The organism is Anaerostipes sp. MSJ-23, assembly GCF_018918155.1.
Classification (GTDB): Bacteria; Bacillota; Clostridia; order Lachnospirales; family Lachnospiraceae; genus Anaerostipes.
The window spans coordinates 57,672-115,342 of sequence record NZ_JAHLPY010000001.1; the positions used below are offsets into that span (position 1 = coordinate 57,672).

General features: G+C 36.2%; 59 protein-coding genes, 9 tRNA genes and 1 other annotated feature (2 of these 69 cut by a window edge). Of the genes, 8 read left to right on the forward strand and 60 right to left on the reverse strand.

Annotated features, from left to right (window positions below; genetic code table 11):
• Positions 1 to 270: the 3' portion of an L-lactate dehydrogenase gene (locus KQI71_RS00285; protein ID WP_216432955.1), read on the forward strand. It extends 684 nt beyond the left edge of the window; 270 of the gene's 954 nt are visible here — the last part of the coding sequence; its start codon lies beyond the left edge, outside the window; its stop codon occupies positions 268 to 270.
• A gap of 4 nt (positions 271 to 274) precedes the next feature.
• On the opposite strand, the gene KQI71_RS00290 is transcribed toward KQI71_RS00285, so the two are convergent.
• The 25 genes from KQI71_RS00290 to ruvA form a co-directional block, all read right to left on the reverse strand.
• Complete coding sequence (locus tag KQI71_RS00290) at positions 275 to 1,294, reverse strand: nucleoid-associated protein (protein WP_216432958.1); 1,020 nt, start codon at positions 1,292 to 1,294, stop codon at positions 275 to 277.
• A gap of 176 nt (positions 1,295 to 1,470) precedes the next feature.
• Positions 1,471 to 2,505, reverse strand: a complete 1,035-nt coding sequence (locus KQI71_RS00295; RefSeq protein WP_216432960.1) for an electron transfer flavoprotein subunit alpha/FixB family protein — start codon at positions 2,503 to 2,505, stop codon at positions 1,471 to 1,473.
• A 24-nt stretch (positions 2,506 to 2,529) separates the two neighbouring features.
• Complete coding sequence (locus KQI71_RS00300; RefSeq protein WP_008392574.1) at positions 2,530 to 3,312, reverse strand: electron transfer flavoprotein subunit beta/FixA family protein; 783 nt, start codon at positions 3,310 to 3,312, stop codon at positions 2,530 to 2,532.
• Between the two features lie 13 nt (positions 3,313 to 3,325).
• Positions 3,326 to 4,477 (reverse strand): acyl-CoA dehydrogenase, encoded by a 1,152-nt coding sequence (locus KQI71_RS00305; RefSeq protein WP_008392576.1) that lies wholly within the window; start codon positions 4,475 to 4,477, stop codon positions 3,326 to 3,328.
• Positions 4,478 to 4,565: 88 nt separating this feature from the next.
• Positions 4,566 to 5,405, reverse strand: a complete 840-nt coding sequence (locus tag KQI71_RS00310; RefSeq protein WP_216432962.1) for a 3-hydroxybutyryl-CoA dehydrogenase — start codon at positions 5,403 to 5,405, stop codon at positions 4,566 to 4,568.
• A 100-nt stretch (positions 5,406 to 5,505) separates the two neighbouring features.
• On the reverse strand, positions 5,506 to 6,297 hold the full coding sequence (locus tag KQI71_RS00315; protein WP_216432963.1) for an enoyl-CoA hydratase-related protein: 792 nt from the start codon (positions 6,295 to 6,297) through the stop codon (positions 5,506 to 5,508).
• Positions 6,298 to 6,335: 38 nt separating this feature from the next.
• Entirely contained in the window at positions 6,336 to 7,520 is a 1,185-nt protein-coding gene (locus KQI71_RS00320) for an acetyl-CoA C-acetyltransferase (RefSeq protein ID WP_216432965.1), read from the reverse strand.
• Between the two features lie 423 nt (positions 7,521 to 7,943).
• Positions 7,944 to 8,456 (reverse strand): acetolactate synthase small subunit, encoded by a 513-nt coding sequence (gene ilvN, locus KQI71_RS00325; RefSeq protein WP_216432967.1) that lies wholly within the window; start codon positions 8,454 to 8,456, stop codon positions 7,944 to 7,946.
• A gap of 1 nt (position 8,457) precedes the next feature.
• Positions 8,458 to 10,200: a biosynthetic-type acetolactate synthase large subunit gene (gene ilvB, locus KQI71_RS00330; RefSeq protein ID WP_216432969.1), complete on the reverse strand. Its 1,743-nt coding sequence runs from the start codon at positions 10,198 to 10,200 to the stop codon at positions 8,458 to 8,460.
• Position 10,201: 1 nt separating this feature from the next.
• On the reverse strand, positions 10,202 to 10,786 hold the full coding sequence (gene scpB / locus KQI71_RS00335; protein ID WP_216432971.1) for an SMC-Scp complex subunit ScpB: 585 nt from the start codon (positions 10,784 to 10,786) through the stop codon (positions 10,202 to 10,204).
• Positions 10,783 to 11,538, reverse strand: a complete 756-nt coding sequence (locus KQI71_RS00340) for a segregation and condensation protein A (protein WP_216432973.1) — start codon at positions 11,536 to 11,538, stop codon at positions 10,783 to 10,785. The genes scpB and KQI71_RS00340 overlap by 4 nt, the downstream gene beginning before the upstream one ends.
• On the reverse strand, positions 11,535 to 12,428 hold the full coding sequence (locus KQI71_RS00345; protein WP_216432975.1) for a metallophosphoesterase: 894 nt from the start codon (positions 12,426 to 12,428) through the stop codon (positions 11,535 to 11,537). Before KQI71_RS00345 ends, KQI71_RS00340 begins: the two co-directional genes overlap by 4 nt.
• Positions 12,429 to 12,594: 166 nt before the next feature.
• A complete protein-coding gene (locus KQI71_RS00350) occupies positions 12,595 to 12,945 on the reverse strand; it encodes a PTS glucitol/sorbitol transporter subunit IIA (protein WP_216433543.1) in 351 nt (116 codons plus the stop codon).
• A gap of 37 nt (positions 12,946 to 12,982) precedes the next feature.
• Positions 12,983 to 13,990 carry a PTS glucitol/sorbitol transporter subunit IIB gene (gene srlE / locus KQI71_RS00355; protein ID WP_216432977.1) on the reverse strand — a complete coding sequence of 336 codons (1,008 nt, stop codon included), beginning with the start codon at positions 13,988 to 13,990 and terminating at the stop codon, positions 12,983 to 12,985.
• 26 nt (positions 13,991 to 14,016) lie between these two features.
• Positions 14,017 to 14,565 (reverse strand): PTS glucitol/sorbitol transporter subunit IIC, encoded by a 549-nt coding sequence (gene srlA / locus KQI71_RS00360; protein ID WP_216432978.1) that lies wholly within the window; start codon positions 14,563 to 14,565, stop codon positions 14,017 to 14,019.
• A gap of 18 nt (positions 14,566 to 14,583) precedes the next feature.
• Positions 14,584 to 15,036, reverse strand: coding sequence for a transcriptional regulator GutM (locus KQI71_RS00365; protein WP_253287858.1), 453 nt, complete (start codon positions 15,034 to 15,036; stop codon positions 14,584 to 14,586).
• 21 nt (positions 15,037 to 15,057) lie between these two features.
• Positions 15,058 to 16,980, reverse strand: a complete 1,923-nt coding sequence (locus KQI71_RS00370; protein ID WP_216432980.1) for a BglG family transcription antiterminator — start codon at positions 16,978 to 16,980, stop codon at positions 15,058 to 15,060.
• 52 nt (positions 16,981 to 17,032) lie between these two features.
• On the reverse strand, positions 17,033 to 17,848 hold the full coding sequence (locus KQI71_RS00375; RefSeq protein WP_216432982.1) for an SDR family oxidoreductase: 816 nt from the start codon (positions 17,846 to 17,848) through the stop codon (positions 17,033 to 17,035).
• 125 nt (positions 17,849 to 17,973) lie between these two features.
• Positions 17,974 to 19,152 (reverse strand): D-alanyl-D-alanine carboxypeptidase family protein, encoded by a 1,179-nt coding sequence (locus KQI71_RS00380; protein ID WP_216432984.1) that lies wholly within the window; start codon positions 19,150 to 19,152, stop codon positions 17,974 to 17,976.
• 94 nt (positions 19,153 to 19,246) lie between these two features.
• Positions 19,247 to 19,690: an NUDIX hydrolase gene (locus KQI71_RS00385; RefSeq protein ID WP_216432986.1), complete on the reverse strand. Its 444-nt coding sequence runs from the start codon at positions 19,688 to 19,690 to the stop codon at positions 19,247 to 19,249.
• A 152-nt stretch (positions 19,691 to 19,842) separates the two neighbouring features.
• Positions 19,843 to 21,324, reverse strand: a complete 1,482-nt coding sequence (locus KQI71_RS00390) for a peptidoglycan D,D-transpeptidase FtsI family protein (protein ID WP_216432988.1) — start codon at positions 21,322 to 21,324, stop codon at positions 19,843 to 19,845.
• Positions 21,257 to 22,633 carry an FtsW/RodA/SpoVE family cell cycle protein gene (locus tag KQI71_RS00395; RefSeq protein ID WP_216432990.1) on the reverse strand — a complete coding sequence of 459 codons (1,377 nt, stop codon included), beginning with the start codon at positions 22,631 to 22,633 and terminating at the stop codon, positions 21,257 to 21,259. The genes KQI71_RS00390 and KQI71_RS00395 overlap by 68 nt, the downstream gene beginning before the upstream one ends.
• Before the next feature lie 8 nt (positions 22,634 to 22,641).
• Positions 22,642 to 25,017, reverse strand: coding sequence for a U32 family peptidase (locus tag KQI71_RS00400; protein WP_253287859.1), 2,376 nt, complete (start codon positions 25,015 to 25,017; stop codon positions 22,642 to 22,644).
• Complete coding sequence (gene ruvB / locus KQI71_RS00405; RefSeq protein WP_216432994.1) at positions 25,007 to 26,020, reverse strand: Holliday junction branch migration DNA helicase RuvB; 1,014 nt, start codon at positions 26,018 to 26,020, stop codon at positions 25,007 to 25,009. The genes KQI71_RS00400 and ruvB overlap by 11 nt, the downstream gene beginning before the upstream one ends.
• A gap of 10 nt (positions 26,021 to 26,030) precedes the next feature.
• Positions 26,031 to 26,636 (reverse strand): Holliday junction branch migration protein RuvA, encoded by a 606-nt coding sequence (gene ruvA, locus KQI71_RS00410; protein WP_216432996.1) that lies wholly within the window; start codon positions 26,634 to 26,636, stop codon positions 26,031 to 26,033.
• A gap of 132 nt (positions 26,637 to 26,768) precedes the next feature.
• On the opposite strand from ruvA, the gene KQI71_RS00415 reads away from it, so the two are divergent.
• Positions 26,769 to 27,701: a ribonuclease H-like domain-containing protein gene (locus KQI71_RS00415; protein WP_216432998.1), complete on the forward strand. Its 933-nt coding sequence runs from the start codon at positions 26,769 to 26,771 to the stop codon at positions 27,699 to 27,701.
• A 66-nt stretch (positions 27,702 to 27,767) separates the two neighbouring features.
• On the opposite strand, the gene KQI71_RS00420 is transcribed toward KQI71_RS00415, so the two are convergent.
• Positions 27,768 to 28,526: a phosphatase gene (locus KQI71_RS00420; protein WP_216433000.1), complete on the reverse strand. Its 759-nt coding sequence runs from the start codon at positions 28,524 to 28,526 to the stop codon at positions 27,768 to 27,770.
• Between the two features lie 144 nt (positions 28,527 to 28,670).
• Here KQI71_RS00420 and KQI71_RS00425 point away from each other — a divergent pair, with 144 nt between their 5' ends.
• The 3 genes from KQI71_RS00425 (at position 28,671) to KQI71_RS00435 (ending at position 32,153) form a co-directional block, all read left to right on the forward strand.
• Positions 28,671 to 30,011: an urease accessory protein UreH domain-containing protein gene (locus KQI71_RS00425; RefSeq protein WP_216433002.1), complete on the forward strand. Its 1,341-nt coding sequence runs from the start codon at positions 28,671 to 28,673 to the stop codon at positions 30,009 to 30,011.
• Between the two features lie 65 nt (positions 30,012 to 30,076).
• On the forward strand, positions 30,077 to 30,769 hold the full coding sequence (locus KQI71_RS00430) for a response regulator transcription factor (protein WP_216433004.1): 693 nt from the start codon (positions 30,077 to 30,079) through the stop codon (positions 30,767 to 30,769).
• Positions 30,762 to 32,153: a HAMP domain-containing sensor histidine kinase gene (locus tag KQI71_RS00435; RefSeq protein ID WP_216433007.1), complete on the forward strand. Its 1,392-nt coding sequence runs from the start codon at positions 30,762 to 30,764 to the stop codon at positions 32,151 to 32,153. Before KQI71_RS00430 ends, KQI71_RS00435 begins: the two co-directional genes overlap by 8 nt.
• A gap of 25 nt (positions 32,154 to 32,178) precedes the next feature.
• On the opposite strand, the gene KQI71_RS00440 is transcribed toward KQI71_RS00435, so the two are convergent.
• The 18 genes from KQI71_RS00440 to KQI71_RS00520 all read right to left on the reverse strand — a co-directional run bounded on the left by KQI71_RS00440 (position 32,179) and on the right by KQI71_RS00520 (position 46,567).
• Positions 32,179 to 32,250: transfer RNA gene (locus tag KQI71_RS00440), tRNA-Glu, on the reverse strand.
• Positions 32,251 to 32,341: 91 nt separating this feature from the next.
• Positions 32,342 to 33,268, reverse strand: coding sequence for a hypothetical protein (locus KQI71_RS12305; protein WP_253287860.1), 927 nt, complete (start codon positions 33,266 to 33,268; stop codon positions 32,342 to 32,344).
• A 60-nt stretch (positions 33,269 to 33,328) separates the two neighbouring features.
• Positions 33,329 to 33,988 (reverse strand): glycosyl hydrolase 53 family protein, encoded by a 660-nt coding sequence (locus tag KQI71_RS12310; protein WP_330655210.1) that lies wholly within the window; start codon positions 33,986 to 33,988, stop codon positions 33,329 to 33,331.
• A gap of 85 nt (positions 33,989 to 34,073) precedes the next feature.
• Positions 34,074 to 34,868 carry an ABC transporter ATP-binding protein gene (locus KQI71_RS00450; protein WP_216433009.1) on the reverse strand — a complete coding sequence of 265 codons (795 nt, stop codon included), beginning with the start codon at positions 34,866 to 34,868 and terminating at the stop codon, positions 34,074 to 34,076.
• A gap of 16 nt (positions 34,869 to 34,884) precedes the next feature.
• Entirely contained in the window at positions 34,885 to 35,778 is an 894-nt protein-coding gene (locus KQI71_RS00455) for an ABC transporter permease (protein WP_216433011.1), read from the reverse strand.
• A gap of 122 nt (positions 35,779 to 35,900) precedes the next feature.
• The gene (locus KQI71_RS00460) at positions 35,901 to 36,908 is read right to left on the reverse strand and encodes an ABC transporter substrate-binding protein (protein WP_216433013.1); all 1,008 of its coding nucleotides are present in this window, start codon (positions 36,906 to 36,908) and stop codon (positions 35,901 to 35,903) included.
• A gap of 124 nt (positions 36,909 to 37,032) precedes the next feature.
• Complete coding sequence (locus KQI71_RS00465) at positions 37,033 to 38,361, reverse strand: C39 family peptidase (RefSeq protein WP_253287862.1); 1,329 nt, start codon at positions 38,359 to 38,361, stop codon at positions 37,033 to 37,035.
• Positions 38,362 to 38,385: 24 nt separating this feature from the next.
• Entirely contained in the window at positions 38,386 to 39,702 is a 1,317-nt protein-coding gene (locus KQI71_RS12755) for a glucosaminidase domain-containing protein (protein WP_216433015.1), read from the reverse strand.
• A 224-nt stretch (positions 39,703 to 39,926) separates the two neighbouring features.
• Positions 39,927 to 39,999: transfer RNA gene (locus tag KQI71_RS00475), tRNA-Thr, on the reverse strand.
• 52 nt (positions 40,000 to 40,051) lie between these two features.
• Positions 40,052 to 40,765: a metallophosphoesterase family protein gene (locus KQI71_RS00480; protein WP_216433017.1), complete on the reverse strand. Its 714-nt coding sequence runs from the start codon at positions 40,763 to 40,765 to the stop codon at positions 40,052 to 40,054.
• 21 nt (positions 40,766 to 40,786) lie between these two features.
• Positions 40,787 to 41,380, reverse strand: coding sequence for a sigma-70 family RNA polymerase sigma factor (locus KQI71_RS00485; protein WP_216433018.1), 594 nt, complete (start codon positions 41,378 to 41,380; stop codon positions 40,787 to 40,789).
• 1 nt (position 41,381) lies between these two features.
• Entirely contained in the window at positions 41,382 to 42,122 is a 741-nt protein-coding gene (gene rlmB, locus KQI71_RS00490; RefSeq protein WP_216433021.1) for a 23S rRNA (guanosine(2251)-2'-O)-methyltransferase RlmB, read from the reverse strand.
• Positions 42,112 to 42,555 carry a Mini-ribonuclease 3 gene (locus tag KQI71_RS00495; RefSeq protein ID WP_216433023.1) on the reverse strand — a complete coding sequence of 148 codons (444 nt, stop codon included), beginning with the start codon at positions 42,553 to 42,555 and terminating at the stop codon, positions 42,112 to 42,114. The genes rlmB and KQI71_RS00495 overlap by 11 nt, the downstream gene beginning before the upstream one ends.
• Positions 42,540 to 43,943, reverse strand: a complete 1,404-nt coding sequence (gene cysS / locus KQI71_RS00500; protein WP_216433024.1) for a cysteine--tRNA ligase — start codon at positions 43,941 to 43,943, stop codon at positions 42,540 to 42,542. Before cysS ends, KQI71_RS00495 begins: the two co-directional genes overlap by 16 nt.
• 4 nt (positions 43,944 to 43,947) lie before the next feature.
• Entirely contained in the window at positions 43,948 to 44,640 is a 693-nt protein-coding gene (epsC, locus tag KQI71_RS00505) for a serine O-acetyltransferase EpsC (RefSeq protein WP_216433026.1), read from the reverse strand.
• Positions 44,641 to 44,830: 190 nt separating this feature from the next.
• Positions 44,831 to 45,049, reverse strand: a binding site (T-box leader).
• Positions 45,050 to 45,106: 57 nt separating this feature from the next.
• The gene (locus KQI71_RS00510; RefSeq protein ID WP_216433029.1) at positions 45,107 to 45,661 is read right to left on the reverse strand and encodes a biotin transporter BioY; all 555 of its coding nucleotides are present in this window, start codon (positions 45,659 to 45,661) and stop codon (positions 45,107 to 45,109) included.
• Positions 45,662 to 45,827: 166 nt separating this feature from the next.
• Positions 45,828 to 46,007: a hypothetical protein gene (locus KQI71_RS00515; RefSeq protein WP_216433031.1), complete on the reverse strand. Its 180-nt coding sequence runs from the start codon at positions 46,005 to 46,007 to the stop codon at positions 45,828 to 45,830.
• Positions 45,995 to 46,567, reverse strand: coding sequence for a sugar O-acetyltransferase (locus tag KQI71_RS00520; protein WP_216433033.1), 573 nt, complete (start codon positions 46,565 to 46,567; stop codon positions 45,995 to 45,997). Before KQI71_RS00520 ends, KQI71_RS00515 begins: the two co-directional genes overlap by 13 nt.
• Positions 46,568 to 46,697: 130 nt before the next feature.
• Here KQI71_RS00520 and KQI71_RS00525 point away from each other — a divergent pair, with 130 nt between their 5' ends.
• The gene (locus KQI71_RS00525) at positions 46,698 to 46,952 is read left to right on the forward strand and encodes an HPr family phosphocarrier protein (RefSeq protein ID WP_330655184.1); all 255 of its coding nucleotides are present in this window, start codon (positions 46,698 to 46,700) and stop codon (positions 46,950 to 46,952) included.
• Positions 46,953 to 46,973: 21 nt separating this feature from the next.
• Here the strand turns inward: KQI71_RS00525 and KQI71_RS00530 are convergent, their stop codons facing one another.
• The 7 genes from KQI71_RS00530 to KQI71_RS00560 all read right to left on the reverse strand — a co-directional run bounded on the left by KQI71_RS00530 (position 46,974) and on the right by KQI71_RS00560 (position 50,466).
• Entirely contained in the window at positions 46,974 to 49,586 is a 2,613-nt protein-coding gene (locus tag KQI71_RS00530; RefSeq protein ID WP_216433035.1) for a cation-translocating P-type ATPase, read from the reverse strand.
• Positions 49,587 to 49,965: 379 nt separating this feature from the next.
• A tRNA-Lys gene (locus KQI71_RS00535) sits at positions 49,966 to 50,038 on the reverse strand.
• An 11-nt stretch (positions 50,039 to 50,049) separates the two neighbouring features.
• Positions 50,050 to 50,121, reverse strand: a tRNA-Gln gene (locus tag KQI71_RS00540).
• A gap of 17 nt (positions 50,122 to 50,138) precedes the next feature.
• Positions 50,139 to 50,212: transfer RNA gene (locus KQI71_RS00545), tRNA-His, on the reverse strand.
• Positions 50,213 to 50,237: 25 nt separating this feature from the next.
• Positions 50,238 to 50,311: transfer RNA gene (locus KQI71_RS00550), tRNA-Arg, on the reverse strand.
• Between the two features lie 5 nt (positions 50,312 to 50,316).
• A tRNA-Gly gene (locus tag KQI71_RS00555) sits at positions 50,317 to 50,387 on the reverse strand.
• 4 nt (positions 50,388 to 50,391) lie between these two features.
• A tRNA-Pro gene (locus tag KQI71_RS00560) sits at positions 50,392 to 50,466 on the reverse strand.
• A 578-nt stretch (positions 50,467 to 51,044) separates the two neighbouring features.
• Here KQI71_RS00560 and KQI71_RS00565 point away from each other — a divergent pair.
• Positions 51,045 to 51,413, forward strand: coding sequence for a helix-turn-helix domain-containing protein (locus KQI71_RS00565; protein WP_216433037.1), 369 nt, complete (start codon positions 51,045 to 51,047; stop codon positions 51,411 to 51,413).
• 204 nt (positions 51,414 to 51,617) lie between these two features.
• Here the strand turns inward: KQI71_RS00565 and KQI71_RS00570 are convergent.
• The 7 genes from KQI71_RS00570 to KQI71_RS00600 all read right to left on the reverse strand — a co-directional run bounded on the left by KQI71_RS00570 (position 51,618) and on the right by KQI71_RS00600 (position 54,866).
• Positions 51,618 to 51,698, reverse strand: a tRNA-Leu gene (locus tag KQI71_RS00570).
• A 123-nt stretch (positions 51,699 to 51,821) separates the two neighbouring features.
• Positions 51,822 to 52,673: a hypothetical protein gene (locus KQI71_RS00575; RefSeq protein WP_216433039.1), complete on the reverse strand. Its 852-nt coding sequence runs from the start codon at positions 52,671 to 52,673 to the stop codon at positions 51,822 to 51,824.
• A gap of 1 nt (position 52,674) precedes the next feature.
• Positions 52,675 to 53,094, reverse strand: a complete 420-nt coding sequence (locus KQI71_RS00580; protein ID WP_216433040.1) for a hypothetical protein — start codon at positions 53,092 to 53,094, stop codon at positions 52,675 to 52,677.
• Positions 53,095 to 53,206: 112 nt separating this feature from the next.
• On the reverse strand, positions 53,207 to 53,731 hold the full coding sequence (locus tag KQI71_RS00585) for a Zn-ribbon domain-containing protein (RefSeq protein ID WP_216433042.1): 525 nt from the start codon (positions 53,729 to 53,731) through the stop codon (positions 53,207 to 53,209).
• Positions 53,732 to 53,752: 21 nt separating this feature from the next.
• A complete protein-coding gene (locus tag KQI71_RS00590) occupies positions 53,753 to 54,295 on the reverse strand; it encodes a hypothetical protein (protein ID WP_216433045.1) in 543 nt (180 codons plus the stop codon).
• A gap of 79 nt (positions 54,296 to 54,374) precedes the next feature.
• Positions 54,375 to 54,566, reverse strand: coding sequence for a hypothetical protein (locus KQI71_RS00595; protein ID WP_216433047.1), 192 nt, complete (start codon positions 54,564 to 54,566; stop codon positions 54,375 to 54,377).
• 12 nt (positions 54,567 to 54,578) lie between these two features.
• The gene (locus KQI71_RS00600) at positions 54,579 to 54,866 is read right to left on the reverse strand and encodes a hypothetical protein (RefSeq protein WP_216433049.1); all 288 of its coding nucleotides are present in this window, start codon (positions 54,864 to 54,866) and stop codon (positions 54,579 to 54,581) included.
• 107 nt (positions 54,867 to 54,973) lie between these two features.
• Here KQI71_RS00600 and KQI71_RS00605 point away from each other — a divergent pair, with 107 nt between their 5' ends.
• A complete protein-coding gene (locus KQI71_RS00605) occupies positions 54,974 to 55,135 on the forward strand; it encodes a CopG family antitoxin (RefSeq protein WP_216433051.1) in 162 nt (53 codons plus the stop codon).
• A gap of 459 nt (positions 55,136 to 55,594) precedes the next feature.
• Here the strand turns inward: KQI71_RS00605 and KQI71_RS00610 are convergent, their stop codons facing one another.
• Positions 55,595 to 56,824 (reverse strand): phage portal protein, encoded by a 1,230-nt coding sequence (locus KQI71_RS00610; protein WP_330655185.1) that lies wholly within the window; start codon positions 56,822 to 56,824, stop codon positions 55,595 to 55,597.
• 114 nt (positions 56,825 to 56,938) lie between these two features.
• Positions 56,939 to 57,671 carry the final stretch of a phage terminase large subunit family protein gene (locus KQI71_RS00615; protein ID WP_253287863.1) on the reverse strand. Its footprint extends 836 nt past the window's final position, so only the last 733 of its 1,569 coding nucleotides appear in the window; its start codon lies beyond the right edge, outside the window; it ends in the stop codon at positions 56,939 to 56,941.

Consider the following 57,671-nt stretch of genomic DNA (forward strand, 5'->3'; position numbering starts at 1 on the left):
GGTGCTACTTACTATGGCATCGCAATGGCTGTCAATCATATCACAGAAAGCATGATCCGTGACAAAAATTCTGTTCTTCCGCTATCTACCCTTTTAACTGGACAATACGGACTTCAAAATCTTTACATGAGCGTACCAACCATTGTCAACCAAAATGGTGCCGGTCCAGTATTAGAACTCCCATTGAATGAACAAGAACAATCTCATTTACAGCAATCTGCACAAACATTAAAAAAAGTAATTCAAACACTAGATATCCCTCAGAGATGAGGGATTATCTTAATCTTACCTGTTCGATATTTTTGATAATGATTGTACTTGTACCACCAGGTTCTTCTATAATCTCAATATTATTCTTCGTATTATATTCTTCCATTGGAATTTTTATTTCAATTCCTGTATCCGTCTCAATCATTTGATATTCCAACTTCTTTACCGTATTTTCCTTTGCAACGGTAAAAGTATCATACTGCAGATCATATCGTTCAATTTTATCATCAAACTCTTGCTTTTTCCCCTGATGATTGCCAAACAATTTATCTCCAATCTCATTAATCTTAAACGCTTGATTCTCTTCAAATTCATTTCGAAGCTGACTTTTAATATCCATTCGCTTTTTAATTCCATCTTCCGGATAATGATTGTTAATATCATTAATAACTTTATTTAAAATTTGAAATTTCTTTTTCGGTGCCATATCGGCAGAACATTGAAGAAAACGTTCTGACAAATAATTCATTTTATCCCCATTTAGCATTTCATATTTCTTCTCAACAAGTTGTATTTTATATTCTGCAAGATCGATAATGACCGCTTCTGTTAACTTTGAAGAATCCGTCGGCATAACTCTCTGCTTTACAATATCATTTCCTTCGTGCTCATCTTGATGATGCACATAAGTCATTTTATAATTCATTTTCAACATAGCAAGATAAACAACACTTTGAAGCTGGAAAGTTACACACAAAAGATCCGCTGCTGGAATAGTAACACTATTACACATAATATCAAATAGACTTTCTCCAAGTACTCTCGTTGCCTCAATAAAGCTGTCATCATCAGTTTCTTCCATCGTTTCTAGAAGGCTCAAAACTGGCGAAATGCTCCCATCAAATTTACATTTCTTTGTATCATCACTCTCTAAAATTTTAAAAATATGCCCTCGCACAAATTCCATCAAATCCGGTCCCATCTCAAGAAGACTCCCAGAAAGACCAAGATATCCATTATGGCTGTCTAATATATGTAAAATTCCCTTTCTGATGATAATATCATCTTTTTGTATATTTAACATTAAAACACTCCTTTCTTTCGCAACATTTTATCATTCAGACAATCATCTTTCAACTTACAATTTTTTCTTACATCCTCATATCACATTTGTATGATACCCTTTGTTTTTTCATATAAAAAAACAAAGGTCTCACAGAGAGATCTGTGAGACCAAGGATTAAATTCTATAAAAGTTGACTATTTTACAACAGCTTTTAACTTTTCTGTTAATGCTGGTACAATTTTATTTAAATCACCAACAATACCGTAATCAGCTACATCAAAAATAGGAGCTGTTTCATCTTTGTTAATTGCAATGATGATGTCAGATTCTTCCATACCTGCAACGTGCTGGATTGCTCCAGAAATACCGATTGCAAAGTATACATTTGGACGTACTGTTTTTCCTGTCTGTCCAACCTGAATGTCTCTTGGCTGCCATCCATTATCTACAACAGCACGAGAGCAGCTAACTTCTCCACCGAGAACTTCAGCTAATTCTTTTAACATTCCGAATCCTTCTTCTCCAACTCCACGTCCACCGGATACAAGGATCTTAGCATCCATGATATCTACAGTGTCTGTTACGGATTTCACAATGTCAACAATTTCAACATATTTGTTATCTGGAGTAAATCCAGGATTGTATTCAATAACTTCTGCCTTTGCTCCTTCGATAGGATCAATCTTCTGCATAACACCTGGACGTACTGTTGCCATCTGAGGACGGTTGTCTGGGCAAGCGATTGTTGCGATCGTATTTCCACCGAATGCTGGACGAGTCATTAATAACTGATTGTGTTTCTGTTCTTTTCCTGGGATTGCTCTTAATGGGAAATCACCGATTTCAAGAACTGTACAGTCAGCTGTCAGACCTGTCTGAACACGTGCAGATACACGAGGTCCAAGGTCACGACCGATTGCTGTCGCACCAACTAACATGATCTCTGGTTTGTATTCATTGATCACAGATGCTAATGCATGTGTATATGGTTCTGTTCTGTATTCTTTTAATTCTGGATCGTCAACTACGATAACTTTATCAGCACCGTATTTTGCAAGATCATCTACTAATCCTTTAACGTCAGAACCTACAAGAACAGCAGTTACGTCTGTATCTAAGTCTTTTGCTAAGTCTTTTGCTTTTCCAAGTAATTCGAATGCGATTCCGCTTAATTCGTTATCTACCTGCTGTGCAAAGACGTATACGCCTCTATATTCTTCTAAACCCATTTTATTCACCACTTTTCCTTTTCACTAAATTACATGTTTTTCAGCTAATTTATCCATGATATAATCTACTGCTTCTTCTGGATCAAGTGTAACTTTTTCTCCAGCACCTTTTCTTACTTTGTCAGATGCTTTTGCGATCTTAGTTGGAGATCCAGCAAGACCAAGGTTAGAATCCTCTACATCTTTAAGGTCTTTTCTTCCCCAAACAGTTACTTCTGCATCATATGCATCAAAAATTCCACCTGGAGTCATATATCTTGGCTCGTTTAATTCAGCTAATGCTGTAACTAAGCAAGGCATTTTAGCTTTTAAGATGTGGTATCTATCTTCATACTGACGCTGTACAACTACGCTGTCACCGTCAATTTTAATGTCTTCTGCATAAGAGATAACTGGAATATCAAGATGTTCAGAAATCTGTGGTCCAACCTGAGCTGTATCACCATCGATAGCCTGACGTCCTGTGATGATCAGATCATAGTCAAGATTTCTTAATGCTCCAGCTAATGTAGTAGAAGTTGCCCATGTGTCAGCTCCTCCTAATACTCTGTCAGTTACAAGGATACCTTTATCAGCACCCATTGCCATAGCTTCACGAAGAACTTCGTCAGCTTTTGGAAGTCCCATTGTAAGAACTGTAACTTCAGCTCCATATTCATCTTTAATTCTAAGTGCTGCTTCTAATCCAGCTTTGTCATCTGGGTTCATGATAGTAAGCATAGCACCTCTGTCTAATGTACCATCTGGGTTGAATTTAACTCCACCTTTTGTATCTGGTACCTGTTTTACACAAACAACTATCTTCACGGTAAGTACCTCCCTATTTCAATAAGTTTCCAGAAATAACCATACGCTGAACTTCAGATGTTCCTTCGTAGATTTCTGTGATCTTAGCATCGCGCATCATACGTTCTACATCATATTCTCTGATGTATCCGTAACCACCATGTAACTGAACAGCTTTTGTTGTTACTTCCATAGCAACTTCTGCTGCATATAATTTAGCCATAGCAGCTTCAACACTGTATACTTTCTGAGTAGCTTTAGCCATAGCAGCTTTGTATACTAACTGTTTTGCAGCTTCTACTTTTGTTGCCATATCAGCTAACTGGAACTGTGTATTCTGGAACTGTCCGATAGAACGTCCGAACTGTTTTCTTTCTTTTACATATTCGATTGTTCTTTCTAAAGCACCTTCTGCAAGTCCAAGAGCCTGAGAAGCGATACCAATACGTCCTCCATCAAGAGTATGCATTGCGATACCGAAACCTTTACCCTGTTTTCCTAACAGATTTTCTTTTGGAATACGGCAGTCTTCAAAAATTAATTCATATGTAGCTGATCCGCGGATACCCATTTTCTTTTCTTTTGTTCCGAATGTGAAACCTGGAGTTCCCTTTTCTACGATGAATGCAGAAATTTCTTTCATCTTTCTTCCGCGTTTTTCAACAACACCTGTTACTGCGATTACGATATAAACGTCTGCGTAGCTACCATTTGTAATGAAGCACTTAGATCCGTTTAATACCCATTCGTCTCCGTCTAATACGGCTTTTGTCTGCTGTCCCTGTGCATCTGTACCAGCACCTGGTTCTGTCAGACCAAAAGCTCCTAATTTCTTACCAGATGCTAAATCTGGGATATATTTTTTCTTCTGTTCTTCTGTACCAAAAGTCTGGATTGGATCGATACAAAGAGATGTATGTGCAGAAACGATAACACCTGTTGTACCACAAACTTTTGATAATTCTTCAACACACATAACGTATGTTAATGGATCGCATCCCTGTCCACCATATTCTTTAGGAACTGGAATACCTAAGAATCCTGCTTTAGCCATTTTTGCTACAGTTTCAACTGGGAACTGTTCGTTCTCGTCAACATCCTGTGCAAGAGGCTTAACTTCTTTTTCGGCAAACTCTTTAAAAAGAGTTCTTGCCATTTCATGTTTCTTACTTAATGTGAAATCCATTCTTTATTCCTCCATAAAAAAATGTATAAAGTAATCCATCCGCATCCAGTCATTCACCATTCCGGATGCGGATGGAGAGCTCTAACTTTTATTTGCTGTAATCGTAGAATCCTTTACCAGTTTTACATCCTAATAATCCTCCACGAACCATCTTTCTTAATAATGGATGTGGACGATATTTTGTATCACCAAATTCATTGTAAAGTACTTCCATGATTGCAAGGCAAACGTCTAATCCAATTAAATCACCTAAAGCTAAAGGTCCCATTGGATGGTTTGCTCCTAATTTCATAGCTGTATCAATACCTTCTACAGAAGCTACTCCATCAGCATAAATTCCGATTGCTTCGTTGATCATAGGGATTAAGATTCTGTTAACTACGAATCCAGCACCTTCTTCAACCTGTACAGGTGTTTTACCGATTTCTTCAGCGATTGCTTTGATCTTATCAACAATTTCTTTTGGTGTGTTGATACCAGCGATAACTTCAACCAGTTTCATAACAGGAGCTGGGTTAAAGAAATGCATACCGATCATTGGACGATCAAGTCCTGCACCAATTTCTGTGATTGATAAAGAAGATGTATTTGTAGCAAAGATAGCATCTTTTTTACAGATATCCTGTAATTCTTTGAATGTCTGTTTTTTGATTTCCATGTTTTCAATAGCTGCTTCTACGATTAAATCGCAGTCTGTACAGATATCTTTTACACCTGTTGTGATCTTTGCTAAGATAGCATCTACAGCTGCCTGTTCCATTTTTCCTCTTGCAACACGTTTTTCTAAACCTTTTGCGATTTTAGCTTTTCCGTTTGCTGCAAATTCTTCATTAATATCACATAAGCATACTTCATATCCTTCTGTCTGTGCAAATGCCTGTGCGATTCCGCTACCCATTGTTCCAGCGCCGATAACTCCAACTTTCATTGTATTTCCTCCTAAAAATTTTAAGTAATATCATCTCGCTGCACACAGATTTTCATCTGTGCACAGGAGAAGATTGTTTTAACAAAATGAATTTATACGATTATTTATTCTGGAAAGGAACCACTTTGAGTTTCTTTGATTTATCTTTCTCAAGGAAGTTACCCATTCCTGCTTTCTGATCTTCTGTTTCGAAGCAGCTTCCGAAAGCTTTTTCTTCTACAACAATCGCCTGGTCCATATCTACCTGAAGACCTTCGTTGATTGCTTTTTTACTTGCACGAACTGCGATTGGTGCGTTCTTTGCAATTTTAGAAGCTAATTTCTTTGCAGCATCCAGAAGTTCTTCCTGTGGATATACTGCATTAACAAGACCGATTCTATAAGCTTCATCTGCTTTAATGTTAAATGCTGTATAGATCATTTCTTTTGCTTTTCCAGCCCCAACCAGACGTGCAAGTCTCTGTGTTCCACCAAATCCTGGTGTAATTCCAAGACCTACTTCAGGCTGACCGAAAATAGCATTTTCAGCACACAGTCTAATATCACAGCTCATGGAGATTTCGCATCCTCCACCTAAAGCAAATCCATTGACTGCAGCAATAACAGGAATTGGGAATGTTTCGATCTTACGGAATACATCGTTTCCTGTTTTACCGAAAGCTTCTCCTTCTGCTTTTGTTAATGTGCTCATTTCTCCGATATCAGCACCGGCAACAAAAGATTTATCTCCTGCACCTGTCAGTACGACAGCTCTTGTTGCATCTAAATCGATGGCATCAAATGTTGCTTCGATTTCTTTTAATACTTCACTGTTTAATGCGTTTAACGCTTTTGGACGATTGATTGTAACGACACCTACGAATCCATCCTGTTCATATGTAACGAATTCCATCTTAGAATTCTCCTTTCATAAAGTATTCAGATCAACAATTAATCTCTTTCAACGATGGTTGTGCAACCCATTCCACCACCGATACACAGAGTAGCAAGACCTTTCTTAGCGTCTCTCTTCTGCATTTCATGAAGCAGTGTAACTAAGATACGGCATCCTGAAGCTCCTACTGGATGTCCAAGAGCGATTGCTCCACCGTTTACGTTTACTTTGCTCATATCGAATTTCAGATCTCTTGCAACTGCTACAGACTGAGCTGCGAAAGCTTCGTTTGCTTCGATCAGATCCATATCGTCGATTGTTAAATCTGTCTTTGCTAATGCTTTCTTTGTAGAAGCAACTGGTCCAACACCCATGATAGAAGGATCAACTCCACCAAGAGCTCCTGCTACGAATGTAGCCATTGGTTTAACACCTAATTCTTTTGCTTTTTCTTCGCTCATAACAACAACTGCTGCTGCACCATCATTGATTCCAGAAGCATTACCAGCTGTTACAACTCCATCAGGTTTTCCTGAGCAACATCTTAATCCAGAAAGAGATTCTGGTGTTGTTCCAGCTCTTGGTCCTTCGTCTGTATCAACGATTACTGTTTTCTTTCTCTGTTTAACTTCTACTGGTACGATTTCATCTTTGAATCTTCCAGATTCCTGAGCTGCTACTGCTTTCTGCTGAGAAGCTGCTGCAAACTCATCTAATTCTTCACGAGTTAATCCCCACTGTTCTGCTACATTTTCAGCAGTGATCATCATGTGATAGTGATTGAATGCATCTGTTAATGCATCATTTACCATTGTATCTACCAATGTTCCGTTGTTCATACGATATCCGAAACGTGCTTTTGGTAATGCAAATGGAGCCATTGACATGCTTTCCATACCACCTGCAACAACGATGTCAGCATCTCCTGCTTTGATCATCTGTGCTGCCATGTTTACACAGTTTAATCCTGATCCACATACAACGTTAACTGTAACTGCTGGTGTTTCAATTGGAAGACCTGCGTTTAAAGAAGCCTGACGTGCAACGTTCTGTCCTAATCCAGCCTGGATAACGCATCCCATATATACATGGTCAACTTTGTCCGCTGGAACTCCTGCTCTTTTCAGTGCTTCTTTAATTACGATTGTTCCTAAATCCACTGCTGGAACTGTGCCTAAGACACCGCCCATTTTTCCGATTGCTGTACGGCATGCTCCTGCGATAACTACTTTCTTTGCCATATCAATTCTCCTCCATAAAACTTTATTTTTTTATTTGGGTGATTGTCTATCACCGATGTGTTAATAGTATCACAATCTTTGTTTCTTTTCAATTGATAATTTGTGAAAAGAATTTCATAATTTTTATGCAATTGCTACAAAGCGCATAAATACGTCATTTTTTCGTGTATACACCACCACCTTGAAATTGTATTTTTTTTAACACAATCTATTTGTAATCATAAATATTTTTTTGCACTTCTATAGAAAAGTGCACGAAATTGATAATTTTTTTTAATATTTTCGTGAAAAAAATAACAAAACTGCTTGTGATATGTTTATGTTTTTTTGTATACATTCATAATTTTTTTATTCATATCGCATAAAAGAATTTAAAAAACCCTCTCTGAAAATAACTTCCAGAAAGGGTTTTTTCGCCTTTATTTATCGATCCTGCATGCTGATGCAATCAATAGCTACCGGGCCACCACGCACAACCTCAATATTTGTATAACGTTCTTTAAATACTTTTAAAATAGAATCATTTTTTGTTTCTGTACGAATCGCTTCTATTAAAAGACTGTCTTTTCCCATGTCTTTGATTAGAAAACGGAAAACTTCTGCCATTTGGAAAATTTCTGCCCTCTGTTTTGCATTAATACTACGCACTTTAATAAACATAATCTCTTTTGTCCGAATTGATTTGTCTGTATAATCAATGACCTTGATAACTTCCACAATTCTATTTAATTGTTTTTTTACTTGTTCAAAAGTTTTATCATCTGCATCAATACAGATTGTCATCCGTGACATTGTAGGATCTTCTGTTTCTCCTACCGTCAGACTGTGAATATTATAAGCCTTCCCTGAAAACAGACCGGAAATTCTCGCTAAAACACCGACACGGTTTTCCACAAATAAAGACAGCCATCTTCTTTGCATACTGTTTTGATCCATATTATTCTTCCTCCTCTCCGCGTTCCATAATCAAGTCTGTGATTGATCCATTTGGTTTTACCATCGGCATAACAAGTTCTTCATTATCTATAATAAATTCAATAATTGTTGGTCCATCCGTTTTTGCCTTTGCTTTTTCAAAAGCCGGTATAATTTCTTCTTTTTTGAAGACACGAATTCCCTGAGCTCCATAACTTTCTGCTAATTTCACAAAATCTGGTGTATATGGAAGATATTCTTTAGAATCTTTTCCGCTACCTTTCTTTTTCCGTTTCAGACAAGTTCCGGAATATTTTTTACCGTAAAACAAATCTTGCCACTGGCGTACCATTCCAAGATAACCATTATTTAAAATACATACAGTAATTGGAAGTTCCTGGATAACTGCAGTTGCGATTTCCTGCGAATTCATCTGGAAACCACCATCACCAGAAATACAAACAATTTCTCTTCCAGGATTTCCAATGGCTGCTCCAATGGCTGCTGGAAGTCCATATCCCATGGTTCCAAGTCCACCAGAAGTCAGCATTTGCCGTCTTCCATAAAGCTGCAAGAACTGTGTCGTCCACATCTGATTCTGCCCAACATCGGTCGTTACAATTGGCTCATCAAAGAAATCATTAATTGCATCAATGATCTGCTTTGGAACCAATTTTTCTTTCTCTTTCATTACAAGAGGATGATCTTTATGCCACTTATTCATAGTAGAAATCCACTCTTCTATTTTACATGGTTCTTCTCCTTGGGCAATATGAAGCATTAAACTGATTGCTTCTTTTGCATCTCCCACCATTGGTACATCTACAGTAACGTTCTTTGAAATTGCTGCTGTATCAATATCAATATGGATAATCTTTGCATTCGATGCAAAAGTTCCAAGTTTCCCCGTAATACGGTCATTAAATCTTGTTCCAATTGAAATCAGAAGATCACAACTATTCACGGCTTCATTTGCTGCATAATTTCCATGCATTCCAATATTTCCAAAATAAAGCGGATGATTGGTTGGAACAATTCCTCTTCCCATAATTGTCGTTACAACTGGAATTCTCAAGGTTTCCATAAGCTTGGTCATTTCTTCTCCTGCTCCGGATATTTTTGCGCCACCACCAATCAAAAATAATGGTTTTTTTGCTTTATAAATCATCTTCATTGCTCTTAAAATCTGTCCATGATGCACTTTCGTATTTGGTTTGTATCCACGAATATGAACAGTTTCTGGATATTCATCACTTCCAAGTTCTGCCATCACATCTTTTGGAAGATCCAAAAGGACTGGTCCTGGTTTTCCAGTTCTTGCAATGTAAAAAGCTTCTTTGATCAGACGATTTAAATCTTCTCTTTTTCGAACAACAATCACGAATTTTGCAATATTTCTTGTCACTCCGACAATATCTACTTCCTGGAATGTATCATTTCCAATCAAAGTTGTTGCAACTTGTCCGGTAAAACATACAAGTGGAACACTATCATAATTTGCTGTTGCAATTCCCGTTACAAGGTTTGTTGCCCCAGGTCCGCTTGTTGCAAGACAAACACCAACTTTTCCTGTAGAACGTGCATATCCGTCTGCTGCATGAATTAATCCCTGTTCATGTCTTGGCAAAATCATCTCTACCTGATCCTGTTTATAAAGCTCATCGAAAATATCAATGACGCAGGCCCCAGGATATGCAAAAATTTTTTCAACGCCTTCCTCTTGCAGTGCCTTTACCAAAAATTGATTTCCTGTCATTTTACCCATATTACTCTTCCTCCATCTCTTCTGCTTCCTCCAAAGCATACTTTATCTCTTCCTGTGCCTCCATTTTAAAGTTTTCTACTTGCTGCCTATCAATCACTGGAAGATCTTTTATCGATTTTACTCCAAAACAGCGTAAAAACTGTTCGGTTGTTTTAAAAAGAATCGGCCGTCCGATTGCGTCCAAACGCCCTGCTTCGCAAATCAAATGGTATTCTAAAAGCTTATTAATTGCATGCTCACATTTCACTCCACGAATTGCCTCAATTTCTTGTTTTGTCACTGGCTGCTTATAAGCTATAATTGATAATGTTTCCAACATAACATCCGTAAGTTTTGGCTTTTTAGGCTGGTTAACAATCTGTATCAGCTGTTCATAATATTGAGGTTTTGTACAAAGCTGATACGCTCCATCAAATTCCAGAAGACGAATTCCCCTCTCTTCTTTTTCATATTCTTTTTTCAAACATTCGATCAAATAATCCAAAACTTCTTCATTTATATGAAGTGCTGTCATCAGCTGCCGTTTGGAAACACTATCCCCCATAGAAAATAAAATTCCTTCGATCATTGCCTGTTTTTTTTTCATGTTTTCTGCTCCAATGCTTCTATTATAATGTCTCCGCCAATTTTATTTTGGAAAGCCTTTATTTTTCCTGTTTTCATAAGTTCCAAGATCGACAGAAAGGTAACAACCACTGCTTCCTTTGTCTTTTGCAGTGTAAGAATAACAAAAAAGCTCGCCTTTTTCTTCTCCATCATATAATTCTCAATTTCTATGATCTTATCCTCCAGTTTCACTTCCTCTTCTTTAATTTGCCCAAAGGTACTTCGAACCGGATCCTTTTTATCTTCTCTTTTCCTCATAACAAATTGAAAGATTTCTCCAAGTCTTTGAAGTGTCAAGTCCCCAATCAACTGCGAAGGATCAACATCTTCCCGATATTTCAAAACTTCCATTGGAATTTCTTCTTGTTTATAAAAACTCTTTTGTGCATCCTTTTCCCATGCTTTCAATCGAACAGATGCATATTTATAAATCTTATATTCAATTAATCTATGAACAAGTTCTTCTCTTGGATCTTCTTCCTCCTCTTCTTTTGCTTCCATCGGAAGAAGCATCCTTGCTTTGATCTTTAACAGCGTTGCTGCCATTACAAGAAAATCACTCATGATGTCCAAATTTTCTTCTTGCATTGTACGAAGATACTGAAGATACTGCTCTGTAATTTCAGAGATCGGAATATCATAAATATCTACTTTATTTTTTTCAATCAAATGAAGCAAAAGATCCAATGGTCCCTCAAATACATTTAATTTCACATCAATTGTTGTTTTCATTGTTCTTTTTCCTGCCTTCTTAATTCAATACAGGAAATCTCTGGTTTGTTAAACAATCGAAGCTTGATCGAATGATTTCCAAGACCTCTGCTTAAAATCATGGTACTATTTCCTATATGATATTCTCCTGCATCATATTTAGGGAATAATTGAAATTGCGGAGAAATCACACCTCCAAGTCCTGGAAGCCGTACCATTCCTCCATGAAAATGACCACAAAGAAGCAAGTCACATCCCCAATCTGCACAACTTTCAAAATAATTTGGATTATGTACAAGCAAAATCTGATACATTTTCTTTGCCGCTTTCCCAACAGATGCTGTAATTTCCTGCGGATCAAGCTCTGGAATATGAAATCTCTTATAAAATCTTTTATCAAGATCAAATGCCGTTAAAGACATATATTCTCCTTCTTGCTCCAAAACAACGGTCTCATTTGACATATGAAACACTCCATATTCTTTTAGTTCATGCATATATTCTTTGTACTTGAGACCATAAATTTCTTCATAACGCATTAGTTTCATCTCATGGTTTCCATCTGCATAATAAACAGGATATTTTTCTGCCAAATTTTTCATCAGTAAAAGGGGAACTTCCATTGTCTTTTTCTCACTTCCAATGACCATATCTCCTCCAACTAGAATAATATCCGGATTGCATACATCGATCTTCTCAATAAGCTCTCTGTTTTCAGGACCATATTCACTACAATGAAGATCCGTTAAAAAAACAATCCGAAAACCATCAAAAGACGATGGGATTTTCTGAGAATAAACCGTATAGTCTTCAACGGACAGTTTTTTATTTTCCATACTGCTTGCGATCACAATGGCAACAAGAAAAAGAACCAATATGCACAGCATTATCCATATCCAAAAAGGAATCATAAAACCTTCCTTTCTTTTTTTGTTTTTCCAAAAGGTGTCTTTTTCTATTTTACTAAATATAGCAAAAAAAAACAACCCATGGCTTTATAAGCGAAAAAGGAGATGATAGATCTTCCATCATCTCCTTTTTTCCTCATATTCTTCCAAAACAAAGGAAAACAACTGATTATTTAATAGCGATTGTACTTCCAATATCAAGTGCTGGAAGCTCAGCTTTTTCCACACAGATGGTTCCTGGCAGGCATTCTGCATCTGCTCCATTGAAACTATATGTAACATGTCCTAAATTTTTAAGATTTTCATTGGCAACTTCTCCAACTTTTACAATTTCAAATTCTTTTCCGTCAATTACTAATTTGCAACCTGGTTTTACTTCTCCATCTACTGGATTTACATCGATGGAATAGCAGAAATCCTTCAGTGTATCTGGTGCATTATCACCAAATGTAACGAAGATCCCTTCTTCCTTAAATGCGTCAACCATAGCTCCTTTTCCTTTAATCGTTACCTGATACATCATCCTATTTTCCTTTCTTTGTTATGATTATTTTTTTCTATTTTGCATAAAGTCCGAAACTTGCCAGGAAGGCAACCAGAACTCGAGGTACCCCTATAATAAATCTTGAATACAGTACAGAAGGCACACCAACTTCAACCGTCTCAGGATCTGCTTCTGCAAGGCCAAGACCTACTGGAACAAAATCACATGCACACTGTGTATTAATCGCAAATAATGCTGGAAGTGCAAGACTTGGTTCAATATTTCCTTTTCCAATTTCCACACCAATTAAAGTACCAATGATCTGGGCAATAACAGCTCCAGGTCCTAACAAACAACTTAAAAATGGAATGGAACAAATAAATCCAAGAATACAAAGACCAATTATATTTCCACATAATGGTTTTAACATTGCAGCAAACCAGTTACCAAATCCGGATCCCTGAATAATACCAATTAAAAGAGAGACAAATCCCATAAATGGAATGATGGTATGTAAGATTGTGTTTGTTGCTTCTTTTGCAGCTGCATTAAATGTCGCTACAACTTTACCAACGCCCATACCAAATCTTTGAATAAAACTTGATTTCGATGTTTCGCTCATGGTTTCTGATACTTTTTTATCCGCACTGTATTTGAATTCTTTTTCTTCTTTCGGTGCTGCTTCTTGGATCGGTGCTTCAGAACCATCGGCTAATTCAATATTATTATTTTTTACACCGGACACATAAATATCTTCTGTAATATATTTTGCCATAGGACCAGATTTTCCAACCGGATTGATATTAATCGTAGGAATTCTCTTCTGTGGATAAATACCACAACGCAATGTTCCTCCACAGTCAATAATTACAAGGAAGATTTCTTCTTCTGGTACAGAAGTCTTAAATCCATTCACTGGACGGCATCCTGTCAATTCTACAATTTTAGGCAAAATTTCAGGTTCAGCCCCGCCTCCTGTAATATATAATAACACATCTTTACCTTCTTTTGGCTCTACCGTCAACGGCCCACCAAATCCACCGCTTCCTTTTGTAATCGTAATTGCTCTATATTCTGACATAGTTTTTCCTCCTGTTTCATCCTTTGTTAATCCAGATTTATTTCATTGCTTAATTCAATTCCCTGCTGTTTCATTACCATTTTTGTTGTAAAGTCTGTTACCCATCCTGCAAAGAAGTTCATTACAAGACCAACTAACAGATAACGAATTGCAAGATCCATTTCATTTAACCCAAGTTTTTGAATTCCCTGTGCAATACCAGTATAGATAAACAACTCTCCTGCATTGATGTGTGGGAAAATACCACTATTTGTATGGCAATGATAAGTTGCTGATGCATAATAACTTGGTTTCATTCTTTCTGGAAGAAATTTACCCATAGATAAAGCCATCGGATTTCCAAGCATGAATGCAGAAAGGAATGGTAAAATTCCATATGCAAGAATGATATTTTTTGAGCATCCTTTTGCAAATTTATTCATTCTTTCCTGACCAATCAGTGCAATGATTGTATTCATTAAGATTAACAGTAACAGTACCTTTGGTACGATTCCAGATACCCAGCTTACAAACTGTGTCGCACCTGTATCAAACAGTCCCATAAATCCTGACGCAAGTTTTACAATAGCATTCATAAATTAACTCCTTTCATTTCAGGCTTTTTTCTTGTTGACTCCGTAAATTTTATCTCCTATTCGATGAAGCAGACTCGGTTTCTCCAAGATTTCGCCTCCGCTCATAATCGTGTTATAGTTGGAAGAAGCATTCAGGACTGCTCTTCTTAAAGAAACGCCAATTGTCTCGCAGTCTTCCTTTCGGATCGTACCAACATCAATTCCATTAAAGAAATTCCAGGTTTTAAATCTTGCCAACATTGTAAAGCCTCTCATAAAGCATCCCTCAAGAATAACCCCATCCTGATCGATCGCAAACATGACAATCGCTCCGGCATGAAAACCACCTTTTGCTTTTCCGATCGCAACTCTGCCCATTTTTCGAAGTTTTTTATAATATTTATTAAAACTTCTCATTTGAATCATCTGAAATATAAATTGCAAAGCGTATGCGCTCAGTAATGCCACCGCAATAATCATATAATAAGACATCTTCTTCCTCCTTCTTTCCTTTTAGTTAAAAATATTTTTTTCTTCTGCTATATAAAGCAATAATTCTTTATAACTCTTCATATTCTGAATTTTACTGATAACATCTGGATTTTTTCCAATTGCCAAAATGTCATCATATAATCTTACAAGCACCGTATCGTCTTTCATCGACTCCGGTATTCCAAGCATAATGACCAGCCGAATATTTCCGTATTTCTCGTCCTTTAACATATTTGGAAAAACACCAATCGCTAACGTTAGTTTCGACAACATATTCTTTGTATGCGGAAACGCAATATTCTGATCAAGAATCATCGTCGAATATTCTTCTCTTTCTTTGACTCTTTTTGCAAATCCAGCATCCAATTCTCCTTGTTTTGTCAATGTCTCTGCCATCATTTCTACGTTTTCCTCATAAGACTGATCACCATTCAGCACAAAAAATCTCGATTCATCTAGCAGATTCATAAAAAGAGAATCAATTCCTTTCCGGATGGTTCTTCCTGCTTCAGACAGATATCGCATATTTTCAAATTTTCTTTGTATGTATACTCGATCAAATACTTCATCCATAAAAATAACTGGTGTTTTCGTATCTATATTTAATTCTGTTGTCGTTACTATATAGTCAAAAGTATTTTTCTTTTCTTCTTCAAATTTTCCATCATAGAAAAATTCAAATTCTGGTTCGATATCAAAGATTTTTTTTAACTGATTTGCAATTAGCCGACCAATAATTTTTCCGGATCCACAAACAATTGCTATTTTTTGACGTTTTTTCTTTGGCTCCTGTTCAATTAAGAAAACTCCAAAATATGCTGCCAAAAATCCCATTTCATCCTCTGTCATCGTAACGCCTTCCCGTTTTTCAATGACCTCCTTGCCGATTTCTGCCATTTTATAAGCAACACTGTACTGATTTTTAAAATCCTCTACCATTGGGTTATGAATATGAAATCCATATTTCAAACGATTAATCATGAAAAATACATGATAAACAAAATCATCAAACAGTTCATTTGCAATTACCGTTACATTAAGTTCTGTCTGTATCCGATCAAGAATTTCAATAATCAAATCAGCAACTTCCTCCGAAATACTGATCTTATCCTCAATTTCTTCTGTATTTGCCGGTGTTCTCATACCAGCTACCGCAATACATAAAAACAGCCGTTCTTCTTTTGAAATTGTATAACCTTTTATTTTTTCAATTTCTTTTAAAAATTCATCTACAATTTTATAAGCAGAAGTATCGTAAAGATCACAATATTTATCTTCCAGCTTTGTAATCATATGTCCACTCTCAATACGCTGTATCATAACAACGAAGAATCGGAAGAAAAATCCAAACCCAAGAGCATCCATAGATAATTTTTTTTGAAACTCATAAAGCTTTTCTCGAACTTCGCTGCCCAGAGGGAAATTTAAATACAATTGCTCATAAATATTTTCAAGAATAAATAGCCGGATATGAAATTCATCTCCCTGAAGGGTCAAGCCTGTATTAGCTTTTCCTTTGATCTTTAAGCCATATCCACCAATGATTTTTCTTAATCGATTAAGATCTGTTATGGTTGTTGTTCTTGCAACTTTCATTTCTTCTGACAGATCATCGGTAAGATAAGGTTCTTTTGCATCTATTAGCTTCCAGAATAAGTAGGCCATCCTAGTCTGCGTAGAATTAAACAAATCATCTTGCGCTGAAATTTTATTTCGAATCTCTGAAAATCCTTTTGGATCAAACACAATTAGCTTACATTCTCCTTTATTGCTGCTAATACATGCGTAACCTCCTAACAGAAAATTTAATTCTTTGATGTCGTTTCGAATAGTCTTTGGGGATACTTTTAGCTTTCCTGCAAGTTTTTCCACACTACAAACAGACTGCATCTCTATATTTTTTAAAATTGATGATATTCTGTTTTCATTATCAAAAAGCTTCATATTTATCCTCTTTCCTATCGCTAAGACTTTTTATCGCTTGTAAAATTAACTTTTAACCTCTTGTTTTTCCTCCGGCTACGTTGATTGTAACTCCATGAACATAAGAAGCTCTGTCGCTAGCTAAATATACACACATATCTGCAACTTCTGTTAATTTTCCAGATCTTCCAAGTGGTGTCGTAGATGTTTTAGCATATCCAGCTCTTAAATCATCTACTGTAATTCCTCTTGTATATGCCAATGCAGATTCATAAGCTAAAGTACGAAGTCCTGTTGCTTCCATGATTCCAGGTGCAACTCCAACCACTCTAACTCCATGTTTTCCAAGTTCTTTTGCCCATGATCTTGTTAAAGAATTCACTGCATTTTTTGAAGCTGCATATACACTTTGACCTTCAGATCCTTCTAATCCACTTTCTGATGACATATTGATAATCACTCCAGATCCCTGTTCTACCAGAGCTCTTCCAACAGCTTGTGCACAGAAGAATACACCTTTTAAGTTTACGTTGCATACTTTGTCCCATACAGTTTCATCCAATTCATACTGTCCTTTTGGATCTTTTGGATCAACTAAAAGTCTTGGAATATTAATTCCTGCATTGTTTACGAGGGCATCAATTTTCCCAAATGTTTCCTTGGTTTTTTCCACCATCGCTTCAACATCTGCTGCTTTTGTAACATCTGTTCTTACATAAAGTAATTTTCCAGGTGCTTCTTCCATTTCTGGAGCTTCCGGTGCCATATCAGAAATAACCACATTTGCTCCAACACTTAAAAATTCCTGTGCGACTGCCTTTCCAATGCCAGAAGCAGCTCCTGTAACAATAACGGTCTTTCCTTCTAAATTTAACCAAGATTCGCTCATCATAATCCTCCTTTGAAAACCTATGTTTTTTTGTTTCATGAGTTTATTATAATGAGCATCTTGATGAAATTTAATATCGTCATTTTCCACGAGGAAGAAATTTCATGTACTTTTCTAAAGTTTTTTTAAAAATATTGTGTAATTAACTTCCATAAACTCGATGGATAATCCATTTTTTCTACGCTCTCTTCGGCATAAAACGGTACTTTTTTTATAATCTTTCCATCTCTCTTATATAAAATTTTTCCGACCTCTTCTCCCTTTTTTACCGGAGCTGTCAAAATTTTTTTTCGAATTTCTTTTCTTAAATTACCATCTTTTTGTTTTATTTTTATAATTTTTGTCTTAATTTGTTGCGGATATTGCACCTGATCTTCCTTCCCTTTTGCAACCTCAATCTTACCAATTTGCTTCCTTGTTGTAATATCTTCTACCACTTGACAATTTGCAAATCCATAGTCAAGAAGTGCACTGGCATCTTTTATTCGATCTTTTGCCGTATCACTTGCCATAACAACCGCAATCATATGCACCCCATTTCTTAATGCAGTTGCACTCAAACAAAATTTTGCCTTTCCCGTACTTCCTGTCTTAAGACCCGTGCATCCATGATATTGACGAATCATTTTATTAGTGTTACTAAGCCCAAACTCCTTTGTACCTTTTTTGGTCTTATGAGTAAATGTATCCATCCATATTTTTGTATACTTTAAAACTTGTGGATATTTTATAATTAACTCTCTAGACATTAACGCAATATCATAAGCTGTTGTTACATGTCCCTCTTCATCAAGTCCACAAGCATTTTTAAAAGTTGTATGATTCATTCCAAGTTGTTTGGCTTTTTCATTCATACGCTTCACAAAAGCTTCTTCACTTCCTGCCGCATGTTCTGCCAGGGCAACAACGGCATCATTCGCACTAGAAATTACGACACATTTAATCAATGTTTCCACATCCTGAACCTCCGATGGTTCTAAAAACACTTGAGATCCACCCATACTTGCTGCATGTTGACTGACCGTTACCGGATCATTTAATTTTAAATGTCCTTTTTCTAATTCTTCAAAAATAAGTAACAATGACATAACTTTTGTAACACTTGCCGGCGGAAGTTCTTTATCTTTGCTTTTTTCATAAATTAGGCTTTTACTTTCTGCCTCCATTACAACCGCAGATTTTGCTGTTAATTTCTGATCGGTTTCTCCAATCGTTGCTATTGTCTCCACCTGATCTGCCCAAACTGGTACCGTACCTGTCAAAAAAACACTGAACACAAGAATTAATACGATCCATCGTTTCATCTAAAAAGCTCCTCATATCTTATGATACAGTTTAGTCTTTCCATTTTTATTTTATACGTAAAAAGGACCAATTTTTTGGTCCTTCTCCTCTACCTTATTTACTTCCCCATTGATTCGAAGCTTTTAATTTTTTATATTCATCATATGCTTCTTTCAAAATTTCCCTTTCATTTGGAAATTTCAGTAAGTGGTAGGCCTCGTGAAATTTGTAGTACCCTGAGTCCACAAAAAATTCCTCTTTCTGCGGACGGGAGTGATAATTTTTAGACTCCATCAAATACCAGTGAACATTTTTAACAATCTGTTCGTGAAAAGAATAAAAGGAATATTCGCTCTTCCCAACATATTTTACAATCTCTGCATCTGCATCTGTCTCTTCCTTCACTTCCCGGAGAGCCGTCTGTTCATGCGTCTCTCCTTTCTCAACAGTACCTTTTGGAAGCACCCAGCCGTCATAACGATTTCGATAGCTCTTATACAACAGTAGAATCTTCCCTCTAAATATTACGACACCACCACAGCTCGTTGCTTGTGTCATTACAACCTCCTGTTTCCGGATAACCAAAAAATCTTTTTGTGACTCTTTGGTATGCAAGTTTCAACCTGCATTTTTCCTTGTGTGTCTCTCTTTGAAAATATTATATCGTGATTAAGCAACGATTTCAACTGATAATACACTTTTTCAATGGATCAACGGAAGAATGCGTGAAAGACTTTATTCGCAATCGGTGCGGCTACTTTTCCTCCAGAACCACCATTTTCCACAAGAACACTAACGACAATCTTTTTTCCATTTTTTTCTGCACATCCGATAAACCATGCATGAGAATCTTTTTCACTATTATATTCTGCAGATCCGGTTTTTCCATACACTTGATATTCCGATGAATTTGCTCTCGTTCCCGTTCCTTTAGTAACCACTTTTCGAAGCATTTTCTTTAATGTCTCACATTCTGCCTTCTCAAGCGGCTGTGATATTTGTTCCGTCTTTGTTGTCTTAATAACACCACCATCTACATTTTTTACCTGATCTACCAAATATGGCTGCATCATTACTCCATCATTGGCAATCGTACTCATAACAACCGCATTCTGAAGCGGGGTAATCAATGTTTGTCCTTGTCCAATTGCTGTATGAGCCAACTCATTAATTCCAGAATTTTTATTAAAAGAAAAACGACTCTTACTTGCCAGAAGATTTATCGGTACTGTAGAATCGAACATTAGATCCTTTGCAAGGTTTGCAAATTTATCTTTATTTAATGTCTGTGCAATATGAACAAAGGCTGTATTACAAGATTTTGCCAATGCTCCTTCAAGGCCAACCGTTCCATGAGCTTCCCCTCCATAACAATGAATTTTAAGATCTCCGACTGTTGTATGTCCATTACAATGATAACGAAACTTTTTATAATCTTTATGTTCCCTCATAAATTCTAAGGCTGTAACAACTTTAAACGTCGATCCTGGCGGATAAAGTCCTTGTGTTGCACGGTTTAATAAAAGCGAACTGCTACTGTTATTTAACTCAGACCAGTTTTCTTCTACCTTTCCTGGTCTAAAATCTGGCTTTGATACCATCGCATAAATTTTTCCAGTAGAAGGATCCATTGCAACAACAGCACCTTTTTTTCCTTGGAGTGCATCATAAGCTGCTTTTTGAACCTTCGTATTTAGTGTCGTATATACATTATCTCCAGGAGTCTTTTCTCCACTTAAATTACAAGAAATCTGAGAAAAAATATTAGCATCTGAACGAAGAAGATCAAAATTATATTTTGCCTCTAATCCTGATTTTCCTTTATCATTATATCCGACAACATGTGCAAACATTCTGCCATATGGATAATCACGTTCTTCTTTTCCATTTTCTGTAATCGTCTGCGCTAATGTTTTTCCATCACTGCTAATAATCTTTCCACGACTCACCGTCTTTTCTAGCTGTTGAAGACGACGATTATGGGCATCGGTAATCACATCTTTACTTTCCACCGCAACAAAATATACAATATAGCCAATCAAGCCAAGAAAAAGAAAAACAAACATATACGTAATTTGCAAAATTTGTCGATTCGCTCTTTTTTTCTTTTGCCGGCTTCCAGTTTTATTTTTTCTTTTTATAAAGTTTTGTGTCTTTGCTTCTTCCTGTTTCGTGCTCTTTAATATGCTCATATTCTTCTTCCTCACTATCTGCTAACATGTGTAATCCCTGAATCATATTTAAAATAATCAGAGTACTGAAAACGGAAGTACCTCCATAACTTACTAACGGAATGGTAACCCCGGTCGACGGAATGAATTTTGTAACTCCTCCGATACTTAAAAATACCTGAAATAAAAAACATACTCCAAATCCGAGACACAGCAATTTATTAAATAGCTTCTTGCTTCTTGTAGAAATATCCATAAACAAAATAAAACAACTAATCAGAACAAAAATCAGACAGATTCCGAAAATCACACCAAATTCCTCACTAATTACAGAAAAAATAAAGTCAGATTCCCGTACTGGAATATCAAATGGACGGCCATTTCCAAGCCCAAGTCCAAACCAGCTTCCTGTTCCAATAGCAAAAAGCGATTGACATACTTGCATTCCTCTTCCTTCAATCATAGAAAATGGATCTTTCCATACGGCAACACGAACACGAACATGGGCAAACAGATGATAAGCAATGACTGCTGCCAATGATCCTGCCGCCAATCCACCAAGTAAATAGGTAACTCTTGCCGTCGCAACATAGAACATCATCAAATAAATGATAAAATACAAAAGTGCTCCTCCAAGATCTTTCTCTACCACAAGTACCATAACATAAAATGTCGCAATGATCGTAATCTTCACAAGGTCTTTAAATTCTTTTGCCTTGCTCAGCATGGCTGCCGAAAAGAAAACAAATAAAATTTTTACAAATTCAGATGGTTGAAAAGCAAAACTTCCAATTCTAACCCAGTTATAAGATCCATTTTTTTGAACACCAATAACAAAAACCGAAGCAAGCAGTGCAAAACCTGCAATGGCGTAAAGCCATCCAAGTTTATCCCAGATCGTGATTTTATGCATCATCAACGGAATCACACTTGTGATTGTTACTCCAATCGCTGCAATTGCAAATTGTCGTAAGGCGAGATCAAAAGAAAGTCTTGTAAGAATCACAAAGCCAACCCCAAGCAAAAAACAAGTATTGTTAATCAAAAGCCTCGATGCTTTTTTATAAATTTTGGGAAATACAATCATCAATACTTCAAAAAATACAACTTGCGCTGCAAAAAAGATCAAAATCTTCAACTCAAATGTTTTTAAAAATAAAACTGCATTGCATAAAAATAAGAAAATAAACATATAAATGACCTGATTATCCAAAAGATCATTTCTTCTTTTCTTATTTTTGGGTCGGAACATTGTAAAACATGACAATGTATAAACCAGACACATAATAAGAATTAAATATTTCGCAATGACTGATATAATCTGTATCATAGTTACTCCTACAAAACTCCTCGCTTCAAATGTCCTTTTGTAAATTCACAAGCGAGAGAACTTTTCTTTCCTTTCTGTACTTCCTGTGCCGCCTTTAAAATATCTTGCGCCTCCTGTAATGTTTCTTTTGTAAAATGAATACGATAAGATCCCGGTTTTAAATCATCCATGAAATCTTCTTCATTTCCAATCCAAATTGGCTGTCCATTATAAATCTCATTGATGCAGTCACCACAACGGTTATGAACAAAAAATTCTTTTTGATATCGATCCGTTAAAGTCATCCATCCCTCTTTTTGGTCACATCCACAAAGATTATTTTTCACACATTGTGCAGAAACCATCAGTGGAAGATATCCGTACAACCACAATTCCCCATCATGAAGATCAAGATCTTCCATTTCCTTGCGATTTAATTCCTCTGGATACGTGATTCTAAAAGGACCTTTCAAAAACTGTTGATATTCTTTTATCGCTTCCTTGTTATATGCATATAACATATAATCAAGAATAAATTCTTTTTCTATCTGATGCTCTATCAACCATTCCAGTTCTGAAAGGTTTCGTACAAGTAAACCTTTGACATATTTATTTCCTAAAAGATCCTGATAGGCTTCCATTGCCTGAATTTGTTTTTGTCTTGCAATCTGTGGAAGCATGATATAACCATTCTTCCCACTGTCTGCAATTTTTTTCATAATACTTTCTGGTTTTGACTCTTTTAAAAGTTCTGAAAACGCAAGATAAACATCTTCTATCTCTGAATTTTCTACTGCAAGGTTCAAATATTTTAAATCCTCCATAGAAACAACCAATTTCGGACATTTCTTTGCCGTTTTTTTCAACTTCATAACTTCTTGTGTTCTTTCTGCAAAATGATACTGTCGTTCATACTGATGAATTTTCTTCTGATCTAGCGCCAAAAATGCTTCTCGTCGAAGTTTCTTTAATACGGAACCTGGAACAAAAACATTTGAATCCATCACAATTTCCAGCTGATCAAATTGATAATGTGTTTCTCCCGTCTTTCGAAGCTGCTTGTTTATCTGCTCTTCATCGGCTCCGCGATTTTGTGCTTTTTCAATGATTGGTCCTTCTGCCTGTGCAGATATCTTATCGTTATTCACCACGAGTTTAGCACACTTTCCTTCCAAAAGTATAACTTTTCCCTTAAGAATTTCTTTCTTTTTTTCTTTCAAATGTTGGTCAATTTGTTCTACAAGTTTCTCATTTTTCATTCGCATAATGGACATTCCAACGGAAAGTTTTTTCATTTTCTGTCCATTCAAAGTTACACTGCTTCCCTTTTTCCAATTGCCTGGGCTTGTCAGTTCTATCTTTTGCGCTCCAGAAATCCTTATTTCTAAAATATCTCCTTTATGAAGATCTTCTTTTGCAACAAAAGTTAATGTACCTTTATTAATTTTCTTTATTTTTCCAACAAACATTCCTTGATGGTCTGGCCGTTCCATACTCATCATTTGTTTCCCATGATATTGTTTATAATATCCATCTGTAAAATTTCCACGATTAAAAAGTTCCAGCAATATTTTTTGATCTTTTTCTTCTATATAATATGGTTGCCCAGAAAGATAAAGATCTACATATTTTCGGTAAATTCTTGTAACTTCTCCGACATATCGAGGGCCTTTCATCCTTCCCTCAATTTTTAAAGAATCTACTCCATGATCAAGAATCTGCGGAAGATCCTTGATTGTACAAAGATCTCTAAGACTTAACGGATATGCATTTTTTGATCCTTTTTGACCTTTTAATGTAAATGGAAGTCTGCACGTCCCAGCGCATCTTCCACGATTTCCACTTCTCCCACCAAGAAGACTACTCATAAAGCACTGTCCAGAATAGCAATAACAAAGTGCTCCATGAACAAAACACTCCATATCAAGCCCTGTATCTTCCTTAATTGCCTGAATTTCTTTCAATGACAATTCTCTTGCAGGAACCACTCGTTTTGCTCCCATTTTCTTTGCAAATCTTGCACCATAAATATCTGTGATGGTCATCTGTGTACTTGCATGAATCTCAAGATCTGGGAAATGCTTCCGAACTGTGCGCAGAACACCGAGATCCTGAATAATTACGGCATCCAGCCCTTTCTCATAATATGGCATAAGAAAACCTACAAGTTCTCCAAGTTCTTTTTCTTTCACAAGTGTATTAATCGTCAGAAAAATTTTTTTTCCAAAAAGATGGGCATAAGCAATCGCTTCACAAAGTTCTTCTTTATTAAAATTTCCTGCATAAGCTCTTGCACCAAACATATCTCCGCCTAAATAAACAGCATCTGCTCCATTTAAAATTGCTGCTTTCAAACATTCCATCGAACCCGCCGGTGCTAATACCTCTACTTGTCTATTTTTCATTTTCATCCTCCGGAAATGGCACTCCGAAATGTTCATAAGCATGTTTTGTCACCATTCTTCCTCTTGGCGTACGCTGAATAAGTCCATTCTGAATCAAATATGGCTCATAAACATCTTCAATCGTGCCGGAATCTTCTCCTACTGCTGCTGCCAGTGTATCAAGCCCCACTGGTCTTCCTCCAAATGTATCCATCATTGTATGGAGCAACTGCCGATCTGTCCGATCCAGTCCGAGTCTATCCACATCCAGACGATCCAGTGCATCCACCGCTACTTCTAATGTAATTTTCCCTTCATATTGTACTTGTGCAAAATCTCGAACTCTTTTTAAAAGCCGGTTGGCAAGTCTTGGCGTCCCTCTGGATCTTCTTGCAATTTCCAATGCACCATCCTCATCAATCTCAATTTCCAACACTTGCGCAGAATGTTCAATAATTGTTTGAAGTTCCTTGCTATTGTAAAATTCCAGGCGATTTACAACACCAAAACGATCTCTTAACGGTGCTGTAAGCATTCCAGCTCTTGTCGTTGCTCCTACCAAAGTAAACTTTGGTAATTCTAATCGAATAGAACGAGCCGCCTGCCCTTTTCCAACAAGAATATCGATAGCATAATCCTCCATTGCCGGATAAAGCACTTCTTCCACCTGTCGATTTAATCGGTGAATTTCATCAATAAATAAAACATCTCCTTCCTGAAGATTGTTTAAAAGTGCCGCAATCTCTCCTGGCTTTTCAATCGCAGGTCCACTCGTTACTTTTAGATGAACACCCATTTCATTCGCAACAATACCAGCAAGTGTCGTTTTTCCAAGTCCAGGCGGCCCATAAAACAACACATGATCCAGTGATTCTCCACGGCTTTTTGCAGCTTCGATAAAGATCTTAAGATTTTGCTTTACCTTTTCCTGCCCGATATAATCGTCCAATTTCTGCGGCCGCAAATGATTTTCAATTGTAATATCCTCTTCCACAAGTTCTGTGGAAATCATTCGATCTAGCATAATTACCCCTTTATATCATGATATTTTTTAAAGCAAGCTTTAAAAGCTCCTCCGGTGTATAAGAATCTGCATTTTCTACTTTTTTTACAGCAATTGCAGCTTCTGTTTTCGAATATCCAAGACTTTCCAATCCTTCAATTGTAATAAGAATTGCATCTTCCCCATTTGAAGGTGACATAAACAACTCATTAGATGAAGTCTCTTCTTCCATTTCTTCAAAGGAAAGTTTATCTTTTAATTCGAGAATTAATTTCTTAGCCCCTTTTGGTCCAAGTCCCGGGGTAGAAGAAATTGTCTTAACATCTTCGCTCATCACTGCAATTTTTAATTCATATACGGTCAATGTTGATAAAACAGAAAGCGCAACCTTTGGTCCAATTCCGTTAACTCCGATCAGAAGTTCAAATGTCTCCAGCTCTTCCTGGCTTCGAAAACCAAAAAGGCTGATATCATCTTCCCTTACATGCATATGCGTAAATACTTTCATTTCCTGACCGATCTTTGGAAAATGCTCCATACGAACCGGCATCATCAGACGATATCCGATTCCTTGATTTTCCAAAACAATTCCATTTGAATTTACCTGGGCCAATATTCCTTTTATATATGAAATCAAAATAAAACCTCCTGCTATTTTATTTTGCTATTATAACACATATGTTCTCCCTCTTCCTAGTGATTGCAAAAAAAATGCAAAAAGATTATACTTTTCATAGCATTTTTTATCATCAAAAAACAGGAGAATTTTATGAAAAAGAACAACGAACGTAGATTATTTTTTGACATTGAAACAACGGGTTTAAGTCCCGAAGTTTCCGCTATTACTTTGATTGGATGTTTGGATGATCATGGACTGATAAAACAATGGTTTAATGAAGACGGATTTTCACAAAAACAGATTCTTACTGACTTTTTTGCTTACTGCAATTCTTATGATACTCTCATCAGTTTTAATGGAACTACTTTTGACTTGCCTTTTCTAAAAGCAAAAGCAAAAGAATTTCAGATGAATGATCCTTTTTCTATGATTCATCATGAAGATTTTTACCAAAAGTTACGTTCCTACCGTCATTTAATCGACACTCAGCGCTTTCGCCAAAAAGACCTTGAACAATATGTTCATTTCCAAAGAAAAGACCGCTTATCCGGAAAAAAAATCATTAAAACCTATCAGGATTTTTTGAAAACAAATGATCCAACATGTAAAGAAAAAATTCTCCTTCATAATGAAGAGGATTTAAAAGGACTTTTCAAAATTTCCTCTTTACAATGCTATCCTTCGCTAAAAGAAGGAAACTTTTCTGTGGATCAGGTGAAACGCTCTTGTGATTATCTTCAAGTTTTCCTAACATTATCAGATCCTTTTCCAGTTTCTGCAACTTTTACCAAAAAGGAAATATCTTTGAAGGTCGAAAATAATTTTGCATCTTTGATTGTTCCGATAAAAAATCATATGCTGCGACATTACTATCCAAATCCAAAAGATTATTTTTATCTTCCAAAAGAAGACACAATTCTCCCAAAATCCATGGGTTCCTTTGTCGATCATTCCTCAAAAACAGCCTGTGATTTCGACCATTGTTATCTTCGTTTTGCACCTTCAGACTCTTTTTTATCAAATATGGACGAATTACATACCTTCAGCACCCATACGATCCAATATCTTTTTATAAAAGAATAATAGATATTTTGATTCAACATATATATGCCCAAAAAAATGGCTGTTAATAAATAGCAGCCATTTTTCTTATTGATCTCTCGGAATCTGTTTTCCGATTTTTTTCATTACTCTATGTTTTTGAATCATTTTCTTTAATAAATCTACAGAACGATTCACAACAAGTTCTTCTGGAAATTGTAATTCCTGAAATAAAACTTTTACGTGGTCAAAAATTCCTACCGTATCTGTAAAATGAGAATCTGTATTAGCAATTACCGGAACCTTCTTTTCCTTACACAAAGCAAGCATTATCTGAAGATTCTCCCACGCTCCAACTCTGGAAGAAAGACTGTCAAGAGAGCTATTATTTACTTCCAGTAGTGTATGGTTTTCCTTTGCTGCATCAACGATTGTCTCATAATCAATCGGAATTCTTGCATCGTCTGGATGGCTAATAATATCAATTTGTGGATTTTCAATTGCTTTAACATAAGCATTTGTGTTCTGACTCACACTTCCAATTTCATAACATGGAAGATGAATTCCTGCAATTCGAATATCCAGGCAACGCTCTATCAGGTTTTCTTCCATACTCAATTTTCCTTGATAATCAATAATATTAATCTCAGAGCCAAACATTAACTCAATCCCGTACATTTGTCTTGGTAAGACCTTCAGATTATGAAAATAAATTTCGTCACATGTTCCTGGGATTCCTGCTGCATGCTCTGTAATTCCAAGCAATTGAAGTCCATGATCTGCTGCTGCCTTTGCCATCTCATGGACTGTTGCATAAGCATGTCCGCTTGCAATTGTATGCGTATGTACATCTAATTCAAATTTCATTTTTCCTTCTCCTGCTTTTTACATTCTCTTCTTGTTTTTATTATACCGAAGACAAAAATGATGTCAAGAAAGACAAATCCTCACAAAAATCACAAATCTTTTTATTATACTATCCTATAATATCATTTTCAGGAGGAATTTTTTATGAAAATCACAAAACACTTTTATATTACCGGCATGCATTGTTCACAGTGCCCTTCCATTATCAAAAAAAATCTGGAACGTTTGCCTGGAATTATAAAAATTTCTATATCTTATAAAACAAACACCGCAACCATTACCTTCCATCGTGATCAAATTTCTTGGAACCAGATCACATCCTGTATAAAATCTCTTGGCTACCATGCCACAGAAAATAAAATGGAATCTACACAACAAACAAAAAATTTTCTTAAAACCATCGCTTTTATTTTGCTTCTTACTATTTTTCTGAAAAAAAGCCAAATTTTAAACTACCTTGTTCCAAGGACACTTGCGCAAAACAATATGAGTTTTGGAATGCTATTTTTGATTGGTCTTGCAACTTCTTTGCATTGTGTTGCTATGTGTGGCGGTATCAATCTTTTCCAATGCCTTCCATCTTCCAAACAAACAACCAACAAGAAAATGGATATTTTTTCTGCAACACTCTTTTATAATATCGGACGTGTTCTTTCTTATAGCACAATCGGCGGCTTTCTTGGGCTTATCGGAATGATTTTTGGAAAAGAAATCAATCCTTCCGTTTCCGTTTTTTTTCAGGGAACCATAAAAATCATTGCAGGATTAATTATGATACTAATGGGACTACGCATACTAGATCTTATGCCAAATTTTTGCAAAAAAATTTCTTTTATTCCAAAATTTCAGCTTTTTAAAAATCAAAAGAAACATCGTCCTTTTTTTGTTGGACTGCTTAACGGCTTTATGCCTTGCGGTCCTCTTCAATCCATGCAAATCGTAGCTATTGCAACTTGTCATCCACTTTATGGTGCTCTCTCCATGTTCTTTTTTAGCCTTGGAACTTTGCCTTTCATGCTTGGATTTGGAAGTATGATTTCCGTTCTTGGACATAAATTTACATCTAAAATGATGCACGCTGGATCCATCCTTATCATTGTTATGGGAATTGCTATGTTGACTCAAGGAACAAATCTCTCCGGAATGTCTTCTATAAGACTAGAAAAAAAAGCAACTTCCAGCCGCTCAACACATGCAGAAAAAAAAGCAGGAGAAAAGACTTCCCAAATAATTCATTCCACACTTTCCGCCGGAAGCTATCCAAATATTACTGTAAAAGCAGGAACCCCTGTTATTTGGAAAATTCAAGCTTCTGAGCAGACAATCAACGGTTGTAATAAAACCATTCTCATTGATAACTATAACATTGAAAAAGTGCTGGAACCCGGGGAAAATACTATTAAATTTACACCAAAGGAAACCGGAACCATTACCTATACCTGTTGGATGGGCATGATCACCGGAACGATCACTATAACTGATTAAAAATTATTTGACATCTTTCTTTTGATTTTACATAATAAAAAAAACAAGATAGGAGAGAAAACTTTATGGAAAAAAAATGTTCTATTTTAGTTGTTGATGATGAAGAAATGATCCGTGATACAATTAATGCTTATTTCACTGCCAATGGTTATCAAGTACAGACTGCATCAAATGGAAAAGATGCTCTGGATTTATTCCATTCCAAATCAATTGATTTTGTCATCCTTGATCTGATGCTTTCTGGTATGAGCGGAGAGGAAATTTGTTCTTCCCTGCGCTCTATCTCAAATGTTCCAATTTTAATGTTGACTGCAAAGGCGCAAGAAGATGATGTTGTTACAGGACTTCGGCTTGGAGCAGATGATTACGTAACAAAACCATTTAGTCTAAAACAATTGCTGGCAAGAGTCGAAGCCATTTATCGACGTTTTTCTAAAACAAAAGAAAAAAAACTTTTTCAATACAAAGAACTTTGCATTAATTGTGAAACAAGAGAAGTAGTCTTATACAATGCACCTATTTCCTTAACTCCAATTGAATGGCGTATTTTATCTTCTATGATTCAAAATCAAAAGAAAACTTTTACGAGAGAAGAATTGCTTCATATTGCTTTCGACGAATATTATGAAGGTTTCGAACGTTCCGTTGATACCCATATAAAAAACCTAAGAAAAAAGCTCGGTGATGATCCTAAACATCCAAAATATATTTATACCATTCATGGAATTGGATATCGCCTTGGAGGAAATTATGAATAAAAAATTAAGTACTGTTTTTGCTTTTGGATTTTCACTCATTACATTTTTGATTATTTTTCTAATCTTCATTATTGCCAATGCCGGAATTGGAAGACAATACAAAAATCATCTACAACTACAACAAAAAGAAACTGCTGATACTATCTCCATTGGGATTTCTCATCAATATAATCCAAAAAATAATCAATGGAACCAGGATTATATTCATGGATACGGAATGTATGCTTTAAAGGAAGGATATATTATTAAAGTATATGATACAAAGAATAAAGTCATTTGGGATGCGCAGCATCATGATATGACCTTATGTCATCAGATTATGGGAAAAATTTCAAAACAAATGAAAGAAAAAAGCTATCTAAATCATGGAGGTTTTAAAAAATATCGTTATTCTATCACCTCTCACGGAAAAATAATTGGATATTCTGAAATCCGATATTATACACCATATTCTATGAACGAATATGATTTTCAATTTTTACACTCATTAAATTTATGTTTAATTTTTCTCGGAATTGCTGCAATGATCGCTGCGGGAATAGCAGGATGGTTTCTCTCAAAATTTCTAGCATCTCCAATAGAAAAAGTCATTGAAACAACGCAAAAGATTGCAGATGGTACTTACGAAATACGAATCAATTCTAATGTCCCAACACTAGAATTAAAACATCTTACAACCTCTGTCAATCGAATGGCCCAATTCTTAGAAAATCAAGAAGCTCTTCGCAAACGCCTTGTCACTGATATGGCACATGAGCTGCGAACTCCTCTCACCAATGTATCTTCCTATCTAGAATTAATGGCAGACGGAATTTGGGAGGTCACTCCAAAACGACTGAACACCTGTTATCAGGAATTATTAAGAATCTGCACCATCATAAAACGATTAGATCAATTACAAAATATTGAAAAAGAAAATCTAAAACTCTCTCCAAAGCTTACCGATATAAAATCCATGATCGAAAAAACATGTCAGGCTTTTGAAAGTCAGCTTTTTGAAAAACAAATTTCTTGTTCCATCAGAGGAAGTCATAGTTTTCTTTTTGTTGATTCATCTTTTTTTTCACAAGTTCTTTCTAATCTCCTCTCCAATGCTATTAAATATACCGAACCCAATGGCAGCATTTTGTGGGTAATTGAAGAAACAGCATCCGATGTATTGATAAAAATTTCTGATAATGGCATCGGAATCTCATCCAAAGATCTTCCTTACATTTTTGAACGGTTCTACAGGGCTGATCAGTCACGCCAAAGAAAAAGCGGCGGATCCGGAATTGGATTAACGATTACAAAAGCAATTGTACAAGCTCATCATGGCTCTATATGGGCAGAAAGTACACCTGGTTGTATGACCACTTTTACTATAAAACTAAAAAAGCCTTAAACACCGCATCGATGTTTAAGGCTTATGACTCCAACGGGAATCGAACCCGTGACTCGACCTTGAGAGGGTCACGTCTTAACCTCTTGACCATGGAGCCATTTCAAATAAATAGAGGGGCTTTTTGACAGCCACCTCTATCTATTATGAACTTTTTTTACAAAAAGTCAAGTATTTTTTAAAATTTCTTGTTATTTTATAACTTTTGCTGCTTTTCTGTTAATATACCCAACGAATTTTCCATTTTTCGTATATAACGCAAGATAGGTTGTTCCATTTTCATGTTTATATTGATACTTTGCTTTATATGTTTTCTTATATGGATTTGTGCTCGCTTTTTTCCAGTCAAAGTTTTTATAAAGTGTATATTTCTTTGATATAATTTTTACATTTTTGCCATAACGAATTGCTTTTCCCTGTGCCGGGGTATTTATAGCACCTAGTTTCTTTGTTGCCTTCACATCAATATATCCGACCCATTTTCCTTTGAGTGTGTATAAAGACAAATAGGTTGTTCCATTTTCATGATGATACTGATATTTTGCAGCATAAGTATTATTATATGGATTTATATTTGCTTTTTTCCAGCTAAAATCTTTATAAAGAGCATATTTTTTGCTTGTAACTTTAACACGATAACCATATTTTATTGCTGTTCCCTGAGGTATTTTCGTATAAACAATTTTCTTTACACTTGTTCCATTTTTCATTCCAGAAACTGTAATTGTATATTGATTATCCGGTGGTAAATATCCAGAAATTTTTGGAAGTTCTACTTTCTGTTCCTCTCCAACTTCTACTTCAACAGTCTGATCTTTTACAAGTTTTTTTCCATTTTTATCACAGAAATTTAAGACAATAGTCTCCATCTTATCTGAACGATAAGTAATTTTCTTACAAACTACACCACTTGTTTGTCCCTGAATCGATACTTCATAATTATGATCTGCAGGTTCGTATCCTTCTATATTCGGCAAAGTTACCGTTGTTTTTTCTCCAAGTTTTACTTTTACAATCTTTCTTGTTGTTCCCTTAAGTTCTTTTCCATTACTATCGCAAAACGTAATCAATGTTGTCTGCTCTTTTTCTTTAGACGATGCCTCTTTGTAAAACTTCATAGATTGTAATGGATATCCAAGATCATCAAATAATCCCTGGTTATCCCAACTGGAACCACCTCATGCTTCTTTTCCATTATAATACATTTCATCATCTGGAGCATATCCAACTGCGCCTTTCGAAGCCCATCCTGTTCCATATTGATCTGCCATCTTTTTATTATATTCCCAGTTATTCCATCCTGCTTTTACTGGAATCCAGCCTGGCTCCCAGTAAAAGGCACCAAGTCCGTTGTCTTGTGATGTCAGAACTTTATACATACCGGTCAACTCATCAACCTGTCCCTGTGGCCCAACGGTATACGTCTGTTTTAAATCACTATTAAGTGATCCAATAGAGTTTGGAGTTCCATCTGCATCTTGTAAACTGTTCACCCAACTTGTTTCAAGTACTGCAAACAATTTACCTTTCTTTGCAGCAAGATTTTGTATCTGTCTTAATCCATCTAAAGTATTTCCCCAAAATGGATAGTAAGAAGATCCAAGAACATCATAATCGACATCCCCTTTTTCCCATGCTTCCATAATTTTTGTATACTTCTCAACATCCGATGTTTCCAAATGTAGGGTAACCAATGCCTGTGGCAATACTTCACAAACTGCCTTAGAACCAGCATTTAAATACTGATCTAGTCTTTCATAATTTTTCTTATTGCACCAAATATCTTTATAATCCCCACCATTTCGGCTTTCTATAATTCCTGCCATACCATAGGTAATTTCATTTTAGAAACGTGCGCCGCTAGGCGCACATCAAAAAATATAGCAGGAAACTCCTGCTATATTTCAATCCATATACTAAATTTTATGACAATAACATACGGTCATTTGCAAAATCTTCTCCACTAACTTCTTCAAATTTTTTCAAAAGATCTGCAACCTTTAAATTTTTCTTTTCTTCTCCGCGAACATCATAAATAACTTTTCCCTCGTTCATCATAATTAAACGATTTCCTATATGAATCGCATCTTTCATATTGTGAGTAACCATCAATGTCGTCAACTGATCTCTGGCAACAATCTTTTCTGTGATATCCAGTACTTTTTTTGCTGTCTTCGGATCTAGTGCTGCAGTGTGCTCATCCAAAAGAAGAAGACTTGGTTTGCGAAGAGTTGCCATTAACAGCGTCAGTGCCTGTCTTTGTCCGCCAGAAAGAAGTCCTACTTTTGAAGTCATACGATCTTCTAATCCAAGACCTAAAACAGATAATTTTTCTTTAAATTCCTGTTTTTCTTTTCTTGTAATACCCCAGCTTAATCCTCTATGTTTTCCACGACGATTTGCCATTGCCATATTTTCCTGAATCTCCATTCCGGCAGCGGTTCCGCGCATTGGATCCTGAAAAACTCTTCCTAACATATAAGCTCTTTTATATTCCGGGAGATCTGAAATATCTTTTCCATCCAAAGTAATTGTTCCCTGGTCAATTGGATAAACTCCGGCAATCATATTTAATGTCGTTGATTTACCAGCACCATTTCCACCAATAATTGTTACAAAATCTCCTGGATTCAGATGAAGATTCACTCCATTTAAAGCTTTTTTCTCGTTGATCGTTCCTTTATTAAACGTTTTATGCACATTTTTAATATCTAACATCTTAAAACCCTTCTTTCTATGCCGGTGTTCTGCGCTGTGAATATTTCGCTTTCAGTGCCGGAATACCAAGTGCCAGTGCTACTACAATTGCCGTAAACAGTTTCATATCATCTGTACTTAATCCAAAATGCAGTACGAGAGAAATGATCATACGATAAATGATGGAACCACCGATCAATGATGCTAGAATATAGGCAAAATTAAAACGTTTTCCAAAAACAACTTCTCCAATCACAATCGAAGCCAAACCAATCACAATGGAACCGGTTCCCATTTTTACATCTCCATATCCCTGATTTTGAGCTACCAAAGCACCAGAAACAGAAATCAGTCCATTGGAAATAACAAGACCTAGCACTTTTGACGTATCTGTATTTCCACCTAACGCACGAACCATGTATTCATTATTTCCTGTTGCACGAAGTGCACATCCAATTTCTGTACCAAAAAACCAGTATAATGCGATAATCACAATCACTCCAATAACAACTCCAACAAGTAATGTTGACAATGTCTGATCAAATCCAAAAGCACTCATCACTTTTGTAAATGCTGTATCTTCTCCAAGTAGTGAAACATTTGGCCCTCCCATAATACGAATATTGACAGACCATAAAGCAATCATTGTCAAGATACCTGCAAGAATTGCCGGAATCATAAGTTTAGTATGAAGAATACCTGTCACCCATCCAGCTGCCATTCCTGCGACAAGTGCAATTAGCAGTGTCAAAAACGGATTTACACCTCTAGTAATAAAGATGGCGCTAATACATCCTCCAAGGGCAAATGTTCCATCACAGGATAAATCTGCGATGTCCAAAATTCTGAAAGTAATATAAACACCCAGTGCCATAACTCCCCACAATGTTCCCTGGGCAAGAGCACTGTACAGATTTGTAACTAAATTCATTTCCTCACCTCATTAATTAGTTATATTATATATCGGTTTCTTTATGTTGTTTTGACATATAAAAGTGCCTTCCCAAAAGACTTTAAGAAGACACCTTTTATTTCAAAATATTCATTCGATGATTACTTATCTGTTTTCTTCTGTGTTGTAACCATTTTTGCCTGTTTCTGTAATTTTTCTGGAATCTTGATGCCTAATTTCTTTACCGTATCTTTGTTAATAATCAAATCTGCATTTTCCTGATATTCAATCGGCATATCCTTTGGTTCTGATTTTCCTTCTAGAATTTTAACTGCCTGTGCTGCGGTCTGTTTTCCCAATTTATAGTAGTTTACACCATAAGTTGCAAGTCCGCCACCAGTACACATACCTTCTTCTCCTACGATAAATGGTATTTTTGCTTCATTTGCTACCATAGAAACAGTATTGATACCTGCTGCTATCATATTATCTGTTGGTGAATAAATCGCATCTACTTTTCCTTTCAAGGATTCCACAACCTGACGAATTTCACTTGATTCTGAAACCGTTGCATCTACAGACTCAAGACCTAATTTCTTTGCTTCTTTCTTTGCAATTTCCACCTGGAATTTGGAATTAGCTTCTGCAGAACAATAGAGCATTGCAACTTTTTTTGCGTTTGGAACAAGTTCCTTTAAAAGTCCCATCTGTTTTTTTACTGGAGTTAAATCCGATGTTCCGCTGACATTTGTTCCCGGTTTTTCATTAGATTTTACAAGTTTTGCATCCGCAGGATCTGTAACGGCTGTTACAAGAATCGGAATATCCTTTGTTTCGTTTGCCATTGCCTGCGCTGCAGGTGTCGCAATTGCAAGAACAAGATCACATTTATCTGTCACAAATTGCTGTGCGATTGTTTGACAATTTGATTGCTCATTTTGTGCATTTTTATACTCAATTTTAATTTTATCTCCGTCTTTATATCCAGCATCTGCAAGTCCATCTTTAAAACCTTTATAAGCCGCATCCAATGCATCATGTTCTACAAGCTGGACAACCCCTACCTTTTTCTGTGCATCAGAACTTCCACCTTTACTGGAACATCCTGCAAGCAGTGCAGCACTCATTACGACTGCCATACCAACAGCTGCTAATTTCTTTAATCTCATAACTTTTCCTCCTCTTTTAATTACACGTTAACACTTCAACGCTTTTATGTGCTAAATTATATACCGTGCATCTTACCATGTCAAGGAAAAGCAAGAGAAATTCTACAAAATCTACCCTCCTTTTCTATTTTCCCTGTGTCATCCAAAAAATAAAATTCAAACAATCTTTCTGAAAAATCAATGAGGACACATTTTCTAAAAAATTCCGATCTTTTTGTGCGGAAAAAATATAATATTCTGATGAAGCAAGTCCTCCATAATGAAGTTTTTCTGCTAAAAACCAATTACCAAAAGGAGAAGTCGGTCTGGAAGCAATCGGATGTGAATCAAGAACAAGATATTTTTTTGTTTTCTCATTATAATCCGCCACCGTAACATAATGGCCTGGAACATGAGAAATTGCAACACAACCACGTCGTAATTCTTCTCGAACCTTAACAAGGCTATCCGTAGAACCTTCATAATAAAAATCATAGGCACTTCCATACTGTTTTGCTGCTGCCTTAAAAATCCCACTATCTGTCCCTGATCCAATGATGCGATAGTTTTCCCTAACCGCAAGGTCTGCAAATAACATTGGATCTGCAAATTGTCCATTCAATGCATAAACTGCATTTGTGATGGCTACGACACCACATCCTGCTGCCGCTATTTTCCCGCTGTATTCTTTAACATTTCCATAATTTTTTCTTGCCCATGCCGGATCATACTGCAAAAAATTTCGATATGGATTTACATTTTTATTTTTCATACGAGTAAACTTCCATTGAAACTTTTTTGACATAGCCTCTGATTTTGGTAAATCAAAACGATTGCTTAACGTTTCATTCTTTGTATCAAGTTTTATTGTTTTGTATTTTTGTTTTAAATAACGTCCCGTTTTTACTTCTTTTAGATAAAAATGATCATATTCACGAATCAATTGCCACCTGCTCTTTGTCTGACCAAATTTTTTTGCAAGTTCTTTTATCTCATATTGTTGATTCCCCAAAAATTTTAATCTCACTTCCATGCAATCTTCATCATCGTTCTCATTTTCCATAAAATAAGTTCCGTCTGCCAGAAGCTGTTTTTCTGCACCATTATAAAATGCTGCATGTTCTGTATAATCTTGCTTTTTTATCCAACCAATTCCCTGTCCATTCTTTCTTTCATAAATCATTTGAAAATAAGCTCCTGCTTGGCTTACAACGATTGCCCCGGAATATTTCGGGGCTTTCGCAATTTCTTTACTTCCATTAAAATCATTGTAAACCGGTACTGAAACTTTCAAAAACACATATTGCGGCTTCTCATTTTTCTGATAAATTTCTTTTTCAAATAATTGGTAACTTTTTTGTGGATTATCAAAATATCCTGGTTCTGTCGCAAAAACAGTCCATGGCATTAGAAAAATACCAAGACTGACGACACTTGCAACACTTACGATTTTCCTTATTGTTTTCTTTTTCATTCATAGTTCTCCGCAAAAAATAATCTATTTTAATTTTTCCATGAGTTTATAGCCATTATTTGTTACAGATGCTGCCCAATCATCATCCACGCAATAATTATAATTTACCCCAATAACGCTTGGAGCCTTATGATAATAAGCTTCATCTGGTAATAAATATCGTTCCTTTAACAGCTTTGCTGTCATCAAAAGATTCTCTTGTTTTGTCTTAGTATTAATTCCCTTTGCAGAATCAGAAGTCACTCCATATCCTGTAAGATTATTATCTTCTCTCGCCCTTCGGCTTGTTCCCCAGGCACTTTCATGTGCTGCAATCCCCATGATGACAACACAATTCACCTTATACTTCTTTTCACACTGATAAAATGCACTGGAAAGTTCTTCCAGCTGTGTTCCTTTCAACATTGATTTAATTTCGTTTTCCGAAAGATTGCTTACTTCCAAAAGATTTGTCGGGCAGAAAACTCTATATCTTGTTTTTTCAAGTTTTACAATTTCCTTTTCTTTATCAGCCAGTTTTTTCTCTAATTCCTTTCTCTGTTCTTCCTGTTTTTCCTTCGATTGTCCCGTCTCTTTAAGAATATGATCAAAATATGGTTTCAATTGAATTACCTGATCTTCCACTGCACTAATTAAAGACATTCCATTTTGGTCACCAAAAGTATAATCTTTAAGATATGTATCCAAATATCCCTTCTGAATTCCTGCAACCTTAGCTAACTCCTGATTGATGTCATAATTTGCACCAATCGTGCCTTCATTTTTTACCCCTGTTAATAACACTTCCATTGGTATTTTTTGTTTTTTTGAAATAAATTCCAAATCAGTGTATAGTTTTTCCAAAGATTTATGAATCTGATCTGCTTTTTTCAATACGTTGATATCAGCTTGTATTTGTTCTTTTTCTTTTTCCTTTTTCTGTATTTCTTTTATCGCTTCCCTTGACTGTTTTCTCACAGTATCTTCTGGAGCTTTGATATTCCGTTCCTTTTTTTTCTTTTCTTTTTCTTTTTTCTTTTTTTCCTCTTCCTTTTTTTTCTTCTCTTTTTCTTTTTTCTTTTTTTCCTTCTCTTTCTTTTTCTTTTCTGCTTCTTTCTTCTTCTTTTCCTTCTCTTTTTTCTTTTTCTCTGCTTCTTTCTTTTTAGAATCTTTCTTTTTCTTCTTTTTTGTTTTTTTCTTTGTTGTATGCTTTTTCTCTGTTGTTGTATGCTTCTTTTCTGTTGTTGTCGTGTGTTTCTTTTCTGTTGTTGTAGGATTTTTTTTCTCCGTTGTTGTTGTATGTTTTTTCTCTGTTGTTGTGGTAACAGCTTCTGTCGTTGCCGATGATGCTTCTTTTCCCACTTCTTCCTGTGACTCCTTTGCAAAAACCGAAGAACTTATGCTAAAGCATAAAATGAAACAAAAAATTAAAATTTGCCGACATTTTTTCCGTATCATAATAAACTCCTTTTCTTCATAGATATTATCATCTATCTTTCTTTGTTTCAGTATATCGCCAAGCTTCTAAAAACTCAACCAAAAATACCAATAAAAGAAAAAAGGTCCGTAAATACGAACCTTCCCAAAGCTGCTGACGGGAGTTGAACCCGTGACCTCCTCACTACCAATGAGGTGCGCTACCTCCTGTGCCACAGCAGCAAAACCGTAGATAAATTTAACATATATTACGGTTTTTGTCAATACTTTTCTCCTACTTTTTTATTTCTACATAAAATTCTTTTAAGTCATTCAAACGAAGACAGCCTAGGTTTTCCTCATAAGCAGCGCCGCAGTCAATCGCAATTCTATGATTCCAAAAAGCAATCTGAAACTGACTGCATCTTTTTCTCTGCTCCTCTGGCAGAGAATCTGCATAACGCAACATTGCACCTGTCGGTGTATGTCCAAAGATAATATAATAAGAAGAAATTATATGAGAATTAAAAAACTCTTCCCGAATCCACAGAGCATCTTCTTCCTCCACAACCTTCGGTATTTCTTCTATGGAACCATCTTCCATTTTTACTCCTGCATGAATCAGAAGATAGGAAACTCCTTCTACTTCTATCATTTCATAAAGAGGAAGACTCTTTATGTAGGAAAGACATTCCTCCTGTTCTTGCCTGGAAAGCTTTTCATAAGCGGATAACGTCGCATCACCCCCATTAAACATCCAAGTTCCCATCCACATATCCGCAGATGTTGTCAATGATTTCATCATCATATCTTCATGATTTCCAAGAAAAAGTTTCATATTTTTCTGTTCTTTAATATACTTAAGCAGCTCAATGCCATCCGGCCCACGGTCAATTACATCTCCAAGAATATACATTCTATCATTTTCATTCCAGTTTATTTTTTCCAGCATGGAAAAAAATGCATTTTTATGTCCGTGTAAATCTGATATCACATATATATTTTCCATACACTTCCTGCCTTTCTCCCCTTATGAATTCTGATTCAATTTCCTCCGAATTCTTTGAATGGCATTATCGATTGATTTATCTGTCTTCCCAAGCTTTTTTGCAATTTGTGTATAATTTTCACCTCTTAAATAATAACGCATCACCTGTTTTTCAAAAGAGCTTAACTTTTTTCCCATTTCCTGATAATATCCCTTGATCGCTTCTTTTTGAAGCAATACCTCCTCAGGATTCTCTACAGGATCTTCCAAAGCCTGGTCCAGATTATGTTCTTCTTCGCCATGTTCTTCAAAAATTGAAATATAATTATTCAGCGGGTTGTGTTTTTTTCGATTCGATGCCGTCACTGTTGTATAAATTTGTCGTCGAACACACAGCATAGCAAAAGTCGCAAATGATGCATCTTTTTCTTTGTTATAACTGCGTACCGCTTTAAACAGCCCGATCATCCCTTCTTGAATCAGATCTTCTTCATCTCCTCCTGCAAGGAAAAATTTTCTTGCCTCCATACGAACATATCCACGATACTTTTCAAGCAGACAGTCCATGGCATCTTCATCCCCAGCTTGGATTTTTTCTAAAAGTTTCTGATCCGAATCATCCTTATAGTTTAACATTTTATTTTCCCATTCGTTGTCTTACAATTTCAAATGCAAGAACCCCAGCTGCCACAGAAGCATTCAAGGAATCAATATCACCTTTCATCGGAATTGAAGCAATAAAATCACACTTTTCTTTTACAAGACGGCTTACCCCTGAACCTTCGTTTCCAATTACAAGACCAATAGGTCCCGTCAGGTTCTGACGATACATCACTTCGCCATCCATGTCAGCGCACACAAACCACATACCACGTTCTTTTAATTCTTCCATCGTCTTTGCCAAATTTGTCACTTTTGCCACTGGTGTATAGTGAATTGCACCTGCAGATGTTTTTGCCACCGTTGGGGTTAATCCTGCCGCACGATGTTTTGGTATAATGACTCCATGAGCTCCAGCAAGATTTGCTGTACGGATAATTGCTCCAAGATTATGCGGATCTTCAATCCCATCCAGCAAAATAAAAAATGGATCTTCTCCCTTTTCTTCCGCTTTCTTAAATAAATCTTCTACTTCTGCATATTCATAAGCAGCTGCAATTGCAACAACTCCCTGATGATGTTCCTCCGTCAAATGATTTAACCGATCTTTATCTACAAACTTCAGAATTGCATCTGTTTTTTTGGCTTCTCTTACAATCGTACGAATCGGCCCATCCTGGCATCCATCCAGAATAAAAATCTTATCCAGCGGTTTCTTTGCACGCAACGCTTCGATGACAGCATTACGCCCTGCAATTATATTTTCTTTATGATTCATTTTCTTTTTCTTCTCCTAATTCAAGACCGATGCCAATTAATTCGATGACACGATCCATATTTCCTTTCAAAAACAAATATCCCATCAGCGCCTCAACCCCGGTTGCTTTCCGATAATCCAACACCGATGCATGTTTTGCTACACTTCCAGATTTTGAATTTCTTCCACGCTTATAAACTGCCATTTCTTCATCATTCAAATATGGTTCAATATTTTCAAATACAGCTGTCTGTGCAGAAGCTTTTACCATACTGCTTGATTTTTTATGATATTTATTAACACTCATATTTCCGGCAGACATTACAATGGTGCGAACAACAATCTCATAGATTGCATCCCCAATATAAGCCAATGCAAGTGGGGAATAACTCTTAGGATCAAGTCCACTAAGATGAAGCTCTTCTTTGATTTTTGTTATTAAGCTCTGCTCCATTTTACACCTTCTCTTGTATCTTTCAAGATAATTCCCTGTTCCAACAGCTGATCGCGAATTTCATCTGCTCTAGCAAAATTTTTATCTTTTCTTGCCTGCTGACGTTCTTCAATCAGTTTTTCAATCTCAGCATCCAGGATTTCTTCTTTTCTCTCTGTAATAATACCAAGAACCCCACACAATGTTTCTAGTACATTTAATACTTTCTTGGCATAGGCAGCCGTGCCATCTTTCACTGTAGAATTTGATTCCCTTACAATCTCAAAAATAGCAGAGACCGCGTCTGCTGTATTAAAATCATCTTCCATTGCTGCTTCAAATTTCTTCACAAGCTTTTCAACTTCAGCAAAATGTTTCTGATCTTCCTGTGTCATTTCTCCTTCTGGACGACTTTGTGCCATTTCACGGCATAAATCAACTGCATTCAAAATTCTTTCTAAACCTGTCTGTGCACTTTCTACGAGTTTATCACTGAAATTCAACGGTGTACGATAATGTGCACTTAACATAAAGAAACGAATTACTTGAAGAGGATATTTTTCTCCAATTTCTCTTACCGTAAAGAAATTTCCAGCAGATTTTGACATCTTCTTATTATCAATATTTAAAAATCCATTATGCATCCAGTAGTTTGCAAATTTTTCATCATTACATGCTTCACTTTGTGCGATTTCATTTTCATGATGCGGAAAGATCAAATCTTCTCCCCCAGCATGAATATCGATCGTATCTCCAATATATTTTTTAGACATTTCCGAGCATTCAATATGCCATCCCGGACGTCCCTCTCCCCATGGAGAATCCCATGCAATTTCTCCTTCTTTTTTTGGTTTCCATAATACAAAATCTAAAGGATCTTTCTTTCCTTCCTCTCCAGTTACCTTAATCTGACGATGTCCTGCTTCCAGATCATCAATATTTTTCTTTGAAAGCTTTCCATAATCTTTGAAAGATCTTGTTTTAAAATAAACAGTTCCGTTCACTTCATATGCATGCCCTTTTTCGATCAATTTCTGAATCATTTCAATCATACCGCCAATTTCTTCCGTTGCACGCGGTTGATGTGTTGCCGGTTTGATATTCAAATCAGCCATATCCTTTTTACATTCTTTAATATATCGCTCTGCAATCTCAGTTGCCGTTACACCTTCTTCATTGGCTTTCTTAATAATTTTATCATCTACATCTGTAAAATTGGATACATAATTAACATCATATCCTTTATACTCAAAATATCGACGAACCGTATCAAAAATAATCATTGGTCTTGCATTTCCAATATGAATAAAATTATAAACGGTCGGTCCACAAACATACATTCCAACTTTTCCTGGTTTTACCGGAACAAATTCTTCTTTTTTTCTTGTTAATGTATTATAAATTTTCATGTTTTTATCTTCCTCTTCTTTCATTCCTCTGACAATGTTCAATAAAAGTTTGCAGTGCCTGACGAAGCTCTGCATTTTCTCTTGCAAGTTTTTCGATATCCATATCGATTGGGTTTGGAAGATCAATCTGATCAAGATCAAAACTCTGAATACGATTGACACGCTCTCCATCACGTTTAATCACTTTTCCAGGTACTCCAACAACTGTTGAATTTGGCGGAACATCAGAAACAACAACACTTCCTGCACCAATTTTCGAATTTTCTCCTACCGTAATTGATCCAAGAACTTTTGCTCCAGAACTAATCATGACATTATCTTTGATTGTTGGATGACGTTTTCCTGTTTCATGTCCTGTTCCTCCAAGTGTTACGCCCTGATATAATGTTACATTATTTCCAATAATGGCAGTCTCTCCAATAACAACACCATGCCCGTGGTCAATAAAGAAACCTTCTCCAATTTGTGCACCTGGATGTATCTCAATTCCTGTTTTTCTCGCCATTTTCTGTGAGATTTTTCTTGCATTATAAAAATCTCCCTTTTGGTATAATTCATGCGCAATACGATATCCATAAAGTGCTTTTACATATGGATAAAGAAAAACTTCTCGTTCTTCTTTTAATGCTGGGTCCCTCCTTTTAATCGTATCATACTGGCTTTTCGCAAATTTTCGAAAACCCAAATCAAATATCATTTTACTCATTCCTTCCATATTATATAGTTTTCATCAATGTTTGTCATTCCCATAAGGAATTCCTATGACAGAACAAAACAGATAGTTTTCTATAATAAAACAAGAAAGCATCATGTTTTACAGGATTCTCCGCCTACGGCGGGTCGCTTCAACAACAAATTTCCTATGAAATAAAAAACTCCGTCTCCAAAAAAGAGACGAAGTTATCCGCGGTTCCACTCTTTATAAAAAATACTAATGTACTTTCCACTCATCTTCCGTTAACGCCGGCAACGTACAAAACTACTGACCTTCATCCTGTCTGCTCCCAGATGCATTTCCCAACATTTTCCCTTAAAATCACTTTCAGCCGATGATGATTTCTCTCTGATAGTTCTTATGATGGTACTTTTCTGTTCTCTGCATTTAACTATCAATAGTTTATGCTTTTTCTATAAAAATGTCAACAAAAGATTTGTTTTTTATCTTATGCAGCTATTGCCATCTGTCGAACAGCTTTTCTTACAGGACTCCCAATAAGAATGGCAATCACAATTTTTACAGCATCTCCTGGAAGATAAGGAATCACTCCTGCAAGTAATCCCTGAGCAACTGTTAAATGTGCCTGCCAGCAAAGCCATGCTGTCCCGAATGCATAAGTAACTGCAGTTCCAAATACCATTCCAATTACACACCATAATGGATTTGCATGAAAGTGGTCAATAAACCATCCACTGATCAATGCAAGAAAGATAAATCCAACTAAATATCCCCCTGTTGGTCCTGCAAGTTTTCCAACTCCCCCTGTAAAAGCAGAAAAGATAGGAAGCCCTGCTGCTCCTAATAGTAAATATACAATATAACTAATCGTTCCTTTTTTCATTCCAATGACCATCACGGTAAAATAAATTGCAAGATTCGTAAAAGAAATCGGCACCGGCGTAAACGGCAATGTAATTGATAGCGGTCCTAAAATACAAGTTAATGCCGCCATTAATCCAATCATTGTAATATCCTTCGTCTGAAATCTTTGTTTTTCCATTTTTTCTTTCTCCCATTTTTCTCATTTTTGATTCACAAAGGCCTTATTTGTTTATCTTTGCTTAGTATACTCCCTAGCCTCTTTATTGTCAACTATTTTTATTTTAAAGTTGACAATAAAGTTAACAAAAAAGAAGCATCTTCTCTGATACTCCTTTTTTACTTTTTTATTTTTCATCTTCTTCCTCAAGAATTCCTAATTCTTTAATTCGATCCTCTATCTTTTTCAAAGAATCTTCATAGGTTGTGGTTTTGTTTTCTTCTTTTGCTTCTCCCATACGGTCCAGCAATTCATCAATACCTTTACTATATGGATTGTTATCTTTTTTTCTTGTCAATAATCCCATGTTCTTCCTCCTGTTTTACTAATTACCCTGCATGGATTTCCTGCTGCTACAGCGCCATCCGGAATATCATTCATAACCACACTTCCCGCCCCGATTGTCACATCATTTCCAATGGTTACACCAGGGAGAATCACACTATTACCTCCAATCCATACATTATCTCCAATCATCACCGGAAGTGCCCACTCAAACCCAAGATTTCTTCTCCGAATATCCATCGGAGGCTGTACTGTATAAATTCCTACATTTGGTGCGATTTGTACATTATTCCCAATGGTTACTTTCCCGGCATCCACAATGGTCAAATTAATATCGGCAGAAAAATTATCTCCGACCATGATCTGATATCCATAGCTGCAATAAAAAGGCGCTTCCACCTGTATTTTATCACCGGTCTTTCCAAGCAGCTTTCGAATCAAATCCTGACGGTAATCACTCATTTCCGGATTGGTCTGATTATATTCTTTTGTGACACCTTTGGCATGATTTCGTTCAGCATTTAATACCGGATCATCTGCCCGATATAAAATGCCCATCAACATCTTTTGTTTTTCTGTCATATCAAGATCCTCCACTTCTTTTTTATTGTATCATAAACATTTCTTATAAGAAAGAAGTTTGACTTTCTTACCAAAAGATTGTAGGATGATTATAGAAAATTTTCATAAATAATATAGGGAGGAAATAAAAGTGAAGAAAACATATACCATCTTACTAGATTCCATTAATCAGGTAAAAGACTTTGCCAATATGATCAATCGTTTTCATTGTGATGTTGACTTGTCTTCTGGACGTTACGTCATCGATGCAAAGTCCATCATGGGAATCTTCAGTCTTGATTTACAAAGCCCACTAACCCTAACAATCTATGGTGACAACGAAACTGACGAAGCCGAAATGGCAGATATCGAAAAAGCCTTACAGCCATTTCTTGTAAAAAAATAATAGAATGGCAAAGCCGCAGGTTTAATTTCCTGCGGCTTTTTTCATGATCGCTTTTAGACATTGAATGATTGGAAGATTTAAAAATGCAAGTCCATATACAATCATCAACTGACAAAACGTAAGTGTCTGTACTTTAAACATTGTATGGAGATTAGGAATCATAACAACACCTGTAATAAGAACTAATCCAAGAATAAAAGCTCCCGCCAAATAAATATTATTAAAAAATCTCTTTGTAAAAATAACCGGCGCATTTGATTTACTATTATAACCATGCACCAGTCGTGAAGTACATAATGTTGCAAACGCCATTGTCTGAGCCAGAATTGTATTTCCTGTCTTAAGTCCTATCGTATATGCTATCATAGTCATAGCTGCAATCACAAATCCTTCAAGACCAATTCGTATCAGAAAATCTTTTGTAAGAATCGACTCATTCATTGGACGAGGTTTTCTTTCCATCACTGCTTTTGTATGAGGTTCTAGTCCAAGTGCAATTGCAGGAAGACTGTCTGTTAAAAGATTAATAAATAACAAGTGAACCGGTGCAAACGGAACTGGCAGTGCCATAATCGATGCATATAAAACAGCAAGAATTCCACCAAAGTTTCCAGATAGCAAAAACTGGATCGCATGCTTAATATTTTCATAAACATTTCGTCCATTTTCTACTGCCTTAATAATTGTCGCGAAATTATCATCTGTAAGAACCATTGACGATGCATCTTTTGCAACTTCTGTTCCTGTAATTCCCATTGCGACTCCAATATCCGCCTGTTTTAAAGCAGGTGCATCATTAACACCATCTCCAGTCATAGCAACAATATTTCCTTTTTCCTGCCATGCACGCACAATTCGAATTTTATGCTCCGGAGATACTCTGGCATAAACAGAAATTCCTTCGACAAAATCTTTCAATTCCTCATCAGATAATCCATCAATTTCCATTCCTTCACAGGCTTCTTCTGGTTTTTTTAAAATTCCTATTCTTTTTGCAATGGCAGCAGCTGTCACTTTATGATCTCCTGTAATCATAATCGGCTTCATTCCAGCTTTGATACACTCTTCCACTGCCATTTTTGATTCTTTCCTTGGAGGATCCATCATAGAAATAAGACCAAGGAAAACATAATTTTTCTCGTCATCTACATTGATTTCCTTTACTCCATCCATCTTTTTATATGCAAAAGCCAAAACACGAAGTCCATTTGCAGAAAATTCCTGATTCTGTCTTTCAATATCTTTTCTATCCTGATTTGTCATTGTACGGATCTTTCCATTTTCTTGAATCATATCCGTTCGGTCAAGCAAAACGTCAACTGCTCCCTTTGTTAGCATCGTCCTTCCACTTTCCAAATCATGAAGAGTAGACATAAGCTTACGATCACTATCAAATGGAACTTCTGAAATTCTTGGAAAATGCTCCCGAATTTCTTCCGCATCCATCGACATCCGATTGCCAGCATGAATTAAGGCCGTTTCTGTAGGATCCCCAAACTCCTGTCCCTCCACAACCTTCGCATCAGAACATAAAATTCCAGCAATCATCAACTGTTTTTGTGCTTCATTTTCTTTCGTCAAAACATCTGCATCGTAACATTTCTTTTCTACATAGCACTGTTCTACCGTCATCTTATTTTGGGTCAATGTCCCTGTCTTATCCGAACAAATCACAGACACACTTCCAAGTCCTTCTACAGCCTGAAGCTTTCGAATGATTGCACCTTCTTTTGCCATTTTTCTTGTTCCAAATGAAAGAACAATGGTAACAATAGAACTTAAAGCTTCTGGTATCGCCGCAACTGCCAATGCAACAGCAAACATAAAAGCATCCCCAGCTGGTTTTCCCTGCCATACATTAATCGCAAATAATGCTGCACAAAATACCATAATAATGATAGATAATTTCTGTCCAAATTGGTCCAAATTGATCTGTAATGGTGTCCGTTTTTCTGATGTTGTCTTCAACATCGCAGCAATCTTTCCAACTTCCGTCTCCATTCCAACAGATGTTACAAGAAAAGATCCTCTTCCATACGTCACAAAACTTCCGGAAAAGACCATATTTTTCTGATCACCAAGAGGTACTGTCTCATCCAGTAAGATATCTTCTTTCTCTACCGCAAGACTTTCTCCAGTAAGAGCACTTTCATCTACCTTCATACTGGCACATTCAAGAATTCTTCCATCTGCCGGTATTTGATCTCCCGCCTCAAGAATTACTTCATCGCCAACCGTTACTTCTCTTGATGCAACCTCCATGATCTGTCCGTTTCTCATAACTTTCGCCATTGGTGAAGACAATTTTTTAAGCCCTTCCAACGACTGTTCTGCCTTCACCGTCTGAACCGTTCCTAAAATTGCATTAATTGTAATGACAATGACAATGACAAGCGTACTTTCCACATCTCCTAGAAAACCAGAAATAATTGCGGCAAGAATTAAGATGATAACAAGAAAATCTTTATACTGTTCCAAAAAAATCTGAACTGTACTTTTTTTCGTTCCCTCTACTAGCTCATTCATGCCGTATTTTTTCTGATGTTCTTTTACCTGTTCATCCGACAATGGATGAATAGAGCCGTTTAGAAGTTTTCTAATCTCTTCTTTCGACTGTTGATAAAATTCTTTCATACAACTTCTCCTTTTCAAATCTAAAATTCTTTTTGAATCTTCACACAGGATTTCAACCTACAACAGATTACAATCATTCTAAATTTTTATCTTTCCGTATCATTTCATTTTAAAATTTTTACGCCGGACAAACAAAGTCCCTATGGTATAAAAAAAGAGACCCTTATTGCATACCAAAAGCTGCAATAAAAGTCTCGCTGTTTCATTACGATACGGGCAGATTATCTGCCGAGATTGACGACATCGCAAACGCCTTGCGCCAGCTACTCCCTTTTATTTATAAACATCATAACGGAAGTGAAAACTTTTGTCAATTCTTTTTTGTAAAAGAAAAAAAGAAGTCTAAAACTCAATGTTCAGACTTCTTTCTGTTTGTAAATGAGCGTGCGGGGATTCGAACCCCGGACAACTTGATTAAAAGTCAAGTGCTCTACCACCTGAGCTACACACCCATAATATAAAACTGGGCTAGCTGGATTCGAACCAGCGCATGCAGCAGTCAAAGTGCTGTGCCTTACCACTTGGCGATAGCCCAATATTTCAAAAAACTAGGGTGGGTAATGGGATTCGAACCCACGGCCTCCAGAGCCACAATCTGGCGCGCTAACCAGCTGCGCTATACCCACCATATATATCTTCACAAAAGAAAAGCGAGCCTGAAGGGATTCGAACCCCCGACCCACGGCTTAGAAGGCCGTTGCTCTATCCAACTGAGCTACAGACTCAAAAAAGCGGGTGATGGGAATCGAACCCACGTGATCAGCTTGGAAGGCTGGAGTTCTACCATTGAACTACACCCGCTTAGTCGGGGTGACAGGATTCGAACCTGCGACCTCTTGATCCCAAATCAAGCGCTCTAGCCAAGCTGAGCCACACCCCGATTCTATTGTGTTAGTTGTGAGTGTTTTTTGTTTGTGTCGCTCACAACAAAACCTATCTTACTCTATTATTACTCGTTTGTCAACACTTTTTTTAATTTTTTTTTATTTTTTTCAAAACCCCGGTCAACCACAGGATGTTTACTGCTTTTTAGAGGGGTTTTTCCTACTTATGGAAAAATTTTTTCTTTACCTTGTAAACATAAATTTAAAATTGCTGGAAAAAATTTTTGTGGCCAACCGGTATGCATCTAATCGTACACTTCTGAGTATATCCTCACAATGTTCTTATGTCAATATAATTTTAGAATGTTTCGTGGAGTTCCGATCTTTTTCTTACTCTCTTATAGTATACTCTGTGAAATACTAGTGGTTTTTATCTTAAAATAGCAGGACGCTTATCCCTATCAGTGAAAAAAAGGAATCCATGCGTTTTGACTGAAATTTTATCTTCTTCTAAGAGAAAGCCTTCGCCAAACAAAAATGCACAGAAAAATTTTTCATATAAAACATAACCTGTATGGCAATTATGACAAGGCATACTCAAATGAAAAGAACAAGAAACACGGAGGCATTACACTTGAAAAATTTAAATTTTGGAGAGCGTTTACGGAAACTTAGAGAAAATGCAGATATGACTCAGGCAGAAACTGCAGAAAAAATAAATTGCACTGCCAGATCTTTATCTAATTATGAACGAAATATACGAGAACCAGATTTTGATACTTTAATCCGCCTATGTGATCTTTTTGATGTCACGGCAGATTATCTTTTAGGACGAACAGACCATGCCCACCATTATCAGAATATTCCTTTAGACGATCAAATAGCAAAAATGATTCAAACCGTCCTATCTCTGCCTCCACGATACCAATCAGATATCATCCACTATACAAAACTTAACAAACTTGATTTTGAAATCTTAAAAAAAGAAAAAAATGATAGATAAAGCAAACTACGCGCCAGAAAATCCTAAAATCCTAGGAAATCTGACGCGTATCTATTATTATATATAAAAAAAGCAAATATAATTTGTTTCTTAATTAATTTTCTACTTTCCATAACACTTGATCCCAATGAAATTACACAAAAAATCTAGCGAAAAATAAAAAAAAACGATTTAGAGAAAAATCTCTAAATCGCTATTTATCAATGCGGATGACAGGAGTTGAACCTGCACGTCGTAGACACTAGAACCTAAATCTAGCGCGTCTGCCAATTCCGCCACATCCGCAAATAATAACGCATTCATGCGAGTTTTTCATATCTCACGCTAGATTATTTACATCTCATAGCGCTAGATTTCTCGTTGACTGCTTGACTATTATACCAAGCAAAAAACAAATTGTCAAGCATTTTATTTCACATATTTTAAAATAATATTTAACTTCCATCCATTATACTTATAGCCATGGTTTATAAAAAGTGTTCCATCCTTTGCCAAAGACATTGAAAATATAGCGTCTTTAAAATCTGAAAAAGATGTAATGTAAGATATACTTGTATTCATTATATGTGTGGTACTCATCACCATAAACTGTGATTGTGTTCTGACCGCCCTCATGTCAACCAATGCACTGACTGTCGATCCTATCTTAGTCACATCAGAGGCAACCGATCCACCTTTGGCATTTGATGACAATGTCACTGGCACAACCTTCTGGTAGATCGGCTTGCCATCAATCCATGTGCCTACCTCAATCTCATCTGTTGAATACTCCTCACTTGAAGCACCACCGCCACTGCCACCAGTTCCATCTTTCCCATCCTGTCCGTCTTTACCTTTCAGATTAGGTGTCGTGAATGTACCTGCTGCCGTAGTTATATCCAGTTTATATTGTGTATCGGTGTTCTCAGCATTTTCCACAATCGTTGGCGAAAATCCATCGGCACCATCTTGTCCATCAACCCCATTAGTACCATTCTTACCAACAACATTTCCAACGTCTGCGCTTGTACCATCTGTCAGAGATACAATCAGATGCCCTGCACCGTTAATTGATACACCAGAGATTCCTACTCCTGTTGAGCCACTTGGCAGTTGCTTTACGATATCATCAATCTGAGATTTCGTATAGTAATCGGATAAATCTACATTTTCGCCAGATGATCCACCATTCTTTTTAATTTCCTCTTTGATCTTTTCGACAAGATACTGCAAACTTGTCTGGTCTAGGTATTTATCGCTTGGGCTGTCACTAACTCTCATGCTACTCACCGCCCATCATCACATCAATATCAGATTTAGAGATTCTACGTGATCCATAATCAGCAGGCGAATAAACAGTAGGATTCTTGCTTGTAAACATAAGTGAAAAGCATGAATACTCCTCTTCTGGTTCGGGTATAGACGCAATCTTATCCCTGAGATTCTGTGTTCTTTTCTCGAGATATTTATATGCTTGTGATGTAGTAGTAAACTCAGTAATTGTCTGACGCATAATATCAATGTCGTTACTCACCGCTTCTAAGATATCTAAAGCAGATAATAACATCTGTCTCTGATCTGTTTCCTTATTATATTCTGCCACAGCAGATAATCCATTTTCTAATAAAAATTGTGTGTATTGTTCATCAGAAAAGTATTCCTGATTGGACAATTCCATCTTTAGTCGATCTAAAATCTTCATGATTCCTCCTTTCATTGCATCAAAAAAGGAACCTAGTCGGTTAAACTAAGTTCCCTTGTGTTGGTTAATACACTTCAAACGTGTTTTATTAAATTTATAAATAATTTCACTTTTACCACTTGTATCCACAATTTTTACATCTGTAGGTATTTCTTGCACTAGAACTCAAGAAACCAACCGCAAGGAATCCCATTGCCTTTTTCCCTGCACTAATCTTCTCAATATTGGTTGATCCGCATGTTGGGCAGTGTGGGATGTTTTGGGCAGGTTGGGATTTGATTCTCTGTTCCTTTGAGGAGATTTGTTGTTCGATAATTTGATTTCTCAAATAACCAAATTCATCTTTGCCCCATGGTAGAAAAATTCCTTGAGTTAAGCAATCTAATATATCTGTTATTTCGCCACTTACTTTATGTGGTATCATTTCTTCTGCAATCACATAAGCATCATCTCGATCTCCGTTTGCAAGTAATTTTACAACATCTGAAACATCGTATACAAGATCGTCAATGCACAAGGTATTGCTATTTTTGTATGTATCATTAATTATATCCTTTGTAGGGCAACTGCAATTAGGGCAGCATTTTGCCTTGTCTGAAAATTCTTTACCACATTCGGTACATTTTACTAGCGCCATTTTATAACTCTCCTTTGTTGTCTACCATTTGTACTTACAATTATTGCATTGATATGTTTTTCCAATGTTTGAACTCAATATTCCTAGCATCATACTACCAATCACTCGTGAAGTTGCACTAATTTTTTTAATGTTGGTGCTTTGACAATTAGGGCAATGTAATTGTTGAGATTTTCTTAATTCAATTCTTTGCTGAATTTCTTTTTCTTCTTTCTTCTTTTTATCATATTTCTTATAAAATTCAATCGGAATTGTACTAGGAATTGTATGATATTTTTTGCAATATTGTTTTATAGACCATCTATCTTTTTTCTTTGACGCCTTGCACTCCTTTTTAATTTTATGTTTGATAATATTGTCATAATCAAACCAAGTATCATCTTCTGTATATTGTTGCAAAACAGTTTGTAGTTCATTCTCTAAATTAATTTTGACCCCATAAACTTCGCAACAGCCATCAGCAGATTCTTCTGTTTTTTGAATAATCTTATTTCCACATAATGGGCACGCTCGTTCATTTGGATTTTTTGTTGTATATTCACATTTCTTACATTTATAAATCACATTATTACCTCATTATCTGTATATTTCTATATGTTTATTATACACTGATTGTATAAGAGAACGCAACTTATTTGATCAATCACTTTAACAAGTCCTTGTACAACTCTGCCTTTTCTTTCATTCTTCTGACTCTTACTTCTTTATGTCTCTTGACCATAACCTCAATCACTGCACCTACCTTGCCTACGATCGCAGATACCATTGTCATGTATCCTAATAATGTTACAATTTCATGCCCTGGCATTGTTAATAATGTATTTAAAATTTCCATATTTGTGTCTCCTTATTTGTCTAAAAAGATATCAGCGCAATCTCTCATACCTTGCACGTAGATTTCTCTGCAAAGAACTCGATGATTTGTCGATACCGTGTTTATATATTCTTCAAATTTTTTTGTTTGTTCATCATTTAACCATGATCTAATTTCTTGTAATTGATTTTCTTCCTCTTTCATGCATTCCTGATAATTTGTATCCAGTAATTTATTTCTTGTATGAACTTCTTTTATTAACTCCTGCATTAAATATTCATGAATTATTTGATTGTATGTTTCTTCTCGTAGATCTTTCATGATGATAATCCCTCTCCTTTTTATCCTACTTTATCATATTTAATCCTACTTAGCAATATAATACACTACCATATGATAAGATTGCAAACATAAGCGAGGTATGGATTATGCGACCATTAAAGAAGAAAGTCAGTATCACACTGGATAGTGACCTTGTAGAAACAATTAAAGATTTAGCAGAAAAAGACGATCGTTCTTTCAGCCAGTATATCAATATGGTATTGAAAGAGTATGTAAATCGTGCAAACGAAGGGACTACAAAAGAGTAGTCCTTATTTTTTTGCCGTGGGGATTTTTTGTGTTTCCTAACGCCCTGATTTGTAAAGAGGGGTAATGACCTGCAAACATCGTCACATTGCACAACTTTTTCTTATATTTTTTGTACATATTTACCTGCTTATTCTTCGCTAGAGTCCCAATCTAACGTTGTTTTTGGAAATAATTGGCACAGATATTGACATAAAATTTTGCTTTTATCACTCATTTTAAATCTATTTGAAATACTGATATTTTATCAAATGGATTTTGGAAGATATTTCCAGTGATTCTGGCACAATCTATACGTCTGTCTGTATAACCATCAAAAAACCTAGCAATACTAAGGATTTTTTGCCCATAGAACGGCAAATTTTTTGGATGTATCACTCCCAACTATTTCCAAATTGCGTTCACCCAAGACCTGCGTACCCATTTCGAGTACCCAGACGGTACTTGAGCCCGGCTTAAAATTAAGCCCGTTCCTTATCTTTTTCTACATTACCACTAGCACCATTCTCTTCGTCTAACCGCTTCAATTCTGCCACACTGTCCGTGATCAGATCACTCTTTTCCATGACGCTCTTTTTACTGATCGCACCAAGTTCTCTCATGGCTTTTAAGTTAGACACCATTTCTGTTGTTGCAACTGGCATATTTACGTTATATACGACCTCAACATCATTCGATACCTCAGTACCCTGCATCTTTAAGATCATCTGAAATCGTCTGAACCTTTCTTGGAATCCTTTGTTCAACCATTTCTTCGTTTCATCTGCGTTAATGTTTGCCATGTGAAATAAAATTTTCATAGATACTTCACTGATGTTTGCAATGTTCGTTGAACTACCTAACACACTTGGTATGCAAGCGATATCATTCAGCATTTGCTTGATATTGTCAAGATACAACTTAATCGTATTGTAATCCATCGTTGTACTGACTACTTTATAATCCCCATTATCCAGATTCATCACATAACCTGTTGCATCAGCAGGTATCGTTGATTCAATCCTCTGACCTACAGCCACAGGCATTGGATTCAAACTATTGATATAGATTGCATCGCCCATCTTACTTAAGATATCTTCTAAGTCATCCATAATAGGTTTGATATCCATCAACATACTAACGCCAAAGTTATAGTCCATATCATTGAAGTTATGGTAATGGATAGGCAGACCACACACATTAATCTTACTATCTTCCATATGTAGATAACCGCCATCATTGTTCCAATTCTCAACGTAACTAGGATAGTATACATTATAAAATGTAATATTCGTAAATACGTCTGTCCATGTTTCGATAAATGCAATGTAACTGCCACGATCATCATAAACAGGATAACAGTCACCGCTGTCAAGCACCTTACTTTTAATGATTCCATCTTCTACATAAACAACTTCGTAAGCGTCACCAAACTTATTGACTCTGTCTAGAATCTGATAATCAACCGTTTCATATTGTCCTAACTTATATATCTCATTAAAATTCTTAATTGTATTCTCGTTGCCACTAAATGATACCTTCTTGCCCAGTAGATACGTTGCATGGAATCTCAGCACCGTTTTAGCATAGTTCAGTATCGTTTTTCTGGTAATAAGTTCTTTCCCTTTATAAGCACAGTTCTCTCTTCCAAGTACCTTATGTCTGCCTGCGAGATAGTCACGATTCGCAATACATTTCGTGATTCTGTTCACATGATAAGGTTGATTGACTTCCTCAACAAACCATTTGGCAGGATTCTCATACTTATTTTTATATTCTTCAATTGCCACGTTGTCTCTCCTTTCTGTTTCTTCTATATAATACTGTTAAAATGGATACCATAATCCATTCTTCATTCCCTGAATACAAAGACACAATCCCATAACCAAGTCATCATGACTGCCACTGATTGCGCCCATACTTCCATTATCATTCGCAACGAATACCTTCATCTCTTCGAGCATATCCTTACTCTTGATTTGGATTAAACCTTTATCGAACCATTCACGGCAGTCGTTGACGATGATAGATTTTGTTTTATTGTTAGTGTCAAACCCGATACGCCAAACAGTTCGTTGAAATTCATCATATGTCTTGTACTTCGTCATGTTCATATAATGTTTCTCGTATCTCAAACGTTCAATCACACTATGCCCACCGCTTGCTTTCTCAACCGTCAACAACGCCTTATTATAGTATCTACCTAAAGCATTTAACACATCGGCATACTGATATGGCTTAATCTTGTTATTCCTAAACTCAGCCACCTGTTGACCTTCTCGATTTAACACAATAGCAGTAGAGTAGTCCTGTCCCAATCCTTCTGAGCAATCCACACCGATATAATATTTCTCTCCAATTCGTGGCAACTGCCAGATATGAAATGTCTTACCTAGATACGGCATTAATATCGTAGGAACACCCGTAACCTGTTTCTTCGCCAACGGTTTAATCTTGTGTTCTACGATCGTAGTCAATGATGCCGTGATCCTCTTAGAGTCAAATAACTGTTGCCCTGTAGTCAAGAAACATTCTGTATCAGTAGATGGATATTCTACT

Excerpts from the sequence above, each read along its gene's own strand:
- KQI71_RS00400 (WP_253287859.1), bottom strand. The coding sequence starts at position 25,017 with ATGAAAAATAGACAAGTAGAGGTATTAGCACCGGCGGGTTCGATGGAA.
- KQI71_RS00305 (WP_008392576.1), bottom strand. The coding sequence starts at position 4,477 with ATGGATTTCACATTAAGTAAGAAACATGAAATGGCAAGAACTCTTTTT.
- KQI71_RS00600 (WP_216433049.1), bottom strand. The coding sequence starts at position 54,866 with ATGAAAGATCTACGAGAAGAAACATACAATCAAATAATTCATGAATAT.
- rlmB (WP_216433021.1), bottom strand. The coding sequence starts at position 42,122 with ATGAATCATAAAGAAAATATAATTGCAGGGCGTAATGCTGTCATCGAA.
- KQI71_RS00320 (WP_216432965.1), bottom strand. The coding sequence starts at position 7,520 with ATGGCAAAGAAAGTAGTTATCGCAGGAGCATGCCGTACAGCAATCGGA.
- KQI71_RS00390 (WP_216432988.1), bottom strand. The coding sequence starts at position 21,324 with ATGAGCATATTAAAGAGCACGAAACAGGAAGAAGCAAAGACACAAAAC.
- KQI71_RS00425 (WP_216433002.1), top strand. The coding sequence starts at position 28,671 with ATGAAAATCACAAAACACTTTTATATTACCGGCATGCATTGTTCACAG.
- KQI71_RS00485 (WP_216433018.1), bottom strand. The coding sequence starts at position 41,380 with ATGTTAAACTATAAGGATGATTCGGATCAGAAACTTTTAGAAAAAATC.
- KQI71_RS00580 (WP_216433040.1), bottom strand. The coding sequence starts at position 53,094 with ATGAAGATTTTAGATCGACTAAAGATGGAATTGTCCAATCAGGAATAC.
- srlE (WP_216432977.1), bottom strand. The coding sequence starts at position 13,990 with ATGTCAGAATATAGAGCAATTACGATTACAAAAGGAAGCGGTGGATTT.
- KQI71_RS00575 (WP_216433039.1), bottom strand. The coding sequence starts at position 52,673 with ATGAGAGTTAGTGACAGCCCAAGCGATAAATACCTAGACCAGACAAGT.
- KQI71_RS00595 (WP_216433047.1), bottom strand. The coding sequence starts at position 54,566 with ATGGAAATTTTAAATACATTATTAACAATGCCAGGGCATGAAATTGTA.
- KQI71_RS12305 (WP_253287860.1), bottom strand. The coding sequence starts at position 33,268 with ATGAAGTTTTACAAAGAGGCATCGTCTAAAGAAAAAGAGCAGACAACA.
- KQI71_RS00350 (WP_216433543.1), bottom strand. The coding sequence starts at position 12,945 with ATGTATCAGGTAACGATTAAAGGAAAAGGAGCTATGGTTGACGCATTT.
- KQI71_RS00530 (WP_216433035.1), bottom strand. The coding sequence starts at position 49,586 with ATGAAAGAATTTTATCAACAGTCGAAAGAAGAGATTAGAAAACTTCTA.
- KQI71_RS00420 (WP_216433000.1), bottom strand. The coding sequence starts at position 28,526 with ATGAAATTTGAATTAGATGTACATACGCATACAATTGCAAGCGGACAT.
- KQI71_RS00375 (WP_216432982.1), bottom strand. The coding sequence starts at position 17,848 with ATGAGCGAATCTTGGTTAAATTTAGAAGGAAAGACCGTTATTGTTACA.
- KQI71_RS00345 (WP_216432975.1), bottom strand. The coding sequence starts at position 12,428 with ATGATTCCTTTTTGGATATGGATAATGCTGTGCATATTGGTTCTTTTT.
- KQI71_RS00430 (WP_216433004.1), top strand. The coding sequence starts at position 30,077 with ATGGAAAAAAAATGTTCTATTTTAGTTGTTGATGATGAAGAAATGATC.
- ilvN (WP_216432967.1), bottom strand. The coding sequence starts at position 8,456 with ATGGATCAAAACAGTATGCAAAGAAGATGGCTGTCTTTATTTGTGGAA.
- KQI71_RS00605 (WP_216433051.1), top strand. The coding sequence starts at position 54,974 with ATGCGACCATTAAAGAAGAAAGTCAGTATCACACTGGATAGTGACCTT.
- KQI71_RS00585 (WP_216433042.1), bottom strand. The coding sequence starts at position 53,731 with ATGGCGCTAGTAAAATGTACCGAATGTGGTAAAGAATTTTCAGACAAG.
- KQI71_RS00495 (WP_216433023.1), bottom strand. The coding sequence starts at position 42,555 with ATGGAGCAGAGCTTAATAACAAAAATCAAAGAAGAGCTTCATCTTAGT.
- epsC (WP_216433026.1), bottom strand. The coding sequence starts at position 44,640 with ATGATATTTGATTTGGGTTTTCGAAAATTTGCGAAAAGCCAGTATGAT.
- KQI71_RS00480 (WP_216433017.1), bottom strand. The coding sequence starts at position 40,765 with ATGGAAAATATATATGTGATATCAGATTTACACGGACATAAAAATGCA.
- KQI71_RS00340 (WP_216432973.1), bottom strand. The coding sequence starts at position 11,538 with ATGAAAACAACAATTGATGTGAAATTAAATGTATTTGAGGGACCATTG.
- KQI71_RS00460 (WP_216433013.1), bottom strand. The coding sequence starts at position 36,908 with ATGAGATTAAAGAAATTAGCAGCTGTTGGTATGGCAGTCGTAATGAGT.
- KQI71_RS00295 (WP_216432960.1), bottom strand. The coding sequence starts at position 2,505 with ATGGGTTTAGAAGAATATAGAGGCGTATACGTCTTTGCACAGCAGGTA.
- KQI71_RS00395 (WP_216432990.1), bottom strand. The coding sequence starts at position 22,633 with ATGATACAGATTATATCAGTCATTGCGAAATATTTAATTCTTATTATG.
- cysS (WP_216433024.1), bottom strand. The coding sequence starts at position 43,943 with ATGAAAATTTATAATACATTAACAAGAAAAAAAGAAGAATTTGTTCCG.
- KQI71_RS00310 (WP_216432962.1), bottom strand. The coding sequence starts at position 5,405 with ATGAAAGTTGGAGTTATCGGCGCTGGAACAATGGGTAGCGGAATCGCA.
- KQI71_RS00370 (WP_216432980.1), bottom strand. The coding sequence starts at position 16,980 with ATGAAGCTTTTTGATAATGAAAACAGAATATCATCAATTTTAAAAAAT.
- KQI71_RS00380 (WP_216432984.1), bottom strand. The coding sequence starts at position 19,152 with ATGAAACGATGGATCGTATTAATTCTTGTGTTCAGTGTTTTTTTGACA.
- KQI71_RS00465 (WP_253287862.1), bottom strand. The coding sequence starts at position 38,361 with ATGAAAAAGAAAACAATAAGGAAAATCGTAAGTGTTGCAAGTGTCGTC.
- KQI71_RS00290 (WP_216432958.1), bottom strand. The coding sequence starts at position 1,294 with ATGTTAAATATACAAAAAGATGATATTATCATCAGAAAGGGAATTTTA.
- KQI71_RS00455 (WP_216433011.1), bottom strand. The coding sequence starts at position 35,778 with ATGAATTTAGTTACAAATCTGTACAGTGCTCTTGCCCAGGGAACATTG.
- srlA (WP_216432978.1), bottom strand. The coding sequence starts at position 14,565 with ATGAATGCTATTGTAAAACTTGCGTCAGGATTTATGGGACTGTTTGAT.
- KQI71_RS00385 (WP_216432986.1), bottom strand. The coding sequence starts at position 19,690 with ATGACACAAGCAACGAGCTGTGGTGGTGTCGTAATATTTAGAGGGAAG.
- KQI71_RS00510 (WP_216433029.1), bottom strand. The coding sequence starts at position 45,661 with ATGGAAAAACAAAGATTTCAGACGAAGGATATTACAATGATTGGATTA.
- KQI71_RS00520 (WP_216433033.1), bottom strand. The coding sequence starts at position 46,567 with ATGACAGAAAAACAAAAGATGTTGATGGGCATTTTATATCGGGCAGAT.
- KQI71_RS00450 (WP_216433009.1), bottom strand. The coding sequence starts at position 34,868 with ATGTTAGATATTAAAAATGTGCATAAAACGTTTAATAAAGGAACGATC.
- KQI71_RS00435 (WP_216433007.1), top strand. The coding sequence starts at position 30,762 with ATGAATAAAAAATTAAGTACTGTTTTTGCTTTTGGATTTTCACTCATT.
- KQI71_RS00315 (WP_216432963.1), bottom strand. The coding sequence starts at position 6,297 with ATGGAATTCGTTACATATGAACAGGATGGATTCGTAGGTGTCGTTACA.
- KQI71_RS00415 (WP_216432998.1), top strand. The coding sequence starts at position 26,769 with ATGAAAAAGAACAACGAACGTAGATTATTTTTTGACATTGAAACAACG.
- ruvB (WP_216432994.1), bottom strand. The coding sequence starts at position 26,020 with ATGCTAGATCGAATGATTTCCACAGAACTTGTGGAAGAGGATATTACA.
- scpB (WP_216432971.1), bottom strand. The coding sequence starts at position 10,786 with ATGAAAAAAAAACAGGCAATGATCGAAGGAATTTTATTTTCTATGGGG.
- KQI71_RS00515 (WP_216433031.1), bottom strand. The coding sequence starts at position 46,007 with ATGGGATTATTGACAAGAAAAAAAGATAACAATCCATATAGTAAAGGT.
- ilvB (WP_216432969.1), bottom strand. The coding sequence starts at position 10,200 with ATGGGTAAAATGACAGGAAATCAATTTTTGGTAAAGGCACTGCAAGAG.
- KQI71_RS00365 (WP_253287858.1), bottom strand. The coding sequence starts at position 15,036 with ATGTCTTATTATATGATTATTGCGGTGGCATTACTGAGCGCATACGCT.